Source organism: Enterobacter genomosp. S, assembly GCF_001631805.1.
Taxonomy (GTDB): domain Bacteria; phylum Pseudomonadota; class Gammaproteobacteria; order Enterobacterales; family Enterobacteriaceae; genus Enterobacter; species Enterobacter quasihormaechei.
This window is the reverse complement of sequence record NZ_LVVA01000002.1, coordinates 56,002-113,672: the sequence shown is the minus strand read 5'-3', so window position 1 is coordinate 113,672 and position 57,671 is coordinate 56,002. Positions and strand designations below refer to the sequence as shown.

Below are 57,671 nucleotides of genomic sequence, written 5' to 3'. Positions count from 1 at the left end.
ACCGGCAAGCTGTTCTCCATGGAAAACCACTGCGTGAAGCCGGACCTGATCACCATGGCGAAAAGCCTGGCGGGCGGGATGCCGCTCTCAGCGGTATCGGGCCGTGCCGAGGTGATGGATGCGCCTGCGCCTGGCGGATTGGGTGGTACCTACGCGGGTAACCCGCTGGCGATCGCCGCGGCCCATGCGGTGCTGGACGTGATTGACGAAGACAACCTCTGCACGCGCGCGTCTCATCTCGGCCATCATCTGGTCGAGGTGCTGAACAAAGCGAAGGATGGCTGTCCGTATATCGCCGATATCCGCGCGCAGGGCTCAATGGTGGCGGTAGAATTTACCGATCCGCAAACCGGGCAGCCGTCGCCGGAATTTACCCGCCAGGTTCAGGAGCGCGCGCTGAACGAAGGGCTGTTGCTCCTGAGCTGTGGCGTTTACGGCAACGTTATCCGTTTTCTCTATCCGCTCACCATCCCCGAAGCGCAGTTCCGTAAAGCGCTGGATACTATTTCCGCCTCGCTGACACGATAAAGCCAAACGCCCGGCTGAAATAACGGTCGGGCCTATCATATTTTCATTTCAAATTAGCTATTCCAAAATCATAAAAATGGGGTATGTTTTAGCAGAGTATGCTGAAAAAGCGCGAGCAGCAGGCCTATAAATGAAATAAAGCGCTACACAACAACATCACAACAATCGTTATAACCATAATAATGGGGAATCTCAGGATGAATATGAAGGGTAAAGCGTTACTGGCAGGATGTATCGCGTTGGCATTCAGCACCATGGCGCAGGCCGATATTAAAGTGGCCGTGGTGGGCGCGATGTCCGGTCCGGTAGCACAGTACGGCGACCAGGAATTTACGGGCGCAGAACAGGCGGTTGCAGACATTAATGCTAAGGGCGGTATCAAGGGCGAAAAGCTGCAAATCGTAAAATATGACGATGCCTGTGACCCGAAACAGGCGGTCGCGGTGGCGAACAAAGTGGTGAACGACGGGATCAAATACGTTATCGGTCACCTGTGCTCCTCCTCCACGCAGCCCGCGTCTGATATCTACGAAGACGAAGGCATTCTGATGATCACCCCGGCAGCGACGGCACCCGAGCTGACCGCGCGCGGCTATAAGTTGATCCTGCGCACCACCGGTCTGGACTCAGATCAGGGCCCAACCGCCGCGAAATACATCGTGGAGAAAGTGAAGCCGCAGCGCATCGCGATTGTTCATGATAAACAGCAGTACGGTGAAGGCCTGGCGCGCGCGGTGCAGGACAACCTGAAAAAAGCGAACGCCAACGTGGTGTTCTTTGACGGTATCACCGCCGGCGAGAAAGATTTCTCTACCCTGGTGGCGCGTCTGAAGAAAGAGAATATCGACTTCGTTTACTATGGCGGCTATCACCCGGAAATGGGGCAGATCCTGCGTCAGGCGCGTGCGGCGGGTCTGAAGACTCAGTTCATGGGGCCAGAAGGCGTGGCGAACGTTTCCCTGTCTAACATCGCGGGTGAATCTGCCGAAGGCCTGCTGGTGACCAAGCCGAAGAACTACGACCAGGTACCTGCGAACAAACCAGTGGTGGATGCCATCAAGGCGAAGAAACAGGATCCAAGCGGTGCGTTCGTGTGGACCACCTACGCAGCATTGCAGTCTCTGCAAGCGGGCCTGAACCAGTCAGCCGATCCGGCGGAGATTGCCACCTGGCTGAAAGCGAATTCGGTAGAAACCGTGATGGGGCCGCTCTCCTGGGATGAGAAGGGCGACCTGAAGGGCTTCGAGTTCGGCGTGTTTGACTGGCATGCTAACGGAACGGCAACTGACGCCAAATAATGCCTGGGAAAATGCGGTAGAAATTGTAGGCCGGGTAAGGCGCAGCCGCCGCCCGGCTTTCTTTTAGCGCTTCTCCCACCCGTTCGCCTGCGCCGTAAACCCTAACGCCTGCATAAACGCCGCCATCACGCCGCGATCCTCCACGCCCACGTCGGCCATCCACCAGGAAGTCACGCTCGGGTTTTCACGGATCACCTCTTCAATCAAATACTGCCCGACCCCACGGCGGCGGGTCACGTCTCGCACGCGAAGCGAGTCCAGCGCGCCTTCCGTGCCGCTCAGCGTTACGCGAACGGCGGCCAGCAGGCGCTCGTTAAAGCGCGCGGCATAAATGCGGTGGTTCTCATCGACGGCCAACGACGAAGGGGAATATTCCGGCCAGATCTTGCCCAGGTCGATATGATCCTGTTCGCTAAAGGTCACCAGACGAACGATAGTCAGTTTCATTAGCTGCTTGTCCAAATCAAAAAAAGTAGGGCCAGTGTACTCAATTTATTTGCTCAGGCGCGTTCTCTTTTTATTCCCGTTTGCCAGGTGATTCGTTTTTTAGCGGCGACATGGGCAGTTCGAAAACACATGGATTGAAAAATAAGCAGGATTTTAACCTGAAAGGCAGTGATTTATTCCGTGCATTGTGCCGTTATTTTATGCTGCAAAACGCGCTTTTATTTGTTTATCTCTGCCTGAATTCAGAATATTATCTTTCCTTAATCTCCTGAAAAATAGAGATATTAGTCTGGTTTTTGATAAAAAACCGCGCTAAACCCTTAAAGGCACTGGTAAAAATAGCGTTGTTCATTAAAAGTACAGAATGCTTTTTAACCATAATAAAACAAAATATAAACATCACTTCACGAATGGGGATTCTGAGATGAAAAGGAACGCGAAGACGTTAATCGCGGGGATGGTCGCACTGTCGATCTCGCATATCGCTATGGCGGAGGACATTAAAGTTGCGGTAGTGGGTGCGATGTCCGGTCCTGTTGCCCAGTGGGGTGACAGGGAGTTCAACGGTGCGCGCCAGGCCATAAAAGACATCAACGCTAAGGGCGGCATCAAGGGCGACAAGCTGGTGGGCGTGGAATATGACGACGCCTGCGATCCGAAACAGGCCGTCGCGGTCGCCAACAAAATCGTTAACGATGGCATCCAGTATGTCATTGGCCACCTCTGCTCGTCCTCCACGCAGCCCGCGTCCGACATCTACGAGGACGAAGGCATTCTGATGATCACCCCGGGCGCCACCAACCCGGAGCTGACCCAGCGCGGCTATCAGCACATCATGCGTACCGCCGGCCTGGACTCTTCTCAGGGACCGACCGCCGCCAAATATATCCTCGAGACCGTCAAGCCACAGCGTATCGCCATCATTCATGACAAGCAGCAGTACGGCGAAGGCCTGGCGCGCTCCGTGCAGGACGGCCTGAAAAAAGGCGGCGCGAACATCGTCTTCTTCGACGGCATTACCGCCGGTGAAAAAGACTTCTCCGCGCTGATCGCCCGCCTGCAAAAAGAGAATATCGACTTCGTCTACTACGGCGGCTACTACCCGGAAATGGGCCAGATGCTGCGCCAGGCGCGCGCCACCGGCCTGAAAACCCAGTTTATGGGGCCAGAGGGGGTGGGCAATGCCTCTCTGTCCAACATCGCGGGGGATTCTGCCGAAGGCATGCTGGTCACCATGCCAAAACGCTATGACCAGGATCCGGCCAACAAGGCTATCGTGGATGCGCTCAAGGCGCAGAAGAAAGATCCGAGCGGTCCGTACGTGTGGATCACCTACGCGGCCGTGCAGTCTCTGGCAACGGCAATGGACCGTACCGGCAGCAAAGAGCCGCTGGATCTGGTGAAAGATTTAAAAGCACACGGGGCGAACACCGTGATTGGGCCGCTGAACTGGGATGAGAAAGGCGATCTGAAGGGATTTGAATTTGGTGTCTTTAAGTGGCACGCCGACGGGTCTTCCTCGGTCGCCAAATAATTATCCCACCGCCCGGCTCTCCGGGCGGGTATAAAAAGGTTTGCATATGTCCGAGCAGTTTCTCTACTTTTTGCAGCAGATGTTTAACGGCGTCACGCTGGGAAGCACCTACGCGCTGATCGCCATCGGCTATACGATGGTTTACGGCATTATCGGCATGATCAACTTCGCCCACGGCGAGGTGTACATGATCGGTAGCTACGTCTCCTTTATGATCATCGCCGCGCTGATGATGATGGGCATCGACAGCAGCTGGCTGCTGGTGGCCGCCGGGTTTGTCGGCGCGATTGTGATCGCCAGCGCCTACGGCTGGAGCATCGAGCGCGTGGCCTACCGGCCGGTGCGCAGCTCCAAGCGTCTTATTGCGCTGATTTCCGCGATTGGTATGTCCATCTTCCTGCAAAACTACGTCAGCCTGACCGAAGGCTCGCGCGACGTGGCGCTGCCAAGCCTGTTTAACGGCCAGTGGATTGTGGGGGCCAGCGAAAACTTCTCTGCCTCTGTCACCACCATGCAGCTGGTCATCTGGGTTGTCACCTTCCTGGCGATGCTGGCCCTGACCGTTTTCATCCGCTACTCCCGCATGGGACGCGCCTGCCGCGCCTGTGCGGAAGATCTGAAGATGGCGAGTCTGCTCGGCATCAACACCGACCGCGTCATCGCTCTGACCTTCGTGATTGGCGCCGCAATGGCGGCGGTGGCGGGCGTTCTGCTCGGCCAGTTCTACGGCGTAATTAACCCGTACATCGGCTTTATGGCCGGGATGAAAGCCTTCACCGCGGCGGTACTGGGCGGTATCGGCAGCATTCCGGGCGCGATGATCGGTGGCCTGATCCTGGGCGTGGCGGAGGCGCTCTCCTCGGCGTACCTGAGCACCGAGTATAAAGACGTGGTGTCGTTTGCCCTGCTGATTCTGGTTCTGCTGGTGATGCCTACCGGTATTCTGGGCCGTCCGGAGGTAGAGAAAGTATGAAACCGATGCATTTTGCTATGGCGCTGCTCTCTGCCGCCATGTTCTTCGTACTGGCGGGCGTCTTTATGGGCGTCCAGTTAGGGCTGGACGGCACGAAGCTGGTGGTCGATACCGCCCCTGACATCCGCTGGCAGTGGGTATTTATCGGCACCGCCGTGGTGTTTCTGTTCCAGCTGCTGCGTCCGCTGTTCCAGAAGACACTGAAAAACGTCTCCGGGCCGAAGTTCGTTCTGCCGGCGATCGACGGTACAACGGTAAAGCAGAAGCTGTTCCTCGTGGCGCTGCTGGTGGCTGCCGTGGCGTGGCCGTTTATGGTGTCGCGCGGCACGGTGGACATCGCCACCCTGACCATGATTTACGTGATCCTCGGCCTCGGTCTGAACGTGGTGGTGGGGCTGTCCGGCCTGCTGGTGCTGGGCTACGGCGGTTTCTACGCTATCGGCGCGTACACCTTCGCGCTGCTGAACCACTATTACGGCCTCGGCTTCTGGACCTGCCTGCCGCTGGCGGGTCTGGTCTCTGCCGCCGCAGGCTTCCTGCTCGGCTTCCCGGTGCTGCGCCTGCGCGGTGACTACCTGGCGATTGTGACCTTAGGTTTCGGCGAAATCGTCCGTATCCTGCTGCTCAACAATACCGAAGTGACCGGCGGGCCGAACGGCATCAGCCAGATCCCGAAGCCGACCTTCTTCGGCCTGGAGTTCAGCCGTACCGCCCGCGAAGGCGGCTGGGATACCTTCAGCAACTTCTTCGGCATCAAATATGACCCTTCTGACCGCGTGATCTGGCTCTATCTGGTAGCGCTGCTGCTGGTGGTCATTACCCTGTTCGTGATCAACCGCCTGCTGCGCATGCCGTTGGGCCGGGCGTGGGAAGCGCTGCGCGAAGATGAGATCGCCTGCCGCTCTCTGGGCCTGAACCCGACCCGCATCAAGCTGACCGCGTTCACCATCAGCGCCGCGTTTGCCGGTTTCGCCGGCACGCTGTTCGCCGCGCGTCAGGGCTTCGTCAGCCCCGAGTCGTTCACCTTTGCCGAATCGGCCTTTGTGCTGGCGATTGTGGTACTCGGCGGGATGGGCTCGCAGTTCGCCGTGATCCTCGCGGCCATCCTGCTGGTGGTCTCCCGCGAGCTGATGCGCGACTTTAACGAATACAGCATGCTGATGCTGGGTGGTTTGATGGTGCTGATGATGATCTGGCGTCCGCAGGGTCTGCTGCCGATGACGCGTCCACAGCTGAAGCTTAAGAATGTGGAAGCGAAAGGAGAGCAGGCATGAGTCAGCCATTATTATCCGTAAACGGTCTGATGATGCGTTTTGGCGGCCTGCTGGCGGTCAACAACGTGAACCTGGACCTGCATAAAAAAGAGATCGTCTCCCTGATTGGCCCGAACGGCGCGGGGAAAACCACGGTCTTTAACTGTCTGACCGGCTTCTACAAGCCGACGGGCGGCACCATCATGCTGCGCGACCAGCACCTGGAAGGGCTGCCGGGCCAGCAGATTGCCCGCATGGGCGTGGTGCGTACTTTCCAGCACGTGCGGCTGTTCCGCGAGATGACGGTGATTGAGAACCTGCTGGTCGCGCAACATCAGCAGCTGAAAACCGGCCTGTTCTCCGGCCTGCTGAAAACCCCGGCCTTCCGCCGCACGCAGGAGGAGGCGCTCGATCGCGCCGCCACCTGGCTCGACCGTATCGGCCTGCTCCAGCACGCCAACCGGCAGGCGAGCAACCTGGCCTATGGCGACCAGCGTCGGCTGGAGATTGTGCGCTGCATGGTGACCCAGCCGGAGATCCTTATGCTCGACGAACCGGCGGCGGGCCTCAACCCGAAAGAGACCAAAGAGCTGGACGAGCTGATTGCCGAGCTGCGCGATAGTCACGACACCACCATCCTGCTGATTGAGCACGACATGAAGCTGGTGATGGGCATTTCGGACCGTATCTACGTGGTAAACCAGGGCACGCCGCTGGCAAACGGCACGCCGGAAGAGATCCGCAACAACCCGGACGTGATCCGCGCATACCTTGGTGAGGCATAAGATGGAAAAAGCGATGTTAACGTTCGACAAGGTCAACGCGCACTACGGCAAGATCCAGGCGCTGCACGACGTCAGCCTGCACATCAATCAGGGTGAAATCGTCACCCTGATCGGTGCCAACGGCGCGGGAAAAACCACGCTGCTCGGCACCCTGTGCGGCGACCCGCGCGCCACCAGCGGGCGGATTGTGTTTGATGGCAAAGATATTACCGACTGGCAGACCGCCAAAATTATGCGTGAAGCGGTGGCGATTGTCCCGGAAGGGCGCCGCGTCTTCTCACGTATGACGGTGGAAGAGAACCTGGCGATGGGCGGCTTTTTTGCTGACCGCGACCAGTATCACACCCGCATCAAATGGGTGTACGAACTCTTCCCGCGCCTGTGGGAACGCCGCATCCAGCGTGCGGGCACCATGTCCGGCGGTGAACAGCAGATGCTGGCGATTGGCCGCGCGCTAATGAGCCAGCCGCGCCTGCTGCTGCTGGACGAACCGTCGCTCGGTCTTGCGCCGATCATCATCCAGCAGATTTTCGACACCATTGAGCAACTGCGTAAAGAGGGGATGACCATCTTCCTCGTCGAGCAGAACGCCAACCAGGCGCTAAAGCTCGCCGATCGCGGCTACGTGCTGGAGAATGGTCGTGTGGTGCTCGAGGATACCGGCGACGCGCTGCTGGCGAACGAAGCGGTGCGGAGCGCGTATTTGGGCGGATAGGTAAAAGCAAAAAGGCAACGCAAGTTGCCTTTTTTAGTGTTTTCTCCCTCTCCCTGTGGGAGAGGGCCGGGGTGAGGGCACCAGACCGCACCCAATTATGCACCTAATTCCCTTCACACAACCATCATCCCCCTGACGCCTGGCCGTCACTTATCTGTAAACAAACAGTTATTTTTCTGTCATTCGAGCATGTCATGTTACCTCGCGAGCACAAAACGCGTGATATCGCGCATCCGGCATAATAAGAGAGATGACAATGACATCGTTACGACACACGGCTTTGGGTCTGGCAATCGGTCTGGCTTTTGCGACGAACGCAATGGCCGTGACCACCATTCCGTTCTGGCATTCCATGGAAGGGGAGTTGGGTAAAGAGGTTGACTCCCTGGCGCAGCGTTTCAACGACACCCACCCGGATTACAAAATTGTGCCGGTGTACAAAGGCAACTATGAGCAGAGCCTGAGCGCGGGCATCGCCGCCTTCCGTACCGGCAACGCGCCTGCGCTGTTGCAGGTGTATGAAGTCGGCACCGCGACCATGATGGCCTCGAAAGCCATCAAGCCGGTCTACGAAGTGTTCAAAGACGCGGGCATCAACTTTGACGAATCCCAGTTCGTGCCGACCGTCTCCGGTTACTACACCGATTCCAAAACCGGCCACCTGCTGTCCCAGCCGTTTAACAGCTCCACGCCGGTGCTGTACTACAACAAAGATGCCTTCAAAAAAGCGGGCCTGGATCCGGAGCAGCCGCCAAAAACCTGGCAGGATCTGGCCGAGTACACCGCGAAGCTGAAAGCGGCGGGCATGAAGTGCGGTTACGCCAGCGGCTGGCAGGGCTGGATCCAGATTGAAAACTTCAGCGCCTGGCACGGCCTGCCGGTTGCCACCAAAAACAACGGCTTCGATGGCACCGACGCGGTACTGGAGTTCAACAAGCCGGAGCAGGTGAAGCACATCGCGCTGCTGGCGGATCTGAACAAGAAGGGCGACTTCAGCTACTTCGGGCGTAAAGACGAATCCACCGAGAAGTTCTACAACGGCGACTGCGCCATTACCACCGCGTCTTCCGGCTCGCTGGCGGATATCCGTCACTACGCCAAATTCAACTACGGCGTGGGCATGATGCCGTACGACGCCGACGTAAAAGGCGCGCCGCAGAACGCCATCATCGGCGGGGCCAGCCTGTGGGTGATGCAAGGTAAAGACAGCGGCACCTATAAGGGCGTGGCCGAGTTCCTCGACTTCCTGGCGAAGCCGGAAAACGCGGCTGAATGGCACCAGAAGACCGGCTACCTGCCGATCACCAAAGCCGCGTACGATCTGACCCGCGAGCAGGGCTTCTACAGCAAAAACCCGGGCGCGGATATCGCGACGCGTCAGATGCTGAACAAGCCGCCGCTGCCGTTCACCAAAGGCCTGCGTCTGGGCAACATGCCGCAGATCCGCACCATCGTGGATGAAGAGCTGGAAAGCGTGTGGACCGGGAAGAAAACCCCACAGCAGGCGCTGGATTCCGCAGTAGAGCGCGGCAATCAGCTGCTGCGCCGCTTTGAGCAGTCGACGAAATCGTAATCGCTGAAACGCCCGGTGGCGCTTCGCTTACCGGGCCTACGATGTGCCCCATCCAGGCCGGGTAAGGCGCAGCCGCCACCCGGCATTGTTCAGGAATCAAATCTCAATGTCCTCATCCCGTCCGGTGTTCCGATCCCGCTGGCTGCCGTACCTGTTGGTCGCGCCTCAGCTGATCATCACCGTTATCTTCTTCATCTGGCCTGCGGGCGAAGCGCTGTGGTACTCGGTACAAAGCGTCGATCCGTTCGGGCTGTCCAGCCAGTTCGTTGGGCTGGACAACTTTACGGCGCTGTTCCACGACAGCTATTACCTGGACTCCTTCTGGACGACGATCAGGTTCAGCGCGCTGGTGACCGTGAGCGGCCTTGTCGCGTCGCTGTTTTTCGCCGCGCTGGTGGATTACGTGGTGCGCGGCAGCCGCCTGTATCAGATCCTGATGCTGCTGCCTTACGCCGTAGCCCCCGCCGTGGCTGCCGTGCTGTGGATCTTCCTGTTTAACCCCGGACGCGGGCTGATTACCCATTTTCTGGCGGAATTCGGCTATGACTGGAACCACGCCCAGAACAGCGGTCAGGCGATGTTCCTCGTGGTGTTCGCCTCGGTGTGGAAGCAGATCAGCTATAACTTCCTGTTCTTCTTCGCCGCGCTGCAATCCATTCCGCGTTCGCTGGTGGAGGCCGCCGCCATCGACGGCGCAGGGCCGGTGCGCCGCTTCTTCAGGCTGTCACTGCCGCTGATCGCCCCGGTCAGCTTCTTCCTGCTGGTGGTTAACCTGGTGTACGCCTTCTTCGATACCTTCCCGGTGATCGACGCCGCCACTGCGGGCGGCCCGGTGCAGGCGACCACCACGCTCATCTACAAGATCTACCGCGAAGGGTTTGCCGGACTCGATCTCTCGGCCTCTGCCGCGCAGTCCGTCGTGCTGATGTTCCTCGTCATCATCCTCACGGTGGTGCAGTTCCGCTATGTTGAAAGTAAGGTGCGCTACCAATGATTGAGAACCGTCGCGGGCTGACGATTTTCAGCCATACCCTGCTGATCCTGGGCATTCTCGTTATCCTGTTCCCGCTGTACGTGGCCTTTGTCGCCGCCACGCTGGACACCAAAGCGGTGTTCGACACGCCGATGACGCTGATCCCGGGCGGACACCTTTTCGAAAACATGAAGACCATCTGGACCCAGGGCGTGGGCACCAACAGCGCGCCGTTCTGGCTGATGATGCTCAACAGCTTCATTATGGCGTTCGGTATTACGGTGGGCAAAATCACGGTGTCGATGCTCTCGGCCTTCGCCATCGTCTGGTTTCGCTTTCCGCTGCGTAACCTGTTCTTCTGGATGATTTTCATCACCCTGATGCTGCCGGTGGAGGTGCGTATCTTCCCGACCGTGGAGGTGATCGCCAACCTGAAGATGCTGGACAGCTACGCGGGCTTAACCCTGCCGCTGATGGCCTCGGCGACCGCCACCTTCCTGTTCCGCCAGTTCTTTATGACCCTGCCGGACGAGCTGATTGAGGCCGCACGCATCGACGGTGCCTCCCCGATGCGCTTCTTCCGCGACATCGTGCTGCCGCTGTCGAAAACCAACCTCGCGGCGCTGTTTGTGATCACCTTTATCTACGGCTGGAATCAGTACCTGTGGCCGCTGCTGATCGTGCAGGACGTTAACCTCGGCACCGCCGTGGCGGGCATCAAAGGCATGATTGCCACCGGCGAAGGCACCACCCTCTGGAACCAGGTGATGGCGGCGATGCTGCTCACCCTAATCCCACCCGTAGTCATTGTTTTAGCCATGCAGCGCGCGTTTGTCCGCGGCCTGGTCGATAGCGAGAAATAAGATGGCAGGTTTAAAACTTCAGGCAGTTACCAAAAGCTGGGACGGTAAAACCCAGGTCATTCAGCCGCTGACGCTCGACGTGGCGGACGGTGAATTTATCGTGATGGTCGGCCCATCCGGCTGCGGGAAGTCCACGCTGCTGCGCATGGTGGCGGGGCTGGAGCGCGTCACATCCGGGGATATCTGGATTGACCGCCAGCGCGTCACCGAGATGGAGCCAAAAGATCGCGGCATCGCGATGGTGTTCCAGAACTATGCCCTCTATCCGCACATGAGCGTGGAAGAGAACATGGCCTGGGGGCTGAAAATTCGCGGGATGGGCAAAGGCCATATCGCCGAGCGCGTAAAAGAAGCCGCGCGCATTCTGGAACTTGACGGCCTGCTTAAGCGCCGCCCGCGCGAGCTCTCCGGCGGCCAGCGCCAGCGCGTGGCGATGGGGCGCGCCATCGTGCGCGATCCGGCGGTATTCCTGTTCGACGAACCGCTCTCGAACCTCGACGCCAAGCTGCGCGTGCAGATGCGCCTTGAGCTACAGCAGCTGCATCGCCGTCTGAAAACCACGTCCCTCTATGTCACCCACGATCAGGTCGAAGCCATGACCCTCGCCCAGCGCGTAATGGTGATGAACAAAGGCATTGCCGAGCAGATTGGCACGCCGGTGGAGGTCTACGAAAAACCGGCCAGCCGTTTTGTGGCGAGCTTTATCGGCAGCCCGGCAATGAACCTGCTGGACGGGCGGATCAATGCTGCGGGAACCCACTTTGAACTGGAAAGCGGGATGGCGTTACCGATCAACTGGTACTATCGTGGGTACGCCGGGCGTAAGATGACGCTCGGCATCCGCCCGGAGCATATTGGCTTAACGTCTCAGGCGGACGGCGGCGTGCCGCTGGTGATGGACACGCTGGAGATGCTGGGCGCCGATAACCTGGCGCACGGGCGCTGGGGCGAGCAAAAGCTGGTGGTGCGCCTGCCGCATCAGGAGCGCCCGAAGGCAGGCAGCACGCTGTGGCTGCATGTGCCGGAAAATCACCTGCACTTATTTGACGGTGAAACAGGACAACGAGTATGAGCAACTGGCCTTACCCCCACATCGTCGCCCACCGTGGCGGCGGTAAACTGGCGCCGGAGAACACCCTGGCGGCGATTGACGCTGGCGCACGCTACGGCCACACGATGATCGAGTTCGACGCCAAGCTGTCGAAGGACGGCGAAATTTTCCTGCTGCATGACGACAACCTCGAACGCACCAGCAACGGCTGGGGCGTGGCGGGCGAACTGCCGTGGCGCGATCTGCTGAAGGTGGACGCCGGAAGCTGGTTCAGCGGGGAGTTCAAAGGCGAACCGCTGCCGCTGCTGGCGGAGGTGGCAGACCGGTGTCGTCAACATGGCATGATGGCCAACATCGAAATCAAACCGACCACCGGCACCGGGCCGCTGACGGGCAAAGTGATTGCGCTGGCCGCACGTGAGCTGTGGGAAGGCATGACGGCGCCGCTACTCTCCTCATTTGACATCGACGCGCTGGAAGCCGCACAGACGGCCGTACCGGCGCTGCCGCGCGGACTCTTGCTGGACGAGTGGCGAGAAGACTGGCGCGAACTGACGGGCCGCTTAGGCTGCGTGTCGATCCACCTCAATCATAAGCTGCTGGATGAGGCGCGGGTGAAAATGCTAAAAGACGCAGGCCTGCATATCCTGGTCTACACCGTCAACAAACCCCAGCGTGCAGCCGAACTGCTGCGCTGGGGCGTAGACAGCATCTGTACCGATGCGATTGACCAGATCGGGCCAGACTTTATTTATTAAGCATACTGCCGTTCTGCTGGGTCGGCAGCATATGCTGCTGACCGCTGCTTTGCGACATCCCGCCCCCTAACATCCCGCCGTTTGGGTTTTGCAGCGGCTGCTCGCGCATCTGGCCCTGCTGCACGCGCTGGGTGTTAGCGTTCATCTGGTTTTGCAGGTGCTGCTGCTGCACCTGGGTCTGCGTCTTTAGCTGCTGATTAAGCATCCCTTTCTGCTGTTGTTGCTGGCTCATCATCTCCGTCTGCATACGCTGCTGACTCGGAATGACGTAGCCCGGCTGGTTCGGATTGTTCAGGGTGTTAATAGGCTGTGCCAGCGCGGCGAACGGGAGCAGCGCGGTCAGGATCAGGAATCGTTTCATGGTTATCTCCTCCTTTGAGGCTTCTCTTAAGTTTACCTCTAAACCAGCATAACGATGATTTTTTAAGAGTTGTGAACCAGGCTTAAGCGGGGAATATGGACCCCTTCACCTGGAGAACAATAATGATGAAACCAACCTTTTTGCGCTGGGTCGTCCTCGCTGCGCTGATGGCAGGCGGCACATTTACCGTGGCGGCCAACCCGCCCGCCGCTCCTCCGGTCTCTTACGGCGTGGAGGAGGATGTTTTTCACCCCGTGCGGGCCACCCACGGCATGGTAGCCTCGGTTGACGCGCTGGCGACCCAGGTGGGCGTCGATATTCTTAAGCAGGGCGGTAACGCTGTGGACGCGGCGGTCGCGGTCGGGTACGCGCTGGCGGTAACGCACCCGCAGGCGGGGAACCTGGGCGGCGGCGGTTTTATGATGCTGCGTACCAAGGACGGCAAAACCACGGCCATCGACTTCCGTGAGATGGCGCCGAATCAGGCCTCCCGCGATATGTTCCTCGACGATCAGGGCAACCCGGACAGCAAAAAATCCCTGACCTCGCACCTTGCGTCCGGCACGCCTGGCACCGTTGCGGGCTTCTCGCTGGCGCTGGAAAAATACGGCACGCTGCCGCTGAACAAGGTGGTGCAGCCTGCCATCAGGCTGGCGCGTGACGGCTTTGTGGTGAACGACGCGCTGGCGGACGACCTCAAAACCTACGGCAGTGAAGTGATTCCGAATCACGAAAACAGCAAGGCGATCTTCTGGAAGGACGGTGAGCCGCTGAAGAAGGGCGATAAGCTGGTGCAGAAAAACCTCGCCAGAAGCCTGGAGCTGATTGCAGAAAACGGTCCTGACGCATTCTATAAAGGGGCGATTGCCGATCAGATTGCCGACGAGATGCAGAAGAACGGCGGGCTCATCACCAAAGCGGACCTGGCCGAATACAAGGCGGTGGAGCGCGAGCCGATTAGCGGAACCTATCGCGGGTACGAAGTCTTCTCCATGCCGCCGCCGTCCTCCGGGGGCATTCACATCGTGCAGATCCTCAACATTCTTGAAAACTTTGATATGCACAAGTTCGGCTTTGGTAGCGCGGACGCCATGCAGGTGATGGCGGAGGCGGAAAAACGCGCCTACGCCGACCGCTCGGAATACCTTGGCGATCCGGATTTCGTGAAGGTGCCGTGGCAGGCGCTGACCAACAAAGCCTATGCCAAATCAATTGCCGATGAGATCGACATCAACAAGGCGAAGCCGTCGAGCGAGATCCGCCCCGGCAAGCTGGCACCGTATGAAAGTAACCAGACCACGCATTTCTCGGTGGTGGATAAAGACGGTAACGCGGTGGCGGTGACCTATACGCTGAACACCACTTTCGGCACCGGGATCGTAGCGGGCAACAGCGGCATTTTGTTGAATAACGAGATGGATGATTTCTCGGCCAAGCCGGGCGTGCCGAACGTGTACGGGCTGGTCGGCGGGGATGCAAACGCCGTGGGGCCGAAGAAGCGTCCGCTGTCGTCCATGTCGCCAACCATCGTGGTGAAGGACGGTAAAACCTGGCTGGTGACCGGCAGCCCTGGCGGGAGCCGCATCATTACCACCGTGCTGCAAATGGTGGTGAACAGCATCGATTTTGGGATGAACGTCGCCGAGGCGACCAATGCGCCGCGTTTCCATCATCAGTGGCTGCCGGATGAACTACGCGTGGAGAAGGGCTTTAGCCCGGACACGATAAAACTGCTTGAGCAGCGCGGACAAAAGGTGGCAGTGAAAGAGGCGATGGGCAGCACCCAGAGCATTATGGTGGGGCCGGACGGGGCGCTGTTTGGCGCATCGGACCCGCGTTCGGTAGATGATTTAACGGCGGGGTATTGATTATTCCCCTCACTCTGACCCTCTCCCCAAAGGGGAGAGGGGAGTGTGTCACTTCATTCTCGCCATGAAGTACGCGTCCACATATTCGCCGTTGCGCAGGGCGTAGCGCTTGCCGGTGCCTTCAATTTCGAACCCGTGCTTTTTGTACACCGCGATGGCCGGTTCGTTATCCACAAACACCGTTAACTCGATACGGTCGACGCGCAGCCAGTTGTCGCACATATCGATCATGGTGCGAATCAGCGCGCTGGCCACGCCGCGGTTATGCCACTCTGCGCCAACGCATATACCGAAATCGGCAACGTGGCTGCGGCGTGGTCGCTGGGCGACATCAATGGTGAGGTGGCCGACCACGATATCATCAATGCAGGCAACCAGCTGTTTAATGCCCGGCTGTTCGCCTAGCCGCATTTGCCACATTTCCATTGAAGGATGAGGAACCTGTAGCGTGTTGTGGTACACCTCCGGCTGGGCGTGGATCTGACGAATGGCGTCGTAATCTTTCGGTTCCGCGTGGCGTATCACTATCTCACTCATTCCTTGTTCCTCAGTCGTTTAAAAGTCCCTTTCAACATCATTGACTTTAAAATCTGAGTCAATCGCTATTTTTTGCAAAAAGTGTTGGACAAGTGCGAATGAGAATGATTATTATTGCTCTGCATTCAGGAAGACCTCCTACGGGAACCTGAAAGCACGACATTGCTCACATTGCTTCCAGTATTACTTTAGCCAGCTTTTAGCTGGCTTTTTTTTTGTTATGGTTAGACTCAGCAACCTTCGAAAAAGGACTGAGCCATGACACTACATTGCGCATTCATTGGATTTGGCAAAAGCACCACGCGTTACCACCTTCCGTATGTTCTCAACCGTAAAGAGACCTGGCACGTCGCTCATATCTACCGCCGCAGCGCGAAGCCGGAAGAGCAGTCTCCGCAGTATTCCCATATTCATTTCACCAGCGATCTTGATGAAGTGTTAAATGATCCGCAGGTGAAGCTGGTGGTTGTCTGCACTCACGCCGACAGCCACTTTGACTACGCGAAACGCGCGCTCGAAGCGGGCAAGAACGTGCTGGTGGAAAAACCGTTCACCCCGACGCTTGCCGAAGCCAAGGCGCTGTTCGCGCTGGCGAAAAGCAAAGGGCTGACCGTCACCCCGTACCAGAACCGTCGCTTTGACAGCTGTTTCCTGACGGCGAAAAAGGCGATTGAGAGCGGCAAGCTTGGCGATATTGTGGAGATCGAAAGCCACTTCGATTACTACCGTCCGGTGGCAGAAACCAAACCCGGCCTGCCGCAGGACGGCTCGTTCTACGGTCTGGGCGTACACACCATGGACCAGATCATCTCCCTGTTTGGCCGCCCGGACCACGTGGCGTACGACATCCGCAGCCTGCGCAACAAAGCCAACCCGGACGATACCTTCGAGGCGCAGCTGTTTTACGGCGACCTTAAGGCTATCGTTAAAACCAGTCATCTGGTGAAAATCGACTACCCGAAATTTATCGTTCACGGCACCAAAGGCTCGTTCATTAAGTACGGTATTGACCAGCAGGAGACCAGCCTGAAGGCCAACATCATGCCGGGCGAACCGGGCTTTGCGGCGAACGATGCCGTGGGCGTGCTGGAGTACGTGAACGACGAGGGCGTGACGGTCAGAGAAGAGCTGAAACCGGAAACCGGCGACTATGGCCGCGTCTATGATGCGCTGTATGAAACCCTCACCAACGGCACGCCGAATTACGTCAAGGAATCTGACGTTCTCACCAATCTGGAAATCCTTGAACGGGCCTTCGAACAGGCTTCTCCTGCCACGATAACCCTCGCCAGATAAGCAAAAACGGCTCCTCTGGGCTTGTTCATAATTTTTGAACAGAGGAGTCAATTTTCACCCTCTATGATCCCCGACCGTTTGAGTCCACACTTACTCCATCGAAACGAACTGAGGGTGAAAACAATGATCTACTTACGCAAAGCAAACGAACGCGGTCACGCAAATCATGGCTGGCTGGACTCATGGCATTCATTCTCGTTTGCCGACTACTACGACCCGAACTTCATGGGCTTCTCCGCGCTGCGCGTGATTAACGACGACGTGATTGATGCAGGCCAGGGCTTCGGTACCCACCCGCACAAAGACATGGAGATCCTGACCTATGTGCTGGAAGGGGCGGTTGAGCACCAGGACAGCATGGGCAACAAAGAGCAGGTGCCGGCGGGCGAGTTCCAGATTATGAGCGCAGGTACCGGGGTGCGTCACTCTGAGTACAACCCGAGCAAAACGGAAAAACTGCACCTGTATCAAATCTGGATCATTCCAGAAGAGACCGGCATCACGCCACGCTACGAGCAGCGCCGCTTCGACGCGAAACAGGGCAAACAGCTGGTGCTGTCCCCGGACGCGCGTGAAGGTTCCCTGAAAGTGCATCAGGATATGGAGCTGTACCGCTGGGCGCTGGCGAAAGACGAACAGTCCGTGCACCAGATTGCCGCCAACCGCCGCGTCTGGATCCAGGTGGTGAAAGGGGAAGTGTCTATCAACGGCACCAAAGCCACCACCGCCGATGGTCTGGCCGTCTGGGATGAGCAGGCGCTCTCCGTGCACGCCGACAGCGAAAGCGAAATCCTGCTGTTTGACCTGCCTCCGGTCTAAATAATTTCTCAACCTTCCCTTTAAACGGGGAAGGTTGAGCTTTGTCCGTGATAAACTGAGCAAATCTCTCACTTCAAGATTTCTCAGGACGATGAAAAAGAAACGCCCCGTACTTCAGGATGTCGCCGATCGCGTCGGTGTGACCAAAATGACGGTCAGCCGTTTTTTACGTAACCCGGAACAGGTTTCCGTGGCGTTGCGTGGCAAGATTGCCGCCGCCCTTGATGAACTGGGTTATATTCCCAACCGCGCACCCGATATTCTCTCCAATGCGACCAGCCGTGCGGTGGGCGTCCTGCTTCCTTCCTTAACCAACCAGGTCTTCGCCGAAGTGCTGCGCGGCATTGAAAGCGTCACCGATGCGTTTGGCTATCAGACCATGCTCGCCCACTACGGGTACAAGCCAGAACTGGAAGAGGAACGTCTTGAATCAATGCTTTCCTGGAACATTGACGGTCTGATTTTAACCGAACGCACCCACACGCCGCGCACGCTCAAAATGATTGAAGTCGCCGGTATTCCGGTGGTGGAGCTCATGGACAGCCAGTCGCCATGCCTCGACATCGCCGTTGGGTTCGATAACTTTGAAGCGGCTCGTCAGATGACAGCGGCGATCATCGCCCGCGGTCATCGTCATATTGCCTACTTGGGTGCGCGTCTTGATGAACGTACTATCATCAAACAGAAGGGATACGAGCAGGCGATGCTCGACGCAAATTTAACCCCGTACAGCGTGATGGTGGAGCAGTCCTCATCTTACACCTCGGGTATTGAGCTGATGCGTCAGGCACGACGCGAGTATCCGCAACTGGACGGTATTTTCTGTACCAACGATGATCTTGCGGTCGGTGCAGCGTTTGAATGCCAGCGTCTGGGGCTGAAGATCCCTGATGACATGGCGATTGCCGGCTTCCACGGTCACGACATCGGTCAGGTGATGGAGCCGCGGCTGGCAAGCGTCCTGACCCCGCGCGAACGTATGGGGCGCATTGGTGCAGAACGCCTGCTGGCGCGCATTCGTGGTGAGGCAGTTACCCCTAAAATGTTAGATTTAGGTTTCACCTTGTCACCGGGTGGATCTATTTAATCCGACAAATTTGAAGTAGCTCACACTTATTCACATCGCGCACGTTTGGATATTGCTTCTCTTTTGCCCCGGCAGGACAATGTTACCGATAACTGTTACCCGTAACAATTGACTGAGGGACACCCTTTGAGCACGACTAATCACGATCACCACGTTTACGTCCTGATGGGCGTGTCCGGTAGCGGTAAATCTGCCGTGGCGAGCGAAGTGGCGCATCAACTCCAGGCTGCGTTTCTTGATGGTGACTTCCTCCATCCGCGCAGCAACATCATGAAAATGGCTTCCGGCGAACCGCTGAACGATGACGACCGCAAACCGTGGTTGCAGGCGCTGAATGACGCCGCGTTCGCGATGCAGCGCACCAACAAAGTTTCCCTGATCGTCTGCTCCGCGCTGAAAAAAACCTACCGCGACCTGCTGCGCGACGGCAATCCGAACCTCTCGTTCATCTATCTGAAAGGCGATTTCGGGGTGATTGAAAGCCGTCTTAAAGCGCGTAAAGGCCACTTCTTTAAAACCCAGATGCTGGTGACGCAGTTCGAAGCGCTTCAGGAGCCGGGTGAAGATGAAAAAGACGTCTTAGTGGTTGATATCGATCAGCCGCTGGAAGGTGTTGTAGCCAGCACCATCGAGGTCATTAACAAAAGGCAGTAAGTTTTGAGTACATTAACGCTAGTTTTGACAGCAGTGGGTTCGGTATTGCTGCTGCTGTTTTTAGTGATGAAGGCGCGTATGCATGCCTTCGTTGCTTTGATGGTGGTTTCTATTGGTGCAGGTCTCTTTTCCGGTATGCCGCTCGACAAAATTGCGGCGACGATGGAAAAAGGGATGGGCGGCACGCTGGGCTTCCTGGCCATTGTGGTGGCGCTGGGCGCGATGTTTGGCAAGATCCTGCACGAGACGGGCGCGGTCGACCAGATTGCCGTCAAAATGCTCAAATCCTTCGGGCACAGCCGCGCGCACTACGCGATTGGTCTGGCCGGTCTGATTTGCGCGCTGCCGCTGTTCTTTGAAGTGGCGGTTGTGCTGCTGATTAGCGTGGCGTTTTCAATGGCGCGCCATACCGGTACGAACCTCGTGAAGCTGGTCATTCCGCTGTTTGCGGGCGTGGCGGCGGCGGCGGCGTTTCTGCTGCCAGGGCCAGCGCCGATGCTGCTGGCCTCCCAGATGCACGCCGATTTTGGCTGGATGATCCTGATTGGCCTGTGCGCTGCGATCCCGGGGATGATTATCGCCGGTCCGCTGTGGGGCAACTTCATCAGCCGCTACGTTGAGCTGCATATCCCGGACGACATCTCCGAGCCACACCTGGGCGAAGGCAAAATGCCGTCCTTCGGCTTTAGTCTGTCTTTGATCCTGCTCCCGCTGGTGCTGGTGGGTCTGAAAACCATTGCGGCGCGCTTTGTGCCGGTGGGTTCAACCGCGTACGAATGGTTCGAGTTTATTGGTCACCCGTTCACGGCGATCCTGGTGGCGTGTCTGGTGGCGATTTACGGCCTGGCGATGCGTCAGGGCATGCCGAAAGACCGCGTGATGGAGATTTGCGGCGCTGCGCTGCAACCGGCGGGTATTATTCTGCTGGTGATCGGCGCCGGTGGCGTGTTCAAACAGGTGCTGGTGGATTCCGGTGTGGGTCCGGCACTGGGCGAAGCGCTGACCGGAATGGGCCTGCCGATTGCGGTCACCTGCTTCGTGCTGGCCGCAGCGGTGCGTATCATTCAGGGCTCCGCGACCGTGGCATGCTTAACCGCCGTGGGCCTGGTGATGCCGGTGATTGAACAGCTGAACTACTCCGGCGCGCAGATGGCGGCGCTCTCTATCTGTATCGCGGGCGGCTCGATTGTGGTTTCACACGTAAACGACGCCGGCTTCTGGCTGTTCGGTAAATTTACCGGCGCCACCGAAGCGCAAACCCTGAAAACCTGGACGCTGATGGAAACCATCCTCGGCACCACGGGTGCGATTGTCGGGATGATTGCGTTTACGCTCCTGAGCTAACGAGGCTGTATGTGTGTCGGGTGGCGGCTTCGCCTTACCCGACCTACAAAAACCTCAGGTTCCGTAGGCCGGGTAAGCGTGAGCGCCACCCGGCTTTTTTACATCCTCATCCTTTCATCCACGCCCGGATCCCGTCCAGGAACATCTGCGTCGCCATCATCACCAGAATCAGCCCCATCAGACGCTCCAGCGCGTTCACCCCTTTCTCACCCAGCAGGCGCAGGAACAGCGACGACTGCAACAGGATAATAAACGTCCCGCCCCAGGCGATCAGCAGGGCAATGACCAGATGGCTCATCTGATTCGGATACTGATGCGACAGCAGCATCAGCGTTGCCAGAATCGTTGGTCCCGCGACCAGCGGGATCGCCAGCGGCACGATAAACGGCTCTTCGCCCGCGGGCAGGCCGCTGCTGCTGCCTTCCGCGCTCGGGAATATCATCTTAATGGCGATCAGGAACAAAATTATCCCGCCGGAAATGGAGACCGTTTCGGCGCGTAAGTTCAGGAAAGCGAGAATTTTTTCCCCGGCGAACAGGAAGATAAACATCACCAGCAGGGCGATGAGCAGCTCGCGGATCATGATCGCCCGGCGGCGCTTCGGCTCGGTGTGCTTCAGCACCGACATGAAGATCGGCAGATTACCGAGCGGATCCATAATAAGGATCAATAAAACCGCTGCGGAAATGATTTCACTCATCTTAAATTATCCCTGATACTTATTGTGGTTATTGCGATGATTAGCACTTTTTCTGATTGCCGGGCAATCATCGATTAATTTCGCTTGCGACTTTGGCAGCATTTTGTAATGTGAAGCATATCCCAGTTCAATACTGGCTTGCACAATCAGCACACACCCCTTGCAGGAAAAAAATGCTATGAAAAACGTTGGTTTTATCGGCTGGCGCGGTATGGTCGGCTCTGTACTCATGCAACGCATGGTTGAAGAGCGCGATTTCGACGCCATCCGCCCGGTCTTCTTCTCCACTTCCCAGCTCGGCCAGGCTGCTCCGTCCTTTGGGGGTACCACAGGCACGTTGCAGGACGCTTACGATCTGGAAGCGCTGAAGGCACTCGACATTATTGTGACCTGCCAGGGCGGCGATTATACCAACGAAATCTATCCAAAGCTGCGTGAAAGCGGCTGGCAGGGCTACTGGATTGACGCGGCCTCTTCACTGCGCATGAAAGACGATGCCATCATTATTCTCGACCCGGTTAACCAGGACGTCATCACCGACGGCCTGAACAACGGCGTGAAAACCTTTGTTGGCGGCAACTGCACCGTCAGCCTGATGCTGATGTCCCTCGGCGGCCTGTTCGCGCAGGACCTGGTGGAGTGGGTCTCTGTGGCAACGTACCAGGCCGCGTCCGGCGGCGGCGCACGCCACATGCGCGAGCTGCTGACCCAGATGGGCCAGCTGCACCACAGCGTCGCGACCGAGCTGGCAAACCCGGCATCCGCCATCCTCGACATCGAGCGCAAAGTCACTCAACTGACCCGCAGCGGCGAGCTGCCGGTGGATAACTTTGGCGTACCGCTGGCCGGCGGCCTGATCCCGTGGATCGACAAACAGCTGGATAACGGCCAGACCCGCGAAGAGTGGAAGGGCCAGGCGGAGACCAACAAAATCCTCGCCACCGCGAATACCATTCCGGTTGACGGTCTGTGCGTGCGTATCGGCGCGCTGCGCTGCCACAGCCAGGCCTTCACCATTAAACTGAAAAAAGATGTGTCTATTCCGACCGTGGAAGAGCTGCTGGCCGCGCACAACCCGTGGGCAAAAGTGGTGCCAAACGATCGCGATATCACCATGCGTGAACTGACCCCGGCTGCCGTTACCGGCACGCTGACCACGCCGGTTGGCCGCCTGCGCAAGCTGAACATGGGGCCGGAGTATCTCTCCGCGTTCACCGTCGGCGACCAGCTCCTGTGGGGTGCCGCCGAGCCGCTGCGCCGCATGCTGCGCCAGCTGGCGTAATAATTTGTTAAACACGGGGGGTGATTGTCACCCCCTTTTTTTGCGTACTACATGGAGTAAAGCGCAGATGTCTTATTTTTTATCAGGAGGAACCACGACGTTGGCTATGCTTTAAGGAAGATTTATTTCTCACCTGAGGGTAGGGCGGAGCAGAGAGGATTAACTGCACCGTTTAGGTCACATTAAAAGTCGTTCCGGAGCGCGTAAAAAGGGCGACATAAAAAAACAGGATGAATACCATGTCCGATCGTATTTCGAGAGACGTGATTAATGCGCTTATTGCGGGTCATTTTGCCGACCCCTTTTCTGTGCTAGGGATGCATCGTACAGAGGCCGGACTGGAAGTTCGGGCGCTGTTACCGGATGCGACAGAAGTGTGGGTTATCGAACCCAAAACCGGCCGCAAGGTGGGTAATCTGGAATGCCTCGACTCGCGTGGCTTCTTCTCGGGCGTCATGCCCCGCCGTAAAAACCCCTTTCGCTATCAGCTTGCCGTTATCTGGCACGGTCAGCAAAACCTGATTGACGATCCCTACAGCTTTGGGCCGCTCTTAAAAGAGATGGATGCCTGGCTGCTGTCCGAAGGAACCCATTTACGCCCCTACGAAACGCTGGGTGCCCACGCGGATACCATGGACGGTATCACCGGCACGCGCTTTGCCGTATGGGCGCCAAACGCCCAGCGCGTCTCCGTCGTTGGGCAGTTCAACTACTGGGACGGTCGTCGTCACCCCATGCGTCTGCGCCGGGAAACCGGTATCTGGGAGCTGTTTATCCCCGGGGCGCATAACGGCCAGCTCTACAAATTCGAGATGATCGATGCCAGCGGCAAGCTGCGCATTAAATCTGACCCGTACGCCTTTGAGGCTGAACTGCGCCCGAATACCGCCTCGCTGATTTGCGGCCTGCCGGAAAAGGTCGTCCAGAGCGAGGAACGCAAGCAGGCCAACCGCTTTGATGCGCCGATCTCCGTCTATGAGGTGCATCTCGGCTCCTGGCGTCGCCACACGGACAACAACTTCTGGCTGAGCTACCGCGAGCTGGCGGACCAGCTTGTGCCGTACGCCAAATGGATGGGCTTTACCCATCTGGAGCTGCTGCCGATCAACGAACACCCGTTCGACGGCAGCTGGGGCTACCAGCCAACCGGGCTGTATGCGCCTACGCGCCGCTTCGGCACCCGCGATGACTTCCGCTATTTCATTGATGCCGCGCACGCCGCCGGGCTGAACGTCATCCTCGACTGGGTACCGGGCCACTTCCCGTCGGACGATTTTGCGCTGGCAGAGTTCGACGGCACGAAGCTGTACGAGCACAGCGATCCGCGCGAAGGCTATCACCAGGACTGGAACACGCTGATCTACAACTACGGTCGCCGTGAAGTGTCGAATTACCTGGTGGGGAATGCGCTGTACTGGATCGAACGCTTCGGCATTGATGCCCTGCGCGTCGATGCGGTGGCGTCGATGATCTACCGCGACTACAGCCGCAAAGAGGGCGAGTGGATCCCGAACGAGTTTGGCGGGCGTGAAAACCTCGAAGCGATTGAGTTTCTGCGCAACACGAACCGCATCATCGGCGAGCAGGTGGAAGGCGCCGTGACCATGGCGGAAGAGTCCACGGACTTTCCGGGCGTTTCCCGTCCACCGTCAATGGGTGGCCTGGGCTTCTGGTACAAGTGGAACCTCGGCTGGATGCACGACACGCTCGACTACATGAAGCTCGACCCGGTTTATCGTCAGTATCACCACGATAAACTCACCTTTGGGCTGCTCTACAACTACACCGAAAACTTCATGCTGCCGCTGTCGCACGATGAAGTGGTGCACGGCAAGAAATCTATTCTCGACCGCATGCCGGGGGACCCGTGGCAGAAGTTTGCCAACCTGCGCGCCTATTACGGCTGGATGTTTGCCTTCCCCGGCAAAAAGCTGCTGTTTATGGGCAACGAATTTGCGCAGGGGCGCGAATGGAACCACGACACCAGCCTTGACTGGCACCTGCTGGAAGGCGCGGACAACTGGCACCACGGCGTACAGCGTCTGGTGCGCGACCTGAACCTGACCTACCGCCACCACAAAGCGCTGCACGAGCTGGACTTCGATCCGTACGGCTTTGAGTGGCTGGTGGTGGACGACCACGCGCGCTCGGTGTTTGTCTTTGTCCGTCGTGACAAAGCGGGTAACGAGATCATCGTTGCCAGCAACTTCACGCCAGTGCCGCGCGAACACTACCGCTTCGGCATTAACCAGCCGGGTAAATGGCGCGAAATTCTGAACACCGACTCCATGCATTACCACGGCAGTAACGCCGGTAACGGCGGGCTGGTGCAGAGCGATGCGATTGAAAGCCACGGTCGTCCGAACTCCCTGAGCCTGACGCTGCCGCCGCTGAGCACCATCTGGCTGGTGCGGGAGGGCGAATGACGCAGCTCTCGGCAGGTAAACCCGAACCGCTCGGGGCGAGTTTTGACGGAAAGGGGGTGAACTTCACGCTCTTTTCTGCCCATGCGGAGCGGGTGGAACTCTGTGTGTTTGACGGGGAAGGTAACGAGCACCGTTACGATTTACCGTCCCGCACGGGAGACATCTGGCACGGTTACCTGTCCGGCGGGCGTCCGGGAATGCACTACGGTTTTCGCGTACACGGCCCGTGGGAGCCATCTCAGGGGCACTGGTTTAACCCGGCGAAGCTGCTGATTGACCCGTGCGCGCACCGCGTGGACGGCGAGTTTAAAGACGACCCGCTGTTCCACGTCGGCTACGGCGAACCTGATCACCGCGACAGCGCGCCCGTCGCGCCCAAAAGCGTGGTGGTGCACGATCTCTACGACTGGGAAGATGATGCCCCGCCGCGCACGCCGTGGGGTAATACCGTCATCTATGAAGCCCACGTCAAAGGGCTGACGTATCTGCACCCGTCGATCCCCAAAGAGATGCGCGGCACCTACAAAGCGCTGGGGCATCCGGCGATGGTCGCTTACCTGAAACAGTTAGGGATCACCGCGCTGGAGCTACTGCCGGTGGCGCATTTTGCCAGCGAGCCGCGTCTTCAGCGTCTTGGGTTAAGCAACTACTGGGGCTACAACCCGCTGGCGATGTTCGCGCTCGACCCGCGCTACGCGGTGCATCCGGAGAAAGCGCGGGACGAGTTTCGTGATGCGGTGAAGGCGCTTCACGCGGCGGGCATTGAGGTCATTCTGGACGTGGTGCTGAACCACAGTGCGGAAAGCGATCTTGACGGTCCAACGCTCTCACAGCGCGGAATCGATAACCGTAGCTATTATTGGATCAGGGACGACGGGGATTATGAAAACTGGACCGGGTGCGGTAACACCCTCAACCTCAGCCATCCGGCCGTTACGCATTACGCGTACGAATGCCTGAAATACTGGGTTGAGACGTTCCACGTGGACGGTTTTCGTTTCGATCTGGCGCCGGTGATGGGGCGCACTCCGGCATTTAGCCAGCAGGCGCCGCTGTTTGAGGCGATAAAAAACTGCCCGGTGCTCTCAACGGTGAAGCTGATTGCGGAACCCTGGGACATTGGTGAAGGCGGTTATCAGGTGGGGAACTTCCCGCCGCTGTTTGCCGAGTGGAACGATCACTTCCGCGACGCCGTCCGTCGCTTCTGGCTGGCGCGCGATCTGTCGCTCGGAGAGTTCGCCGGACGCTTTGCCGGCTCGAGCGATCTCTTTAAGCGCGACGGAAAACGTCCGTCGGCCACCATTAACCTGGTGACGGCACACGACGGTTTCACGCTGCGCGACTGCGTTTGTTTCAATCAGAAACACAATGAGGCAAACGGCGAGGAGAATCGCGATGGGACTAACAATAACCATAGCTTTAACCATGGTATAGAAGGGTTAGGCGGAAGTCTGGACGTGATCGAGCGGCGACGCGCCAGCGTTCATGCGCTGCTGACGACGCTTTTGTTATCGCAGGGCACGCCAATGTTGCTGGCAGGCGATGAGCACGGTCACAGCCAGCACGGCAACAACAACGCCTATTGCCAGGACAACACCCTGACCTGGCTCGACTGGGGAGAAGCGAACAGCGGGTTGACCCATTTCACCGCGGCGCTGATCCATCTTCGCCAGCGCATCCCCGCGCTCACCGCCGACAGCTGGTGGGAAGAGGGCGACGGCAACGTTCGCTGGCTGAATAAAGACGCGCAACCGTTAAGCGCGCAAGAGTGGCAACACGGCATACCCTGTCTGCAAATCCTGCTTTCGGATGCGTGGCTGGTGACGCTGAACGCGACGGATGACGTCGCAGAGATTGTTTTACCTGACGGGGAATGGCGAGCCATTCCTCCCTTTGCCGGAGCGGATAATCCGGTTGTTATGGCTGTCTGGCACGGGCCTGCGCACGGAGTGTGCGTATTCCAAAGATGATAAAAAAGGAGTTAGTCATGGTTAGATTAGAGAAGAACGATCCGTTAATGTTGGCGCGCCAGCTACCATTAAAAACAGTTGCCCTGATACTTGCGGGCGGGCGTGGTACCCGTCTGAAAGATTTGACCATCAAGCGCGCCAAGCCGGCGGTTCACTTTGGTGGTAAGTTCCGTATTATCGATTTTGCACTTTCCAACTGCCTGAACTCAGGCATTCGCCGCATTGGCGTCATTACGCAGTATCAGTCGCACACGCTGGTGCAGCACATTCAGCGCGGCTGGTCATTCTTCAGCGAAGAGATGAACGAGTTTGTCGATCTGCTTCCCGCGCAGCAGCGCGTACACGGGGAAAACTGGTACCGCGGCACGGCGGATGCGGTGACCCAAAACCTCGACATCATTCGCCGCTACAACGCTGAATATGTTGTGATCCTCGCGGGGGACCACATCTACAAGCAAGATTACTCCCACATGCTGATCGACCATGTCGAAAAAGGGGCGCGCTGCACCGTGGCGTGTCTGCCGGTGCCCGTTGCGGAAGCAACCGCGTTCGGCGTGATGCACGTGGATGCGGACGACAAGATTATCGATTTTGTTGAAAAGCCGGCGAACCCGCCAACCATGCCGGGGGATGACACCAAATCGCTCGCCAGCATGGGGATCTATGTCTTTGATGCTGACTATCTTTATGAGCTGCTGGAAGAAGACGATACAGACGAAAACTCCAGCCACGACTTCGGCAAAGACATTATCCCGAAAATTACCAAAGCTGGCATGGCGTATGCACATCCGTTCCCGCTGTCCTGCGTGCAGTCCGATCCGAATGCGGAACCTTACTGGCGCGATGTGGGAACCCTGGAAGCGTACTGGAAAGCCAACCTCGATCTGGCGTCCGTCACGCCTGAGCTGGATATGTACGACCAGAACTGGCCAATACGCACCCATATGGAATCGCTGCCGCCGGCGAAGTTCGTGCAGGACCGCTCCGGCAGCCACGGTATGACGCTGAACTCGCTGGTCTCTGGCGGGTGCATTATCTCCGGTTCGGTGGTGGTGCAGTCCGTACTGTTCCCGCGCGTGCGTATAAACTCATTCTGTAATATCGATTCGGCAGTCCTGCTGCCGGACGTCTGGGTAGGACGCTCATGTCGTCTGCGTCGCTGCGTCATTGACCGCGCCTGCGTCATTCCCGAAGGGATGGTGATTGGGGAAAACGCGGAAGAAGATGCGCGTCGTTTCTACCGTTCGGAAGAGGGGATCGTGTTAGTAACACGGGAAATGTTGCGGAAGCTGCAAATCAAACAGGAGCGATGATGCAGGTTTTACACGTATGTTCTGAGATGTTCCCGTTGTTAAAAACGGGCGGACTGGCGGATGTTCTTGGTGCACTACCGGCGGCACAAATCGCCGGAGGGGTAGATACCCGCGTGTTGTTGCCCGCTTTTCCGGATATCCGGCGCGGTATTCCTGATGCAAAGGTTGTTTCCCGTCGCGAGACCTTCGCGGGACGTATCACCCTGCTGTTTGGACATTACAATGGGGTAGGCATTTATCTGATTGATGCGCCGCATTTATACGACCGTCCCGGCAGCCCGTATCACGATACCAACCTGTACGCCTATACCGATAACGTGCTGCGCTTTGCCCTGCTCGGCTGGGTGGGGGCGGAGATGGCCGTCGGGCTGGATCCGTTCTGGCGTCCGAACGTTGTGCACGCGCACGACTGGCATGCGGGGCTGGCTCCCGCGTATCTGGCGGCGAAGGGGCATCCGGCCAAATCGGTGTTTACGGTGCACAACCTGGCGTATCAGGGCATGTATTATGCCCATCACATGAATGACATCGATCTGCCATGGTCGTTCTTTAACATGCACGGGCTGGAGTTTAACGGACAGATTTCGTTCCTGAAGGCGGGGCTTTACTACGCTGACCACATCACGGCGGTCAGCCCAACCTACGCGCGTGAAATTACCCAACCGGAGTTCGGTTACGGTATGGAAGGGCTGCTGCAACAGCGTCACCGTGAAGGCCGCCTGTCGGGCATTCTGAACGGCGTGGATGAACAGATCTGGAATCCGGAAACGGACCTCCTGCTGGCGGCGCGCTATGGTCGCGACTCGGTAGAAGACAAAGCGGAAAACAAGCGCCAGCTACAGATTGCGATGGGGCTGAAGGTCAACGACAAGGTGCCGCTGTTTGCGGTGGTCAGCCGCCTGACCAGCCAGAAAGGGCTGGATCTGGTGCTGGAGGCGCTGCCGGGATTACTGGAGCAGGGCGGTCAGCTGGCGCTGCTCGGCGCGGGCGACCCGGTCTTACAGGAAGGTTTCCTGGCGGCCGCGGCGGAACATCCGGGGCAGGTGGGCGTGCAGATCGGTTATCACGAAGCGTTTTCGCACCGCATCATGGGCGGCGCGGACGTGATTCTGGTGCCGAGCCGTTTCGAGCCCTGCGGCCTGACGCAGCTCTATGGCCTGAAATACGGCACGTTGCCGCTGGTGCGGCGCACGGGCGGGCTGGCGGATACGGTGTCTGACAGCTCTCTGGAAAACCTGGCGGACGGTATCGCCAGCGGGTTTGCTTTTGAGGACAGTAATGCCTGGTCGCTGCTTCGGGCGATCCGGCGTGCGTTCGTCTTGTGGTCCCGTCCATCCCTGTGGCGTTACGTCCAACGTCAGGCGATGTCCATGGACTTTGGCTGGCACGTTGCGGCGCAGTCCTACCGCGACCTTTATCAACGCTTGATGTAACGAGGCGAAGTGACAGATATGAATGCTCCATTTAGCTACTCTTCCCCCACGCTCAGCGTTGAGGCGTTGAAGCACTCCATCGCCTATAAGCTGATGTTTACCATTGGGAAAGACCCCGTTATAGCCAACAAGCACGAATGGCTGAACGCCACGCTGTTTGCGGTGCGTGACCGTATGGTCGAACGCTGGCTGCGCTCTAACCGCGCCCAGCTTTCGCAGGAGACGCGACAGGTGTATTACCTGTCGATGGAGTTTTTGATAGGTCGCACCCTCTCCAACGCGTTGCTGTCGCTCGGGATTTATGACGACGTCAAAAACGCGCTGGAAGAGATGGGGCTGGATTTAGAAGAGCTGATTGACGAAGAGAACGACCCGGGGCTGGGTAACGGTGGTCTGGGGCGTCTTGCCGCGTGCTTCCTTGACTCGCTGGCAACGCTGGCGCTGCCGGGGCGCGGCTACGGTATTCGCTACGATTATGGCATGTTCAAGCAGAACATCGTCGATGGCCGTCAGAAAGAGTCCCCGGACTACTGGCTGGAATACGGTAACCCGTGGGAGTTCAAGCGCCACAACACACGCTACAAGGTGCGTTTTGGCGGGCGTATTCAGCAGGAAGGGAAAAAATCCCGTTGGGTGGAAACCGAGGAGATCCTCGCCGTGGCGTATGACCAGATCATCCCCGGCTACGACACCGATGCGACCAACACGCTGCGCCTGTGGAACGCGCAGGCCAGCAGCGAGATCAACCTGGGTAAATTCAACCAGGGCGACTACTTCGCGGCGGTGGAAGATAAAAACCACTCCGAGAACGTCTCCCGCGTGCTTTACCCGGATGACTCCACCTATTCGGGCCGCGAGCTGCGCCTGCGTCAGGAGTATTTCCTCGTCTCGGCAACGATTCAGGATATTCTCAGCCGTCACTATCAGCTGCACAAAACCTACGCCAACCTGGCGGAGAAAACCGCGATTCACCTCAACGACACCCATCCGGTGCTGTCGATCCCCGAGCTGATGCGCCTGCTGATTGACGAGCATAAGTTCAGCTGGGACGACGCGTTCGAGGTGACCTGTCAGGTGTTCTCGTACACCAACCATACGCTGATGAGCGAAGCGCTGGAGACGTGGCCGGTGGACATGCTCGGCAAAATTCTGCCGCGCCATCTGCAAATCATCTTCGAGATCAACGACTACTTCCTCAAGACCTTGCAGGAGCAGTACCCGAACGATACCGGCCTGCTGAGCCGTGCGTCGATCATTGATGAATCCAACGGTCGCCGCGTACGCATGGCCTGGCTGGCGGTGGTGATCAGCCATAAGGTGAACGGCGTGTCAGAGCTGCACTCGAACCTGATGGTGCAGTCGCTGTTTGCGGACTTCGCGAAGATCTTCCCGACGCGTTTCTGCAACGTGACCAACGGCGTCACGCCGCGCCGCTGGCTGGCGCTGGCGAACCAGCCGCTCTCCGACGTGCTGGATGAGAACATTGGTCGCACCTGGCGCACCGATTTGAGCCAGCTGAGCGAGCTTGAGCAACACATTGATTTCCCGACGGTTAACAAAGCCGTGCGGGAAGCCAAGCTGCTGAACAAAAAACGTCTGGCGGTGTGGCTGGCGATGCACCTCAACGTGGTGGCGAACCCTAAAGCACTGTTCGATGTGCAGATCAAGCGTATCCACGAGTACAAGCGTCAGCTGATGAACGTGCTGCACGTGATCACCCACTACAACCGCATTAAGGCTGACCCGACGGCGGAATGGGTGCCGCGCGTGAAGATCTTCGCCGGTAAGGCGGCGTCCGCGTACTACATGGCGAAGCACATTATTCACCTCATCAACGACGTGGCGAAGGTGGTGAACCAGGATCCGGAGATTGGCGACAAGCTGAAGGTAGTCTTCATCCCGAACTACAGCGTCAGCCTGGCGCAGCTGATCATTCCGGCGGCGGATCTCTCTGAGCAGATTTCCACGGCGGGGACGGAAGCGTCCGGCACCAGCAACATGAAGTTTGCCCTTAACGGCGCGCTGACCATCGGCACGCTGGACGGCGCAAACGTCGAGATGCTTGAGCATGTAGGGGAGGAGAACATCTTTATCTTCGGCAATACGGCGGAAGAAGTGGAGGCGCTTCGCAAGCAGGGCTACTCGCCGCGCGAATATTACGAAGAGGATGAAGAGCTACGCCAGGTGCTGACGCAAATTGCCACCGGGGTGTTTAATCCTGAGGAGCCTGGGCGCTATCGTGACCTGGTGGACTCGCTGATTAACTTCGGCGATCACTATCAGGTGCTGGCGGATTACCGCAGCTACGTGGACTGTCAGGACAGGGTAGACGAGCTGTACCGTCAGCAGGAGAAGTGGACCAGCGCCGCGATGCATAACATCGCCAACATGGGGTACTTCTCGTCAGACAGAACCATCAAGGAGTATGCCGAGACTATCTGGCATATTGATCCGGTGCGGTTGTAAAGACAAAGCCCGGTGGCGCTGCGCTTACCGGGCCTACAGGAGCGAGTAGGCCGGGTAAGGCGGAGCCGCCACCCGGCTTTTTTCATTTACGACGCCAGCGACAGTTCACGCTTTCCCGCATGTTGCGCCAGCCACTGCGCGACGCGAGACTGCTGCTCGGCATTCAGCCACATCCCTTCTTTAGTACGACGCCAGATGGCATCGTCCAGGCGGCGCACCCACTCGTGTTCAACCAGGTAGCGCAGCTCCGCTTCATACAGCTCATGGCCGAAATGTTCGCCCAGGTCGCCAATCTCTTTCGCGTTGCCGAGGAACAGCTCGGTATTGCTGCCGTAGGTGCGGGCATAGTGGCGCGCCATCCCTTCGGTGATGAACGGGAAGCGGCGACGCAGCTTCGCGGCGTAATCGTCGCGGTTATCGCCGATATCCCCGCCCGGCAGTACCGCCTCTTTGGTCCACGCGGGGCCGATGCCTTTATAGTACGGTGCCAGTTTTTCCAGCGCGTGCTCGGCCAGCTTGCGGTAGGTGGTGAGCTTGCCGCCAAACACCGACAGCAGCGGCGCCTGACCGTCTACGTCGTGAATATCGAGCGTATAGTCGCGAGTGATGGCCTGCGGTGAGTCAGATTCGTCATCGCACAGCGGACGCACGCCGGAGTAGGTCCAGACCACGTCATCGCGCGCCAGCTGTTTCTTAAAGTGCGCGTTGTACACCTTCAGCAGGTAGTTGACTTCACTCTCGTCGATCTCAACGTTTTTCGGATCGCCTTTGTACTCCACGTCGGTGGTGCCGATGATGGAGAATTCGTCCATCCACGGGATCACAAACACGATGCGCTTGTCTTCGTTTTGTAGGATATAGGCCTGCTTCTGAGTATGTACGCGCGGCACCACAATGTGGCTGCCCTTGATCAGGCGAATGCCGTACGGTGAAGGCAGGTGCATTCCATCGTCGAAGAACTGCTTCACCCACGGGCCGGTGGCGTTCACCAGGCCGCGTGCTTTCCAGCTGAACTTCTCGCCGGTATCCACGTCTTCTGCTTCCACAATCCACAGGCCGTTTTCGCGGCGGGCGGCGGTCGCGCGGGTGCGGGTTTTCACCTCGCCGCCTTTCTTCTCGACCATCTGGGCGTTAGCCAGCACCAGACGCGCATCGTCCACCCAGCAGTCGGAATATTCGAAACCGCGCACAATTTCAGGTTTAAGGACCGATTCTGAGCCAAAACGCAAACCGTTCGAACCCGGCAGGCTGGTGCGTTTGCCGAGATGATCGTACATAAACAGGCCGATGCGGATCATCCACGCCGGGCGCAGGTGCGGGCGGTGAGGCAGGCGGAAGCGCATCGGGATCGCCAGATGCGGGGCCATTTTCAGCAGCACTTCGCGTTCGGCCAGCGCTTCGCTGACCAGGCGGAATTCGTAGTGTTCCAGGTAGCGCAGGCCACCGTGGATCAGCTTGGAGCTGGCGGACGACGTCGCGCAGGCGAGATCGTTAGCTTCCAGCATCAGCACGGATAAACCGCGTCCTGCGGCATCAACCGCAATACCGGCACCGTTGATGCCACCGCCTATCACAATCAGATCTTTGGTTTCCATAACACCCTCATGCACTTTCGTTAAAGCTCAGAAATGTTCGATATCGCTCATAATAGCAAAGGAACGCGCTTTTGGTAACATCAAAAAAACAATTTAGAGTGATATGGATAACATAATGGCGTTTACCCGCCGCCAGGACGTACACTACGGGGTAAAATCGCATTCTCCCTCTCCCGTGGGAGAGGGCCGGGGTGAGGGCACCAGACCGCACCTAATCTGAACACTGTAAAGAGAACACCATGGATCAGTTTGAATGTATTAACGTAGAAGAAGCCCACCAGAAGATGCACCAGGGAAAAGCGGTGCTGGTGGACATCCGCGATCCGCAGAGCTTTGCCATGGGCCACACGCCGGGCGCGTTTCATCTGACCAACGACACCCTGGGCGCGTTTATGCGCGATAACGACTTCGAAACGCCCGTTATGGTCATGTGCTACCACGGCAACAGCAGCAAAGGCGCGGCGCAGTATCTGATTCAGCAAGGCTATGACGCGGTATACAGCGTCGACGGCGGCTTTGATGCCTGGCACCGTCATTTCCCGGCAGAAGTAGAATACGCGTTTGAGCGCTGATCCCGCTATACTGTCCCCTTTTGTGTGGAAATAAGCGACCGTTGCCCATGTTGATGATCACCTCTTTTAGCAACCCACGCGTCGCCCAGGCGTTTGTCGACTATATGGCGACGCAGGGCATAATCCTGACTATTCAGCAGCATACGCAGACGGACGTCTGGCTGGCGGACGAAAGCCAGGCCGAGCGCGTGAACGCCGAGCTGGCGCGTTTTCTGGAAAACCCGGGCGACCCGCGCTATCTGGCGGCAAGCTGGCAGTCCGGCCAGACGGGCAGTGGCCTGCACTATCAACGTTTTCCTTTTCTCGCCACCCTCCGCGAGCGCGCAGGGCCGTTTACCCTGCTGCTGATGGCGGCCTGCATCATCGTCTTTATCATTATGAACGTGGTGGGCGACCAGAGCGTGATGATTGCCCTCGCATGGCCGTACGATCCCTCCCTGCAATTTGACGTCTGGCGCTACTTCACGCATGCGCTGATGCACTTCTCGGTGATGCATATTCTCTTTAACCTGCTGTGGTGGTGGTATCTCGGCGGGGCGGTGGAGAAGCGGCTCGGCAGCGGCAAGCTGATTGTCATCACCGTAATCAGCGCCCTGCTGAGCGGCTATGTGCAGCATAAATTCAGCGGCCCGTGGTTTGGCGGGTTATCCGGCGTGGTTTACGCCCTGATGGGCTACGCCTGGCTCAGAGGCGAGCGCGACCCGGAAAGCGGCATCTATTTACAACGTGGATTAATAACCTTTGCGTTAATATGGCTTATTGCCGGATGGTTTGATCTGTTTGGTATGTCTATCGCCAATGGTGCGCACGTTACCGGCCTGGCGGTCGGGCTGGCGATGGCGCTTGCCGATACGCTCCATGCGCGAAAACGAACATAATTCTCAGGGATAATTGATGAAACAAACACAACGTCATGACGCCATTATCGAACTGGTCAAAAAACAGGGATACGTCAGTACGGAAGAGCTGGTGGAGCAGTTTGCCGTCAGCCCGCAAACCATCCGCCGTGACCTGAATGACCTTGCCGATCAGAACCGTATTCTGCGGCATCACGGCGGCGCCGCGCTGCCGTCCAGCTCGGTGAACACCTCGTGGCATGACCGTAAGGCGACGCAAACGGCAGAGAAAGAGCGTATCGCCCGTAAGGTAGCGAGCCAGATCCCGAACGGCGCGACGCTGTTTATTGATATCGGCACCACGCCGGAAGCGGTCGCCCACGCGCTGCTGGATCACGAGAACCTGCGCGTGGTCACTAACAACCTGAACGTGGCCAACACCCTGATGCAGAAAGATGATTTCCGCATCATCCTCGCGGGCGGCGAGCTACGCAGCCGCGACGGGGGCATCATCGGTGAAGCGACGCTCGATTTTATCTCCCAGTTCCGCCTCGATTTCGGCATTCTGGGGATCAGCGGCATCGACACCGACGGCTCGCTGCTGGAGTTTGATTATCATGAGGTACGCACCAAGCGCGCGATTATTGAGAACTCGCGCCACGTGATGCTGGTGGTGGACCACTCGAAGTTTGGCCGTAACGCGATGGTGAACATGGGCAGCATTAGCCTGGTGAATGCGGTCTATACCGACGTAATGCCGCCGGCGGGGGTGATGCAGGTGATTAAGGATAATAATGTGCAGCTAGAACTGTGCTAACCGTTTTGTCGGGTGGCGCTGCGCTTACCCGACCTACAAAACCCGTAGGCCCGTGCAAGCGTAGCGCCGCCGGGCAATAAATTACACACCGTACCCCATCATCTTCAACAGCTGCTGCGCATGCTGCACCGCGTCCTGACGGTGCGCCACGCCCAGCTTCTGATACAAATTACGAATGTGCGTTTTGATGGTGGTCGCCGCGACGGCCAGCTCACCGGCTATCTGGTCATTGCTGTAACCGGAGTAGATCAGCCCCAGGACCTGCCATTCACGCTGGGTAAGCGGGCTGGTGCGGATAAGTTCCGGCACTTCCGGATGGTTCAGCAGACGCTCCACGAAGTTCTCATCGAAGTGCGCAAACTTGTGGCGGTGATGCTGGTTGATCTCGCGCAGAATGCGCTGGGCGCGATGCTGGTCGAGTTCCGGCAGCGTGTTGAGCTGAATCAGCTGGCGCAACTGCTGGGCCATCACTTCACCTTCAATCACAAAGTGGCTGATAAACCCGGTGCGGTTCGCCAGCTGCAACGCTTCCAGCAGCACGCGCTGGGCATCGTTTTTACGTCCCGCCTGCCAGTAAAGCTGGTTTAACAGCAGCAGGTTGCGGTTCAAATCGCTCATCAGACGCAGGCTGCGGGCGTTTTCATTTAACTCTTCCAGCACGATCTCGGCAGGCTCGAAGTCACCCAGCAGGATCTGCACGCGGGCAATATTGCGCCACTGGCTTTGCAGGAAGTGGTTATTGGCAAATTCTGGCTTAGGCGTCTGACGCAGCCAGTGGGCAGCGGACTTTTTATCGCCGGTCATCTGCCAGTAAATTACCCGAACCTTATCGGCGTTGGACACCCAGTCGCTATGGTACTGCCCGTTGCCGAGCAGGTTTTCCAGGCGATTAAGGTGGTTGCGGGCATTATCCAGGTCACCGCGCGCCAGCGAGCACTGTACCAGCAGGGCCAGACACTGGAGTTGCTGTTGAGGCTGGAAGCTCGAAAGCACGTTCAGCCCCTGGCGGGCGCAGCTTTCTGCTTCATCCAGACGCGACCATGCCCACAGCAGCTGAGCGCGAATACGCAACAGGAACTCGTGCATCGGCAGCTGTTCCAGATGCTGTTCACGGATAAGCTGGAACGCTTTTTCCTGATTTTCCCAGGCGGCTTGCAGGAACCCCTGAGCAAATAAAATCTCGCTTTGCTGGATCAGGCTCCACAGGGCGTAATGCCAGACATCGTGGCGGCGCGCCATCTGTTCGGTTTGCTGCATGAGCGAAAGCGAACGCGTGAGGTCTCCCTTGCAGTGCAGCACTTCGCCGTGCACCGAAGTGGCCACAATGCGGCTGTAAAAATTCGCCAGCGGCAGCTCATCCAGCGCGACCATCGCCAGCCGTTCGGCCTCATCCGGGTCGCCGTCGTTAATCGCCACCTGCGCGCGCAGGGCATTAAATTCGCCGTGCAGGATGGTATCCATTTCGCTTTCCATCTCCTGCTCGGCGCGCGCCAGCAGGGTGTTCACTTCGCTGTAGCGATGCTGGCTCTGCATCAGCCAGGCCTGGAGCAGCACCAGACGCGGATTCTCCAGCAGGCTCTCCCACGGCAGCGCTTTTAACGACTCTTCCAGCAGCGACAGTTCGCTGTGGTTGAACAGTCCCCACGCGTGGTTGAGCAGAATATCGCGCAGCATACCGGCATCCCCGGCGGCCAGCGCGTGGTGGATAGCCTCGCTCGGGAAACCTTGCGCCATCCAGCTTTCGGCGGCGGCGCGGTGAATGTCAGGCAACTCAGCGGCCAGCTCCCACTGACAGCGCTGGCGCAGGAAGCTGCCAAACAGCGGATGGTAGCTAAACCATTCGCCGGGATCGTCCATGCGCGTCAGGAACAGACCCTGACGTTCAATCTCTTCGAGCTGAAGCTGCCCGTTTTCGATGCCGGTGACGCGCACGATCAGCGCATCGTTCATCGAACGCAGCAGGGAGCTTTTCAGCAGGAAATGGCGGGTGGAGAGGTCAACGCTGTCGAGTACCTCATCCACCAGATAATCCGACAGGTGGCTGGCGTTGATACCCGCCAGGCGGCGTGCCGACTGGTGCGTCGGGCTGTTGTTTTGCCGCGCGGAGAGGGCAATCAGCTGAAGCGCCGTGGCCCAGCCTGCAACATCATCACACAGGCGGCTGCTTTCAGACGCCTCGATCGGAGACGTCAGACGGCAGTCAAAGAACAGTTTCGCTTCCTGATGGGTAAAGGCCAGCTGCTGGCTGCCAATTTCCAGCAGCTGATCGCGCACGCGCAGGTTGGCAATGCCCAGTTGCGGAAGGTTGCGCGACAGGACCACCAGCGTCAGGTTTTCCGGCTGATGGCGCAGGAAGAAACGCATCGACTCGTGAATGACCGGGTTCGTGATCAGATGATAATCATCAATCACCACGTACAGCGGGCGATGCCATTCGGCCAGCTCGATAAACAGCTGTGAGAAAAGAGAGGACAGGCTGGCGTACTGGCGCTTCTGCACCATCACCTCGCTGGTGACGCAGTGCCCGTTGGTTGCCTGCTGAATAGCGGCAATTAAGTAGCTGGCAAAACGCTCCTGCTGGTTATCCCCTTCATCCAGGGAGTACCAACCAAGATCGCTTTTGCCTGCCGCCCACTGTGAAATGAGCGTTGTTTTTCCATAACCCGCAGGACTCGTAACCAGCGCCAGTCGGAAATTATGCGCACCGGAAAGTTTAGCCAGCAGGCGCTCGCGGACCACAGTATGGTCAAGACGAACCGGGCGACTTAATTTGGACGGAATCAACATAGTTTTCACTTCACTGTGGGGAACGAGAAAATTTATTTTTTTTGCGCTTCGTAATTAATACCTATACGTTCGGCCAATACAGGAACTATTGCAAGTTATGTCTGGGTTTGGAGGCTCTGAATTTGCACTCTGTCACAAAACATTCTTATCAATGTTGGAACTTTTCATAAATGGCTGGATGCCGCGCTGCTACTGGCTTGTCTGCATGGCGTTGGGTTGCGCTGAAACTGGTTTCAGGAAGAGATAATGACGCTGAAGCTAATAAACTCTGGCAAACGTTGCGTGGGCTTAATAGTGATGCTGAATAATCCGTACAGCCGGAAATCATATTCTTCGTAAGTAATCATTTCAGCGATGATTAATTTCCTCCGAAACGGTATTTCATTTCTTTGACACGCTTCCGGTATATCTTTTTTTTGCGAAGCGCACACTCACACAGTGGCCTCGATCACACTTTTATGCTCATCCCCGCTACTCCTCCCTGCCTAATCCCCGTCAGGAGGAGGAAGAGGCGCAGTGAGCCAGGCACACTAGCGCCAAATGTGTTTTCTCTCTACAGGATGCCGATTCCCTATGTCACAGCCTACTTTCAACAAAGCTCAATTTCAGGCTGCCCTGACGCGTCAGTGGCAGCGTTTTGGCCTTCATGCTGCAAACGAGATGACGCCTCACCAGTGGTGGCAGGCGGTGAGCGGGGCGCTCGCGGAGCAGCTGGACGCTCAGCCCGTGACGAAGCCTGTTAAGGGCCAGCGTCACGTCAACTACATTTCGATGGAGTTCCTGATTGGCCGTCTGACAGGCAACAATCTGCTGAACCTTGGCTGGTATCAGGAAGTGGGTGACGTGCTGAAAGAACACGACATCAACCTGACCGATTTGCTGGAAGAAGAGACGGACCCGGCGCTGGGTAACGGCGGACTGGGACGCCTGGCAGCCTGCTTCCTCGATTCCATGGCAACGGTTGGCCAGTCGGCGATTGGCTATGGTCTGAACTACCAGTACGGCCTGTTCCGCCAGTCGTTTGCCGACGGCCACCAGATGGAAGCGCCGGACGACTGGCACCGTAATACCTATCCGTGGTTTCGCCACAACGCGCAGCTGGACGTGCAGGTCGGGATTGGCGGGAAAGTGACGAAGCAGGGCCTCTGGGAGCCGGCGTTCACTATTACCGGCGAAGCCTGGGACCTGCCGGTGCTCGGCTACCGTAACGGCGTGGCGCAGCCGCTGCGCCTGTGGCAGGCGAAGCACGCGCATCCGTTCAACCTGACCAAATTCAACGACGGTGATTTCCTGCGCGCCGAGCAGCAGGGTATCGACGCCGAGAAGCTGACGAAAGTGCTCTACCCGAACGACAATCATCTGGCGGGTAAAAAGCTGCGCCTGATGCAGCAGTACTTCCAGTGCGCCTGCTCCGTGGCGGACATTCTGCGTCGCCATCACCTGGCGGGCCGCAAGCTGGCGCAGCTGCCGGACTTCGAAGTCATTCAGCTTAACGACACGCACCCGACCATTGCCATCCCGGAATTGCTGCGCGTGCTGATTGACGAGCATCAGCTGAGCTGGGACGACGCCTGGGCCATCACCAGCCGCACCTTCGCCTACACCAACCACACCCTGATGCCGGAAGCGCTGGAGTGCTGGGATGAGAAGCTGGTGAAAACGCTGCTGCCGCGCCATATGCAGATCATCAATAAGATTAACGACCAGTTCAAAACGCTGGTGGAGAAAACCTGGCCGGGCGATAAGGCCGTCTGGGCGAAGCTGGCCGTGGTGCACGACAAGCAGGTGCGCATGGCGAACATGTGCGTAGTCAGCGGTTTTGCGGTCAACGGCGTGGCGGCGCTGCACTCTGACCTGGTGGTGAAAGACCTGTTCCCGGAATACCACCAGCTGTGGCCGACCAAATTCCACAACGTGACCAACGGCATCACGCCGCGCCGCTGGATCAAGCAGTGCAACCCGCTGCTGGCCGGCCTGCTGGACAAGACCCTGAAGAAAGAGTGGGCCAACGACCTGGACCAGCTCATCAACCTGGAAAAATATGCCGACGACGCGAAGTTCCGCGAGCAGTACCGCGCGATCAAGCTGGAGAACAAAGTTCGCCTGGCGGCGTTCGTGAAAATGCGCACCGGGATTGAAATCAACCCGAACGCGATTTTCGATATTCAGATCAAACGTCTGCACGAGTACAAGCGTCAGCACCTGAACCTGCTGCACATTCTGGCGCTGTACAAAGAGATCCGCGAGAACCCGCAAGCCGACCGCGTGCCGCGCGTGTTCCTGTTCGGTGCGAAGGCGGCGCCGGGCTACTACCTGGCGAAAAACATTATCCTCGCCATTAATAAAGTAGCGGCGGCGATCAACAGCGATCCGAAAGTGGGCGACAAGCTGAAGGTGGTGTTCCTGCCGGACTACTGCGTCTCTGCGGCTGAAATGCTTATCCCGGCGGCGGATATCTCCGAGCAGATCTCGACCGCCGGTAAAGAGGCGTCCGGTACCGGCAACATGAAGCTGGCCCTGAACGGCGCGCTGACCGTCGGCACGCTGGACGGCGCGAACGTCGAAATTGCGGAGAAGGTCGGTGAAGAGAACATCTTTATCTTCGGCCATACTGTTGAAGAAGTGAAAGCCATCAAAGCCAAAGGGTACGACCCGGTGAAATGGCGTAAAAAAGACAAAGTGCTGGATGCGGTGCTGAAAGAGCTGGAAAGCGGTAAGTACAGCGACGGCGACAAGCACGCGTTTGACCAGATGCTGCACAGCATGGACAAACAGGGCGGCGATCCGTATCTGGTGATGGCTGACTTCACGGCTTATGTTGAAGCGCAGAAGCAGGTCGACGTGCTGTACCGCGACCAGGACGCCTGGACCCGCGCGTGTATCCTGAACACCGCGCGCTGCGGCATGTTCAGCTCTGACCGCTCAATCCGTGATTATCAGGCCCGTATCTGGCAGGCAAAACGCTAAGGAAGCGCGATGGAGAGTAAACGTCTGGACAGTGCCGCGCAGGCGGCGGGAATTAGCCTCAGTTACATCAATGCGCACGGCAAACCGCAGTCTATTGGTGCGGACACCAAAAGACGTTTGCTGGATGCCATGCATAAAACCGACGCGAAAGCGTCGGGTATGCCAGTGCCGAACGTGAAGGTCTTTACCGCAGGCAAAAAGATGCCGCTGATGGTGGAAGGGCGCGGCGAATTCAGCTGGCTGCTCACTACCGAAGAGGGGCACCAGCACAAAGGCCACGCCACCGGCGGCAAAACGTTCAACCTTCCTGCGAAGCTGCCGGAGGGCTACCACAGCCTGACGCTCACCCAGAATGACAGCCGCTTTCACTGTCGGGTGATCGTCGCGCCGAAGCGCTGCTATGAGCCGCAGGCGCTGCTCGAAGGCAAAAAGCTGTGGGGTGCCTGCGTGCAGCTCTATACGCTGCGTTCCGACAGCAACTGGGGCATCGGCGATTTTGGTGACCTGAAGAATATGCTGGTATCTGTGGGGGAGCGCGGCGGGGCGTTTATCGGCCTCAACCCGATCCACGCCCTTTATCCGGCTAACCCGGAAAGCGCGAGCCCGTACAGCCCGTCTTCCCGCCGCTGGCTGAACGTGATTTACATCGACGTTAACGCGTTAGACGATTTCAAAAACAGCAAAGAGGCGCAGGCCTGGTGGAAGCTGGACACCACGCAGCAGATGCTGAAACAGGCTCGCGATGCGGAGTGGGTGGACTATGCCACCGTCACCGCGCTGAAAATCGCGGCGCTGCGTCTGGCATGGAAGGGCTTTGCGAAGCGTGACGACGCGCAGATGGCAGCCTTCCGCCAGTTCGTGATGCAGGAAGGTGAAAGCCTGTACTGGCAGGCGGCGTTTGATGCGCTGCACGCGTATCAGGTGCAAGAGGACGAGATGCGCTGGGGCTGGCCGGTGTGGCCGGAAGCGTATCAGTCCGTGGATACCCCGGAAGTAAAAGCGTTCTGTAAGACGCATGCCGACGAGGTGGATTTCTATCTCTGGTTGCAGTGGCTGGCGTACAGCCAGTTTGCCGCCTGCTGGCAGGTGAGCCAGGGCTATAACATGCCGATCGGGCTGTATCGCGATCTGGCCGTCGGCGTGGCGGAAGGCGGCGCGGAAACCTGGTGTGACCGTGAACTTTACTGCCTGAAGGCTTCCGTGGGTGCGCCGCCGGATATCCTGGGCCCGCTCGGCCAGAACTGGGGTCTGCCGCCGATGGATCCGCACGTGATGGCGGCGCGTGCCTACGAGCCGTTTATCGACCTGCTGCGCGCGAACATGCAGAACTGCGGGGCGCTGCGTATCGATCACGTGATGTCCGTGCTGCGTCTGTGGTGGATCCCGTACGGTGAAACGGCCGATCACGGGGCGTACGTGCAGTACCCGGTCGACGATCTGCTGTCGATCCTCGCGCTGGAGAGTCAACGTCATCAGTGCATGGTGATTGGTGAAGATCTCGGTACGGTGCCGGTTGAGATTGTCAGCAAGCTCCGCGACAGCGGGGTTTACTCCTACAAAGTGCTCTATTTTGAAAACGACCATGAGAAAACCTTCCGCGCGCCGAAAGCGTACCCAGAACAGTCAATGGCAGTCGCGACGACGCACGATCTTCCTACGCTCAGAGGCTACTGGGAAAGCGGTGACCTGACGCTCGGCAAAACGCTGGGGCTCTATCCTGATGAAGAGGTTTTGCGCGGGCTGTATCAGGATCGCGAGCTGGCGAAGCAGGGGCTGCTGGACGCGCTGCATAAGCATGGCTGTCTGCCGAAGCGCGCCGGGCATAAGGCGTCGCTGATGTCGATGACGCCAACGCTTAACCGTGGCTTACAGCGCTATATTGCCGACAGCAACAGCGCGTTGCTCGGCCTGCAACCCGAAGACTGGATTGATATGGCGGAGCCAGTGAACGTTCCCGGCACCAGCTATCAGTACAAAAACTGGCGTCGCAAGCTCTCCACTACGCTTGAGAAGATGTTTGCAGATGACGGCGTGAACAGGCTCATTAAGGATTTGGATAAGCGGCGAAAAGCAGCCGGTAAGAAGTAATAAAAAACCCGCCAGTGGCGGGTTTTTTATTAGCAGGTCGTGCTCATGTAGGTCGGGTAAGGCGTCGCCGCCACCCGACTTATGGCATTAAACCACCATATTCAACAGCAGCACCCCGACCAGGCCACACACCGAAATAATCGTCTCCAGCGCGGACCAGGATTTGATGGTTTCACCGATGGTCAGGTTGAAGTACTCCTTGAACAGCCAGAAGCCGGGATCGTTCACGTGGGAGAAAATCACGCTACCAGAACCGACCGCGATAACCATCAGCTCAGGGCTGACGCCCGTCGTGGCAATCAGCGGTGCAACGATGCCGCCTGCGGTGATCGCCGCAACGGTCGCAGAACCCAGCGCAATACGCAGAACGGCGGCGATAGACCACGCCATCAGCAGCGGGGAGACGTTAGTTTCGTGCATCATGGCAGCGATGTATTTATCCACGCCGCTGTCGACCAGCACCTGCTTGAACGCGCCGCCGCCGCCGATGATCAGCAGCATCATGGCGATGATTTTGATGGAAGAGGTCAGCGTGTCGTTGATCTGATCCATGGAGCGACCGCGGTTAAGACCGAAGGTGAACATCGCAATCAATACCGCAATCAGCGTTGCCATTACCGGGTCGCCCAGGAACTCTGCAACGGACAGGAACGCGTGACCTTTCGGCAGAACCATCTCCGCTACGGCACGCATCGCCATCAGGATCACCGGCACCAGTGAGGTCCAGACGCTGACGCCAAAGCCCGGCATCTCTTCTTCTGAGAAGGTTTTGGCGCTGTACAGCCCTTCCGGGATGGGCTTATCAATGCCTTTCAGGAAGCGCGCATAAACAGGGCCCGCCAGGATAACCGTTGGGATCGCCAGAATCGTACCGAACAGCAGGGTTTTACCCATATCGGCGTGGAAAATGGTGGCGATAGCGGTTGGGCCCGGGTGCGGCGGCAGGAAGCCGTGGGTGACGGACAGCGCCGCAGCCATCGGCACGCCCACGAACAGCAGCGGGATATTGGCGGCAGCGGCGATGGTAAACACCAGCGGCAGCATCAGCACGAAGCCCACTTCATAGAACAGCGCGAAACCGACGGTAAAACCGGTTAAGACCACCGCCCACTGGATGTGCTGCTTGCCAAATTTATCGATAAGCGTGGTGGCAATACGCTGCGCGCCCCCGCAGTCCGCGAGCATTTTACCGAGCATGGCGCCGAAGCCCATGATCAGCGCCAGGCTGCCGAGCGTACCGCCGACACCGGCTTTGATAGAGCTGATAACTTTAACCAGCGGCATTCCCTGCATCAGACCGACTGCAAGTGCCACCAGAACCAGAGCGATAAATCCGTTCATTTTGAAGCGGATCATCAAGAGCAGTAATAACACAACACCGATAGCGACGATGACTAATGGCATGATTGACCTGGCCTTTGAATTGTTATGGGTAACGTCATTGTTTCAACGACAAATTCCGGTTGTCCCAACTGGGAACAGAGCGTTAACGGCACTCATACTGATGCCTGCGAAAACGTTAAGTTTAGTCGGCTGTTATAGGGGTGTTGAGTGCCCATGGGAATGATACGGGTAACATGTCGTGATTGAGAATCACCCAGGGAGGCAAAATGTGAATTATGAGACGCAGGTCAACATATGGAGTGAGATCGGCGGGAAAACAAAAGCCGGGTGGCGGCTTCGCCTACCCGGCTTACGATTCTTGCAGACTGTATTTGTAGGCCCGGTAAGCGCAGCGTCACCGGGCAACACAGACGGATACTGAATTAGTAGTAAGAGTGCTCGCCGCGCTGGTGCTCGGTCAGATCGCGCACGCCTTTCAGTTCAGGGAATTCGTTCAGCAGCTGTTTCTCGATCCCTTCTTTCAGGGTTACATCGACCATGGAGCAGCCGTTACAGCCGCCGCCAAATTGCAGGATCGCCAGACCCTCTTCGGTGATTTCCATCAGGGAAACACGTCCACCGTGGCCGGCCAGCTGTGGGTTGATCTGCGATTGCAGCAGATATTCCACACGCTCCATCAGCGGAGCATCGTCAGAGACTTTACGCATCTTCGCATTTGGCGCTTTCAGCGTCAGCTGAGAGCCCAGCTGGTCGGTAACGAAATCAATCTCCGCATCTTCAAGATACGGCGCGCTCAGCTCATCAACGTACGCGGTGAGCTGTTCAAATTTAAGGGCAGTGTCAGTTGCTTCCACGGCATCCGGAGGACAATAAGAGACACCACATTCTGCATTCGGAGTGCCTGGATTGATCACAAACACGCGGATCTGCGTCCCTTCTTCCTGATTTGCCAGCAGTTTGGCAAAGTGCGCTTGTGCAGAATCGGAAATACGGATCATAGCTTTGGCCTAATAGTTGACTAAATTACCTGGGTATAATCATACGCCCATTGGAGAAGGGCTACAAGGTACGGCACAGACACCATACCTGAACTGACGCGGCGCCGCTTTGCAAAAGCAGTCGGGAAAGTTCAGCGACGGTACTGCCCGTGGTGACGACATCATCCACAATCGCGATATGGAGACCGTTGACCGGCAATTCAAGGCGAAAGGCGTTTTTCAGGTTCCTTTTGCGCAGCCGGGCATTGAGGCGGTGCTGAACCGCAGTGGCATGTACGCGCTTCAGCGCGCAGGCAGCGTACCGACAGCCCAGCCAGCGGGCGAGCGGACGGCACAGCAGGTCGCTCTGATTATAGCCCCGCCGCCAGTGGCGACGCCGGAAGAGGGGTACGTTCATAATCAGGTCGATCTTCGGCAGCCCCCGTGTTCGCCGCGCCTGTAAGACCGCCAGTAATAGCAGGCGCGCCAGCGGCTTCGCCAGGCGGGTCTGGCTGGAAAACTTAAAATGATGAACCAGACGGCTCAGCGGCAAAACGTAATCATCCACCGCCACCAGCGCGTGCCACGGCGGCGCTTTTTTCAGGCATCGCCCGCAGGGGAGCGTCTGGCTGACGGCAGGCAAGCCGCATTGCGGGCAGCCCTTCAGCCAGCCCAGCGCTCGCGTACAAACGGAACAGACGCCCCACTTACTCAGCGCAAGCGGCATTCGGCATAGCCAGCACAAGCCGGGCACTGTTAGCATACGTAACCTCCATGTAAAAAAAGAGAACGATAGCTGATGAAGACGCTGTGGTGGCAGACCGTTGGAACGGGAAATTGTCATCTTGTGCTGCTGCACGGATGGGGACTGAACGCCGAAGTGTGGCGTTGCATAAGTGAGGAACTGGCCTCGCAATTTACGGTGCACCTGGTCGATCTGCCGGGGTATGGGCGCAGCTGCGGCTTTGGGGCGATGACGCTCGACGACATGGCGAAGCAGGTTCTGAATGCCGCGCCGCAAAAAGCCGTCTGGCTCGGCTGGAGCCTGGGCGGGCTGGTGGCAAGCCAGATTGCGCTGAGCCATCCTGAGCGGGTGCAGGCGCTGGTGACCGTGGCCTCATCGCCCTGCTTCAGCGCCCGCGAGGCGTGGCCGGGCATTAAACCGGAGGTGCTCGCCGGTTTCCAGCACCAGCTGAGCGAAGACTTCCAGCGGACGGTGGAGCGTTTTCTGGCGCTACAAACCATGGGGACAGAAACCGCCCGTCAGGACGCACGGACGCTGAAGCAGACGGTGCTTTCTCTGCCGATGCCGGACGTTGAGGTACTGAACGGTGGGCTGGAAATCCTGAAAACGGTCGATCTGCGTGAGCCGCTGGCGTCGCTGACGGTGCCGCATCTGCGTATTTATGGCTACCTGGATGGGCTGGTCCCGCGCAAGGTGGTTACGCTGCTGGATGTGCTGTGGCCGGAGAGTCAGTCGCTGGTGGTTGCCAAAGCGGCACATGCGCCTTTCATCTCTCATCCTGCTGAGTTTTGTTCGGCGCTGTCCGGCTTTATTAGCGAAGCGTCCACCACTCCCTGAGGCAGGCTTTACCTTCCGGGCAATGTTTACAGCTGCCGGACAGACAACCGTCCGGCTCTTCCTGAATGCGCACGGCTTTTCCCATGGCCTCCAGCCTTTCCAGCATGGCATCGATCATCGGCTGCGGCGTATGCAGGCTGAGGCTGAGCTGCTTCGCCTCCATTCGCCCCTGCAACGCCAGTAAGTCCCGGACCTGAATCAACGATGCCATCGCTTCTCTCCTCAGTGACAGTCGCCCGCAGGGCTGCTACAGCAGGTGGTTGGGGTTTTGCGCGTCGCCAGCAGATTAATGTCAACGCGGCTACGCGCCCGGCGCAGCAGGCCAATCACCAGCACGTTGAACAGGATCACCGCCAGGATACAGACCAGACTGTAGCGCGGATGCTGACTGTAATTGACGGTCTGATAAAACACGGTCGCCAGCGAGTAGGCAATGTTCAGCCCCCAGAGGATGGAGAAGCCCATCCAGCCGCGGCTGGACTCGCGGGCAATGGCGCCCATCACCGAGATGCACGGGATATAGAGCAGGACGAAGATCAGGTAGCTATAGGCCGCTGACGCGCTGCCAAATTTCTGGCCCATCACGCCCATTGCTCCGGTCGCCATTTCGCCGTCGCCTTTGCTGGCTTCAATCGGGTTCGCCAGCACGCTCAGGCTGAAGGTATCTTTCAGACTCTGCCAGGTCTCTTCCACCGCGCCGAGCAGTTCATCGCCGAGGTGGAACGCCGCCGGATTAAACTCCTCTTCCTGAATATTCTCAGCGGTGTAGAGCGTGTTCAGGGTGCCGACCACCACCTCTTTCGCCATCGCGCCGGTGAACAGGCCCACGGTTGCCTGCCAGTTGTCTTCCTGAATGCCAATCGGTTTGAAGACCGGCGTAATGATCCGGCTGACGGAGGCGAGGGCGGAATCGTTAATGTTGTCCGCCGCCTGGCCGCTCAGGGTGAAGCTGTTCAGGGCGCTCAGGAAAATGCTGACGATAACAATCACCTTACCGGCGCGCAGAACGAAGCCTTTCAGGCGTTGCCACGTCTGAATGATCAGACTTTTCAGGTGCGGAACGTGATACACCGGCAGCTCCATCACGAACGGCGACGCTTCGCCGCGCATGATGGTGTGCTTCAGCATCAGGCCGGTGAGGATCGCCATCACAATACCCAGCACATACAGGGAGAAGACGGCCAGCGCCCCTTCCTGACCAAAGAACGCCGCGGCAAAGACCGCGAAGATCGCCAGTCGCGCGCCGCAGGACATAAACGGCGCCATCATGATGGTCATCAGGCGTTCGCGCGGTGCATCCAGCGTACGCGCGCCCATCACGGACGGCACGTTACAGCCGAAGCCGACAATCAGCGGCACGAACGATTTGCCCGGCAGCCCCAGCGCCTGCATCAGGCGATCCATCACAAAGGCCGCGCGCGCCATGTAGCCGGAATCCTCAAGGAACGAGAGGAACAGGTACATCATGCCGATTTGCGGCACCAGCGGGAGGACGGTGTTGATCCCGCCGCCAATCCCCTGCGCAAGGAAGATAGTCAGCCATTCCGGGAAGTGGAGGGTATAGCCCAGCCACTGAATACCGTGCACGAAGATAGCAACAGAGCCGCCATCAAAGATAGGTTGTAATGCGCCGCCGATGTTAATGGCGAGCAGGAACATCACGTACATCACCAGTAAAAAGATCGGCAAACCGAGGAAGCGGTTGAGCACAATCTTATCCACGGCGGCGGTGAAGCGGCTCGGTTCAGCGGTTAAGGCATTACTGACCACGTCACAGATCGCGGCGATGGCCTGATAGCGCGCATCGGCAATGTGCAGGGCCGGATCATCCAGCTCGTCGCTCAGGCGAGCCAGCGCAATGTCCAGCTTATCCGCTGCATCGCCTGCGTAGGCGCGGCTGTAGATATCGCCTTCCAGCATTTGCAGGCCAAGCCACAGGCGCTGTCTGGCGGGCATGGTGTTGTCCATCTCCTGCGCCAGCTGTCTGGCTTCGCGCAGCAGCGGCTGGGCGTAGTGCACCAGCTCGACGTCGGCATTGCCCGCGTGGCGGTCAATCGCCAGCTTCAGGGCGTCAATGCCGCGCGCGCGGGTAGAAACCAGCGGAACCACCGGGCAGCCCAGACGGGCGGAAAGGGCATCTACGTCGATGCGCAGCTTTTGCTTTTCCGCGATGTCGAGCATGTTGAGCGCCACGATGCAGGGAATACCCAGCTCCAGCAGCTGTAACGTGAGATACAGATTGCGTTCGAGGTTGGAAGCATCCACCACGTTGATGAGCAGATCCGCGTCGCCGCTCAGAATATAGTGGCAGGCAATTTGTTCATCGAGAGAGGTCTGGGAAGAAATCGTAGTGAGAGAATAGGTTCCCGGTAAATCAACCAGCGTGACCTGGTTATCCGTCGTGGTGAACTGGCCTTCTTTGCGTTCAACCGTTACGCCTGCCCAATTTCCCACGCGCTGGCGCGCGCCGGTTAGCTGATTAAATAAGGTTGTCTTGCCGGAATTAGGATTGCCAATTAAGCCAATAGTTAATTTTTTCATTGTAGTAGACTCACTGAAACCGCTGGCTTGTTAACGGGATAAAGATTCAACTTCAATTAATGCGAGATCTTTTTTTCGCAGAACCAGATTAACGCGTCGGGTTTCGATATGAATGGGGTCGCCCAACGGCGCGACGCGCACCACCTGGAATGATGAGCCGGGTAGCATACCCAGTGACAGCAGCTTCTGCCGATAGGCCGGGCTTATCTCACGGGTAAAACCGATAATTTTCCACGCACTGTCTGGAGTGAATTGCATAGCGCCTGATTCCACGAGAGGTTAAATAATCTACACTGCGATGATAATGAGAATAGTTTTTATCAGCAATAATAAAAATGTGACGGGATGTTGTTAAGCGTATTATTTTGCGGTCGGATTGACCTTGCTCAATATTTGCGGAAGTACCGAAAGGGAAAAATAAATATATTTTGTTAACGGAGTGATAAATAGTGGTTTAAATATGGATACACCATATTTATTTTAATTTCCTGCGGTCTGCTTGCCGGGCGGCACTGCGTTTGCCCGGCCTACAAAATCGTAGGCCCGGTAAGCGTAGCGCCACCGGGCATTTACAGATTTAGCGTTTCTTACCCATTGCCGCTGCCAGCGCATCCATCATCGCGCTGTTGCCCGCCGGCTGTGCGTCGCGTCCGCGTGGCTTGGCGGCTTTCGCTGTCGGGCGCTGCTGTTCACGGCCACCGCCATTACCGCCACGGCGCGCGCTGGTGTCGCCCGGCTGCTCGTCCAGACGCATGGTCAGGGCGATACGCTTGCGCTGGAGATCCACTTCCAGCACTTTCACCTTCACGATGTCGCCCGCTTTGACCACGGTGTGCGGATCTTCAACGAACTTGTCGGCGAGGGAAGAGATATGCACCAGACCATCCTGATGCACGCCGATATCCACAAACGCGCCGAAGTTGGTCACGTTGGTCACCGCACCTTCCAGCACCATGCCCGGGAGCAGGTCATTCATGGTTTCCACGCCGTCAGCAAATGTCGCGGTTTTGAACTCAGGACGCGGATCGCGCCCCGGTTTTTCCAGCTCTTTGATGATGTCGGTCACCGTCGGCACGCCGAACTGTTCGTCGGTGAAATCCACCGCTTTCAGGTTACGCAGCGCGCTGCTGTCGCCCATCAGGTCTTTCAGCGCCTGCTGGGTGGCGGCCAGAATACGCTCAACGACCGGGTACGCTTCCGGGTGAACGGTGGAGGCATCCAGCGGGTTATCGCCGTGGTTGATGCGCAGGAAGCCCGCGCACTGCTCAAACGCTTTCGGCCCGAGGCGGCTCACCTTCAGCAGCTGCTGGCGGTTCTGGAACTGACCGTTCTCATCGCGCCAGGCGACGATATTCTGCGCCATCATGCGGGTCAGGCCCGCGACGCGGGTCAGCAGGGGAACGGAAGCGGTGTTCAGGTCCACGCCGACGGCGTTTACGCAGTCTTCCACCACCGCATCCAGCTTGCGCGCCAGCTGCGTCTGGCTCACGTCGTGCTGATACTGGCCCACACCGATGGATTTCGGGTCGATCTTCACCAGCTCCGCCAGCGGATCCTGCAAACGACGGGCAATAGAGACCGCGCCGCGCAGGGAAACGTCCAGGTCCGGGAACTCCTGCGCCGCCAGCTCTGAGGCGGAATAGACCGATGCCCCCGCCTCGCTGACGATCACCTTCTGCGCCGTCACTTTCGGGAACTGCTTCTGCACGTCAAGGTAGAAACGCTCGGTTTCGCGGGACGCCGTACCGTTACCGATGGCGACCAGCTCGACATTATATTTTTCACACAGCGCGGCCACGACCGTCGCCGCCTTAGCCGCCTGGCCGGTGTGCGGGTAAATGGTGTCGGTGGCGACCAGCTTGCCGGTGCCGTCAACGACCGCCACCTTCACGCCGGTACGCAGGCCCGGATCGAGCCCCATGGTGGCGCGCAGGCCAGCGGGGGCGGCCATCAGCAGGTCATGCAGGTTACGGGCGAAGACGTTGATCGCTTCGTCTTCGGCGCGTTCGCGCACGGTGCCCATCAGCTCGGTTTCGAGGTGCATCAGCACCTTAATGCGCCAGGTCCAGCTCACCACGCCTTTGCGCCAGCTGTCCGCCGGGGCGTTGTTCAGGCGCAGGCCGAGATGATCGATAATGATCTGCTCGCAGTGGCTCTCTTTTGGCGGCTCGTCAAACTGCGGATCGGCATTCAGGGAGAGTTGCAGCACGCCTTCGTTACGGCCGCGGAACATCGCCAGCGCGCGGTGGGACGGCGCGGTAGAAATCGGTTCGTGGTGATCGAAATAGTCGCGGAATTTCGCGCCTTCTTCCTCTTTGCCGGTCACCACGGTGGAGACGATATGCGCATTCTTCCACAGGTAATCACGCACTTTGGCCAGCAGCGCCGCGTCTTCGGCAAAACGCTCCATCAGAATGTAGCGAGCGCCGTCCAGTGCGGCTTTGGTGTCCGCTACGCCTTTGTCGACGTCGATAAATTTGGCGGCTTCGGTTTCCGGGTCGTGAGACGGCTCGTTCCACAGCAGGTCGGCCAGCGGCTCAAGGCCGGCTTCGATCGCGATCTGTCCGCGTGTGCGGCGCTTCGGTTTGTAAGGCAGATAGAGATCTTCAAGTTCGGTTTTGCTCAGGGTGCCGTTAATGGCTTTTTCCAGGTCACTGGTCAGCTTGCCCTGCTCGCCGATAGATTTGAGGATCGCCTGACGTCGGTCTTCCAGTTCGCGCAGATAGCCCAGACGCGTCTCCAGGTTACGCAGCTGCGTGTCATCCAGACCGCCGGTGACTTCCTTACGATAACGTGCAATAAACGGCACGGTGTTCCCTTCATCAAGCAGGCGAACGGCAGCTTCTACCTGTTCGGCTCTGGCCTGAATATCACCCGCAATAATGCGGCAGAGCGACTCTTTCATCATGGTCAGTTCATCTTGTGGATCGAAAATCAGGGGGATAGTTATACGGGCTGACACCAAAAAATGCCAGCCGGGGAGGGCGCTCTCGGACTATTTAACATACTCGATTTCGTTGACGTACCAGCTTGCTTCACCGGCGGGCGTCTGGACAACGGCTAAATCGCCCACCTCTTTTTTCAGCAGGGCGCGGGCCATCGGTGAGTCGATAGAGATGTAATCCTTACGACCGAAAATTTCATCGTAACCGACGATGCGAAAACGCAGGGTGTTGCCGTCGTCGTTTTCGATTTCCACCCAGGCGCCGAAGAAGACTTTACCTTCCTGCTGCGGGGAGTAATCGACGATTTTGAGATTCTCGAGGCACTTCGTCAGGTAGCGTACCCGGCGATCGATTTCCCGCAGCCGCTTTTTATTGTACTGGTAGTCCGCATTCTCGCTGCGATCGCCCAGGCTTGCCGCCCAGGTGACTTTTTTGGTCACTTCCGGACGCTCTTCGCGCCACAGGTAATCCATCTCTTTTTTGAGTTTTTCGTACCCTTCACGGGTGATCAGAGGCGTTTTCATGGTGCAGCCTTTAATGCCGGTTAACTGTCTTTGCGCACAATACGTAGCGCACAGTGTAACAGACAAGATAAATAATGATTTATGTGATGAAATGAACAGATAAGCTGCTGTTAAATATGCTTTGTAACAATTTCGTCTAGAATTTATACCAGAATTTGCTGGTCGAACACGTGCACTTTTTTAGAATACGCTGTTCCAGGCCTATCCGAACCTTTGGGAGTACACACAATGCAAGAGAACTACAAAATTCTGGTCGTGGATGACGACATGCGCCTGCGTGCGCTGCTGGAACGTTATCTGACAGAGCAGGGCTTCCAGGTTCGTAGCGTCGCGAACGCGGAACAGATGGATCGTCTGCTGACGCGTGAATCCTTCCACCTGATGGTGTTGGACCTGATGCTGCCTGGCGAAGACGGGCTCTCTATCTGCCGCCGCCTGCGCAGCCAGAGCAACCCGATGCCGATCATCATGGTGACGGCGAAGGGTGAAGAAGTTGACCGTATCGTCGGCCTTGAGATTGGCGCTGATGACTACATTCCTAAGCCGTTCAACCCGCGTGAACTGCTGGCGCGTATTCGCGCCGTGCTGCGTCGTCAGGCGAACGAGCTGCCGGGCGCGCCGTCTCAGGAAGAGGCAGTCATTGCATTCGGTAAGTTCAAGCTGAACCTCGGCACCCGTGAGATGTTCCGTGAAGATGAGCCAATGCCGCTCACCAGCGGCGAGTTCGCGGTGCTGAAAGCGCTGGTCAGCCACCCGCGTGAGCCGCTCTCCCGTGACAAGCTGATGAATCTGGCGCGTGGTCGTGAATACTCGGCGATGGAGCGTTCCATCGACGTGCAGATCTCTCGTCTGCGCCGCATGGTGGAAGAAGATCCGGCGCATCCTCGTTACATTCAGACCGTGTGGGGTCTGGGCTACGTGTTTGTTCCGGACGGCTCTAAAGCATGAGGCGAATGCGCTTCTCGCCGCGAAGTTCGTTTGCCCGCACGCTGTTATTGATCGTCACCCTGCTGTTCGTCAGCCTGGTGACGACCTACCTGGTGGTGCTGAACTTTGCGATCCTGCCGAGCCTTCAGCAGTTTAATAAGGTGCTGGCATACGAAGTGCGTATGCTGATGACCGACAAACTGCAACTGGAGGACGGCACGCAGTTGGTTGTTCCCCCGGCGTTCCGTCGGGAAATCTACCGTGAACTGGGGATTTCGCTCTACTCCAACGAAGCGGCGGAAGATGCTGGCCTGCGCTGGGCGCAGCATTATGAATTCCTCAGCCAGCAAATGGCGCAGCAGCTTGGCGGCCCGACGGAAGTGCGCGTTGAGGTCAATAAAAGCTCGCCGGTTGTCTGGCTGAAAACCTGGCTGTCACCCAACATCTGGGTGCGTGTTCCGCTCACCGAAATCCATCAGGGCGACTTCTCGCCGCTGTTCCGTTACACCCTGGCGATCATGCTGCTGGCCATCGGCGGCGCGTGGCTGTTTATTCGTATCCAGAACCGACCGCTGGTCGACCTGGAGCATGCGGCATTGCAGGTCGGTAAAGGGATTATCCCACCGCCGCTGCGCGAGTATGGCGCGTCGGAAGTGCGCTCGGTGACGCGTGCGTTTAACCACATGGCGGCAGGCGTTAAACAGCTGGCGGACGACCGTACGCTGCTGATGGCCGGGGTCAGCCATGACCTTCGCACCCCGCTGACGCGCATCCGGCTGGCGACAGAGATGATGGGCGAGCAGGACGGTTATCTCGCTGAATCTATTAATAAAGATATAGAAGAGTGTAACGCCATCATCGAGCAGTTTATCGATTATCTGCGCACCGGGCAGGAGATGCCGATGGAGATGGCGGATCTGAACGCGGTGCTGGGAGAAGTGGTCGCCGCTGAAAGCGGCTATGAACGTGAAATTGCGACCGACCTCCAGGCGGGTGAGATTCAGGTACGTATGCACCCGCTCTCCATCAAACGCGCGGTGGCGAATATGGTGGTCAACGCGGCGCGCTACGGCAACGGCTGGATCAAAGTCAGCAGCGGTACGGAACTCAACCGCGCCTGGTTCCAGGTGGAAGACGATGGTCCGGGCATCAAGCCTGAGCAGCGTAAGCACCTGTTCCAGCCGTTCGTGCGCGGCGACAGCGCGCGCAGCACCAGCGGCACCGGCTTGGGCCTGGCGATTGTGCAGCGTATTGTAGATAACCATAACGGACTGCTGGAAATTGGCACCAGCGAGCGGGGGGGATTGAGTATTCGCGCATGGTTACCGGTGCCGGTTTTACGGGGGCAGGTAAAAGAGAGTTAAAAAAGGGTGGCTTTAGCCACCCTTTTCGTAGGTCGGGTAAGGCGAAGCCGCCACCCGACAAGGTTCAGTCTCTGCGGCCTGATGCCCTCACCCCGACCCTCTCCTACAGGGAGAGGGAGAAGGGCTACAGCTTCGGACCCGCACTCACCAGCGCAGCACCCGCCGGGGTATCGGTGTACTTCTCGAAGTTCTCGATAAACAGCTTCGCCAGCGCTTCCGCCTTCTCGCGCCACTGTTCCGGCGATCCGTAGGTATTGCGCGGGTCGAGGATACGCGTGTCCACACCCGGCAGTTCCGTCGGAATGGCCAGATCGAACATCGGCAGCGTGAAGGTTTCGGCGTTATCCAGAGAACCATCCAGAATGGCGTCGATGATGGCGCGGGTATCTTTGATGGAGATACGCTTGCCGGTACCGTTCCAGCCGGTGTTCACCAGATAGGCCTGCGCGCCGGACGCCTGCATGCGTTTCACCAGCACTTCCGCGTACTGCGTCGGGTGCAGCGACAGGAACGCCGCGCCGAAGCAGGCGGAGAAGGTTGGAGTTGGCTCGGTCACGCCGCGCTCGGTACCCGCCAGCTTAGCGGTAAAGCCAGAGAGGAAGTGGTACTGCGTCTGGCTGGCGGTCAGGCGGGAAACGGGCGGCAGCACGCCGAACGCGTCCGCGGTCAGGAAAATCACCTTCGTGGCGTGGCCCGCCTTCGAAACCGGCTTCACGATGTTGTCGATGTGGTAAATCGGATAAGACACGCGGGTGTTTTCGGTTTTGGACGCATCGTCGAAGTCGACAGAGCCATCGGCACGCACGGTGACGTTTTCCAGCAGCGCATCGCGACGAATCGCGTGGTAGATATCCGGCTCTGCCTCTTCAGACAGGCGAATGGTCTTCGCGTAGCAGCCGCCTTCAAAGTTAAACACGCCGTCGTCGTCCCAGCCGTGCTCGTCGTCGCCAATCAGACGACGTTTTGGATCGGTGGACAGCGTCGTTTTACCGGTGCCGGAAAGGCCGAAGAACACCGCCACGTCACCTTTTTCACCGACGTTCGCCGAGCAGTGCATGGAGGCGATACCGCGCAGCGGCAGCAGGTAGTTCATAACCGAGAACATCCCTTTCTTCATTTCGCCGCCGTACCAGGTACCGCCGATCAGCTGGATACGCTCGGTCAGGTTGAAGGCGATGAAGTTTTCGGAGTTCAGACCCTGCTCTTTCCACTGCGGGTTGGTGCATTTCGCGCCGTTCATCACGATAAAGTCAGGGGTGAAGTTTTGCAGTTCTTCATCGGTCGGACGAATGAACATGTTCTTCACGAAATGCGCCTGCCAGGCCACTTCAGTGATAAACCGAACGGAGAGACGGGTGTCGGCGTTAGCGCCGCAGAAAGCATCGACGATGAACAGACGCTTGCCGGAAAGCTGATGAGTGACGAGCCCTTTCAGATGCTGCCAGGTTTCAGGAGAGAGCGGTTTGTTATCGTTCTTCCCTTTGCCTTTATCGGCCCA

The 57,671-nt window shown here is 58.0% G+C and carries 47 protein-coding genes (2 of these 47 only partly in view); 32 read left to right on the top strand and 15 right to left on the bottom strand.

Annotated elements, in window-relative coordinates; genetic code table 11:
- Positions 1–528 carry the end of a 4-aminobutyrate--2-oxoglutarate transaminase gene (locus A3466_RS04300; RefSeq protein WP_063449548.1) on the top strand. Its footprint begins 738 nt before the window's first position, so only the last 528 of its 1,266 coding nucleotides appear in the window; its start codon lies off the left edge, out of view; it ends in the stop codon at positions 526–528.
- 197 nt (positions 529–725) lie between these two features.
- Complete coding sequence (gene livJ / locus A3466_RS04295; protein WP_015571474.1) at positions 726–1,826, top strand: branched chain amino acid ABC transporter substrate-binding protein LivJ; 1,101 nt, start codon at positions 726–728, stop codon at positions 1,824–1,826.
- A gap of 63 nt (positions 1,827–1,889) precedes the next feature.
- Here the strand turns inward: livJ and panM are convergent, their stop codons facing one another.
- Positions 1,890–2,273 carry an aspartate 1-decarboxylase autocleavage activator PanM gene (gene panM / locus A3466_RS04290; RefSeq protein ID WP_063449547.1) on the bottom strand — a complete coding sequence of 128 codons (384 nt, stop codon included), beginning with the start codon at positions 2,271–2,273 and terminating at the stop codon, positions 1,890–1,892.
- Between the two features lie 424 nt (positions 2,274–2,697).
- Between panM and livK the strand changes: the two genes are divergently transcribed.
- The 10 genes from livK (at position 2,698) to ugpQ (ending at position 12,751) form a co-directional block, all read left to right on the top strand.
- On the top strand, positions 2,698–3,807 hold the full coding sequence (livK, locus tag A3466_RS04275) for a high-affinity branched-chain amino acid ABC transporter substrate-binding protein LivK (RefSeq protein ID WP_063449545.1): 1,110 nt from the start codon (positions 2,698–2,700) through the stop codon (positions 3,805–3,807).
- A gap of 46 nt (positions 3,808–3,853) precedes the next feature.
- The gene (gene livH / locus A3466_RS04270) at positions 3,854–4,780 is read left to right on the top strand and encodes a high-affinity branched-chain amino acid ABC transporter permease LivH (RefSeq protein ID WP_063449544.1); all 927 of its coding nucleotides are present in this window, start codon (positions 3,854–3,856) and stop codon (positions 4,778–4,780) included.
- Positions 4,777–6,054: a branched chain amino acid ABC transporter permease LivM gene (gene livM / locus A3466_RS04265; RefSeq protein ID WP_063449543.1), complete on the top strand. Its 1,278-nt coding sequence runs from the start codon at positions 4,777–4,779 to the stop codon at positions 6,052–6,054. The genes livH and livM overlap by 4 nt, the downstream gene beginning before the upstream one ends.
- Positions 6,051–6,818: a high-affinity branched-chain amino acid ABC transporter ATP-binding protein LivG gene (gene livG, locus A3466_RS04260; RefSeq protein ID WP_061099568.1), complete on the top strand. Its 768-nt coding sequence runs from the start codon at positions 6,051–6,053 to the stop codon at positions 6,816–6,818. The genes livM and livG overlap by 4 nt, the downstream gene beginning before the upstream one ends.
- 1 nt (position 6,819) lies before the next feature.
- Entirely contained in the window at positions 6,820–7,533 is a 714-nt protein-coding gene (gene livF, locus A3466_RS04255; protein WP_074160928.1) for a high-affinity branched-chain amino acid ABC transporter ATP-binding protein LivF, read from the top strand.
- Between the two features lie 256 nt (positions 7,534–7,789).
- Positions 7,790–9,106, top strand: coding sequence for a sn-glycerol-3-phosphate ABC transporter substrate-binding protein UgpB (gene ugpB, locus A3466_RS04250; protein ID WP_063449542.1), 1,317 nt, complete (start codon positions 7,790–7,792; stop codon positions 9,104–9,106).
- 106 nt (positions 9,107–9,212) lie between these two features.
- The gene (gene ugpA, locus A3466_RS04245; RefSeq protein WP_063449541.1) at positions 9,213–10,100 is read left to right on the top strand and encodes a sn-glycerol-3-phosphate ABC transporter permease UgpA; all 888 of its coding nucleotides are present in this window, start codon (positions 9,213–9,215) and stop codon (positions 10,098–10,100) included.
- Entirely contained in the window at positions 10,097–10,942 is an 846-nt protein-coding gene (gene ugpE / locus A3466_RS04240) for a sn-glycerol-3-phosphate ABC transporter permease UgpE (protein ID WP_063449540.1), read from the top strand. Before ugpA ends, ugpE begins: the two co-directional genes overlap by 4 nt.
- 1 nt (position 10,943) lies before the next feature.
- Positions 10,944–12,014, top strand: a complete 1,071-nt coding sequence (locus A3466_RS04235) for a sn-glycerol-3-phosphate import ATP-binding protein UgpC (RefSeq protein ID WP_063449539.1) — start codon at positions 10,944–10,946, stop codon at positions 12,012–12,014.
- Entirely contained in the window at positions 12,011–12,751 is a 741-nt protein-coding gene (ugpQ, locus tag A3466_RS04230) for a glycerophosphodiester phosphodiesterase (protein ID WP_063449538.1), read from the top strand. Before A3466_RS04235 ends, ugpQ begins: the two co-directional genes overlap by 4 nt.
- Here ugpQ and A3466_RS04225 read toward each other — a convergent pair.
- Positions 12,741–13,112, bottom strand: a complete 372-nt coding sequence (locus A3466_RS04225) for a DUF2756 family protein (protein WP_063449537.1) — start codon at positions 13,110–13,112, stop codon at positions 12,741–12,743. The genes ugpQ and A3466_RS04225 overlap by 11 nt on opposite strands.
- 122 nt (positions 13,113–13,234) lie before the next feature.
- Here A3466_RS04225 and ggt point away from each other — a divergent pair, with 122 nt between their 5' ends.
- On the top strand, positions 13,235–14,980 hold the full coding sequence (gene ggt, locus A3466_RS04220) for a gamma-glutamyltransferase (protein ID WP_074160926.1): 1,746 nt from the start codon (positions 13,235–13,237) through the stop codon (positions 14,978–14,980).
- A 48-nt stretch (positions 14,981–15,028) separates the two neighbouring features.
- Here ggt and yhhY read toward each other — a convergent pair whose 3' ends face one another.
- Complete coding sequence (gene yhhY / locus A3466_RS04215) at positions 15,029–15,517, bottom strand: N-acetyltransferase (protein ID WP_063449536.1); 489 nt, start codon at positions 15,515–15,517, stop codon at positions 15,029–15,031.
- A 258-nt stretch (positions 15,518–15,775) separates the two neighbouring features.
- On the opposite strand from yhhY, the gene A3466_RS04210 reads away from it, so the two are divergent.
- The 5 genes from A3466_RS04210 (at position 15,776) to gntU (ending at position 20,717) form a co-directional block, all read left to right on the top strand.
- The gene (locus A3466_RS04210; protein WP_063449535.1) at positions 15,776–16,813 is read left to right on the top strand and encodes an oxidoreductase; all 1,038 of its coding nucleotides are present in this window, start codon (positions 15,776–15,778) and stop codon (positions 16,811–16,813) included.
- Positions 16,814–16,936: 123 nt separating this feature from the next.
- Complete coding sequence (locus A3466_RS04205; protein ID WP_003861565.1) at positions 16,937–17,632, top strand: pirin family protein; 696 nt, start codon at positions 16,937–16,939, stop codon at positions 17,630–17,632.
- A gap of 91 nt (positions 17,633–17,723) precedes the next feature.
- On the top strand, positions 17,724–18,719 hold the full coding sequence (gntR, locus tag A3466_RS04200; protein WP_014833579.1) for a gluconate operon transcriptional repressor GntR: 996 nt from the start codon (positions 17,724–17,726) through the stop codon (positions 18,717–18,719).
- A 126-nt stretch (positions 18,720–18,845) separates the two neighbouring features.
- Positions 18,846–19,373 (top strand): gluconokinase, encoded by a 528-nt coding sequence (gene gntK / locus A3466_RS04195; RefSeq protein ID WP_045260947.1) that lies wholly within the window; start codon positions 18,846–18,848, stop codon positions 19,371–19,373.
- A gap of 3 nt (positions 19,374–19,376) precedes the next feature.
- Positions 19,377–20,717: a gluconate transporter gene (gene gntU / locus A3466_RS04190; protein WP_023295539.1), complete on the top strand. Its 1,341-nt coding sequence runs from the start codon at positions 19,377–19,379 to the stop codon at positions 20,715–20,717.
- Positions 20,718–20,823: 106 nt separating this feature from the next.
- Here gntU and yhgN read toward each other — a convergent pair whose 3' ends face one another.
- Complete coding sequence (gene yhgN, locus A3466_RS04185; protein ID WP_003861574.1) at positions 20,824–21,417, bottom strand: NAAT family transporter YhgN; 594 nt, start codon at positions 21,415–21,417, stop codon at positions 20,824–20,826.
- 178 nt (positions 21,418–21,595) lie between these two features.
- Between yhgN and asd the strand changes: the two genes are divergently transcribed.
- The 6 genes from asd (at position 21,596) to glgP (ending at position 32,307) form a co-directional block, all read left to right on the top strand.
- Positions 21,596–22,699: an aspartate-semialdehyde dehydrogenase gene (gene asd / locus A3466_RS04175; RefSeq protein WP_045622178.1), complete on the top strand. Its 1,104-nt coding sequence runs from the start codon at positions 21,596–21,598 to the stop codon at positions 22,697–22,699.
- A gap of 239 nt (positions 22,700–22,938) precedes the next feature.
- Positions 22,939–25,125 (top strand): 1,4-alpha-glucan branching enzyme, encoded by a 2,187-nt coding sequence (glgB, locus tag A3466_RS04170; protein ID WP_063449534.1) that lies wholly within the window; start codon positions 22,939–22,941, stop codon positions 25,123–25,125.
- Positions 25,122–27,095 (top strand): glycogen debranching protein GlgX, encoded by a 1,974-nt coding sequence (gene glgX, locus A3466_RS04165; RefSeq protein ID WP_063449533.1) that lies wholly within the window; start codon positions 25,122–25,124, stop codon positions 27,093–27,095. The genes glgB and glgX overlap by 4 nt, the downstream gene beginning before the upstream one ends.
- A gap of 17 nt (positions 27,096–27,112) precedes the next feature.
- Positions 27,113–28,408, top strand: a complete 1,296-nt coding sequence (gene glgC / locus A3466_RS04160) for a glucose-1-phosphate adenylyltransferase (RefSeq protein WP_063449532.1) — start codon at positions 27,113–27,115, stop codon at positions 28,406–28,408.
- Positions 28,408–29,841: a glycogen synthase GlgA gene (gene glgA, locus A3466_RS04155; protein WP_063449531.1), complete on the top strand. Its 1,434-nt coding sequence runs from the start codon at positions 28,408–28,410 to the stop codon at positions 29,839–29,841. Before glgC ends, glgA begins: the two co-directional genes overlap by 1 nt.
- An 18-nt stretch (positions 29,842–29,859) precedes the next feature.
- On the top strand, positions 29,860–32,307 hold the full coding sequence (gene glgP / locus A3466_RS04150) for a glycogen phosphorylase (RefSeq protein ID WP_063449530.1): 2,448 nt from the start codon (positions 29,860–29,862) through the stop codon (positions 32,305–32,307).
- Positions 32,308–32,393: 86 nt separating this feature from the next.
- Here the strand turns inward: glgP and glpD are convergent, their stop codons facing one another.
- Positions 32,394–33,902 (bottom strand): glycerol-3-phosphate dehydrogenase, encoded by a 1,509-nt coding sequence (gene glpD / locus A3466_RS04145; protein ID WP_063449529.1) that lies wholly within the window; start codon positions 33,900–33,902, stop codon positions 32,394–32,396.
- Positions 33,903–34,141: 239 nt separating this feature from the next.
- On the opposite strand from glpD, the gene glpE reads away from it, so the two are divergent.
- The 3 genes from glpE to A3466_RS04125 are packed head-to-tail and all read left to right on the top strand — an operon-like array spanning position 34,142 to position 36,127.
- Positions 34,142–34,474 carry a thiosulfate sulfurtransferase GlpE gene (glpE, locus tag A3466_RS04135; protein ID WP_028014686.1) on the top strand — a complete coding sequence of 111 codons (333 nt, stop codon included), beginning with the start codon at positions 34,142–34,144 and terminating at the stop codon, positions 34,472–34,474.
- A gap of 47 nt (positions 34,475–34,521) precedes the next feature.
- Positions 34,522–35,352: a rhomboid family intramembrane serine protease GlpG gene (gene glpG, locus A3466_RS04130; protein ID WP_063449528.1), complete on the top strand. Its 831-nt coding sequence runs from the start codon at positions 34,522–34,524 to the stop codon at positions 35,350–35,352.
- A 16-nt stretch (positions 35,353–35,368) separates the two neighbouring features.
- Positions 35,369–36,127, top strand: a complete 759-nt coding sequence (locus A3466_RS04125; RefSeq protein WP_063449527.1) for a DeoR/GlpR family transcriptional regulator — start codon at positions 35,369–35,371, stop codon at positions 36,125–36,127.
- Between the two features lie 81 nt (positions 36,128–36,208).
- On the opposite strand, the gene malT is transcribed toward A3466_RS04125, so the two are convergent.
- A complete protein-coding gene (gene malT, locus A3466_RS04120) occupies positions 36,209–38,914 on the bottom strand; it encodes an HTH-type transcriptional regulator MalT (RefSeq protein ID WP_063449526.1) in 2,706 nt (901 codons plus the stop codon).
- 573 nt (positions 38,915–39,487) lie between these two features.
- Here malT and malP point away from each other — a divergent pair.
- Together malP and malQ are read left to right on the top strand one after the other, a co-directional pair.
- Positions 39,488–41,881, top strand: coding sequence for a maltodextrin phosphorylase (gene malP, locus A3466_RS04115; RefSeq protein WP_063449525.1), 2,394 nt, complete (start codon positions 39,488–39,490; stop codon positions 41,879–41,881).
- Between the two features lie 9 nt (positions 41,882–41,890).
- A complete protein-coding gene (gene malQ / locus A3466_RS04110) occupies positions 41,891–43,969 on the top strand; it encodes a 4-alpha-glucanotransferase (RefSeq protein WP_063449524.1) in 2,079 nt (692 codons plus the stop codon).
- Positions 43,970–44,056: 87 nt separating this feature from the next.
- On the opposite strand, the gene gntT is transcribed toward malQ, so the two are convergent.
- The 3 genes from gntT to gntX all read right to left on the bottom strand — a co-directional run bounded on the left by gntT (position 44,057) and on the right by gntX (position 47,053).
- On the bottom strand, positions 44,057–45,373 hold the full coding sequence (gene gntT, locus A3466_RS04105) for a gluconate transporter (RefSeq protein ID WP_063449523.1): 1,317 nt from the start codon (positions 45,371–45,373) through the stop codon (positions 44,057–44,059).
- A gap of 362 nt (positions 45,374–45,735) precedes the next feature.
- Complete coding sequence (gene nfuA, locus A3466_RS04100) at positions 45,736–46,311, bottom strand: Fe-S biogenesis protein NfuA (protein ID WP_063449522.1); 576 nt, start codon at positions 46,309–46,311, stop codon at positions 45,736–45,738.
- Between the two features lie 61 nt (positions 46,312–46,372).
- A complete protein-coding gene (gntX, locus tag A3466_RS04095; RefSeq protein ID WP_063449521.1) occupies positions 46,373–47,053 on the bottom strand; it encodes a DNA utilization protein GntX in 681 nt (226 codons plus the stop codon).
- Positions 47,054–47,089: 36 nt separating this feature from the next.
- Here gntX and bioH point away from each other — a divergent pair, with 36 nt between their 5' ends.
- The gene (gene bioH, locus A3466_RS04090) at positions 47,090–47,872 is read left to right on the top strand and encodes a pimeloyl-ACP methyl ester esterase BioH (RefSeq protein ID WP_063449520.1); all 783 of its coding nucleotides are present in this window, start codon (positions 47,090–47,092) and stop codon (positions 47,870–47,872) included.
- Here the strand turns inward: bioH and feoC are convergent.
- The 5 genes from feoC to greB form a co-directional block, all read right to left on the bottom strand.
- The gene (gene feoC / locus A3466_RS04085; RefSeq protein WP_063449519.1) at positions 47,847–48,083 is read right to left on the bottom strand and encodes a [Fe-S]-dependent transcriptional repressor FeoC; all 237 of its coding nucleotides are present in this window, start codon (positions 48,081–48,083) and stop codon (positions 47,847–47,849) included. The genes bioH and feoC overlap by 26 nt on opposite strands.
- Before the next feature lie 11 nt (positions 48,084–48,094).
- The gene (gene feoB, locus A3466_RS04080) at positions 48,095–50,413 is read right to left on the bottom strand and encodes a Fe(2+) transporter permease subunit FeoB (RefSeq protein WP_063449518.1); all 2,319 of its coding nucleotides are present in this window, start codon (positions 50,411–50,413) and stop codon (positions 48,095–48,097) included.
- Positions 50,414–50,443: 30 nt separating this feature from the next.
- On the bottom strand, positions 50,444–50,671 hold the full coding sequence (gene feoA, locus A3466_RS04075; RefSeq protein WP_006812243.1) for a ferrous iron transporter A: 228 nt from the start codon (positions 50,669–50,671) through the stop codon (positions 50,444–50,446).
- A 319-nt stretch (positions 50,672–50,990) separates the two neighbouring features.
- A complete protein-coding gene (locus A3466_RS04070) occupies positions 50,991–53,321 on the bottom strand; it encodes a Tex family protein (RefSeq protein WP_063449517.1) in 2,331 nt (776 codons plus the stop codon).
- Positions 53,322–53,408: 87 nt separating this feature from the next.
- Complete coding sequence (greB, locus tag A3466_RS04065) at positions 53,409–53,882, bottom strand: transcription elongation factor GreB (protein WP_014072116.1); 474 nt, start codon at positions 53,880–53,882, stop codon at positions 53,409–53,411.
- Between the two features lie 228 nt (positions 53,883–54,110).
- On the opposite strand from greB, the gene ompR reads away from it, so the two are divergent.
- Together ompR and envZ are read left to right on the top strand one after the other, a co-directional pair.
- Positions 54,111–54,830: an osmolarity response regulator transcription factor OmpR gene (ompR, locus tag A3466_RS04060; RefSeq protein WP_001157751.1), complete on the top strand. Its 720-nt coding sequence runs from the start codon at positions 54,111–54,113 to the stop codon at positions 54,828–54,830.
- Positions 54,827–56,173 carry a two-component system sensor histidine kinase EnvZ gene (gene envZ / locus A3466_RS04055; protein WP_003861615.1) on the top strand — a complete coding sequence of 449 codons (1,347 nt, stop codon included), beginning with the start codon at positions 54,827–54,829 and terminating at the stop codon, positions 56,171–56,173. Before ompR ends, envZ begins: the two co-directional genes overlap by 4 nt.
- A 124-nt stretch (positions 56,174–56,297) precedes the next feature.
- On the opposite strand, the gene pckA is transcribed toward envZ, so the two are convergent.
- On the bottom strand, positions 56,298–57,671 hold the 3' portion of the coding sequence (gene pckA / locus A3466_RS04050) for a phosphoenolpyruvate carboxykinase (ATP) (RefSeq protein ID WP_063449516.1). It continues 246 nt past the right edge of the window; the window shows 1,374 of its 1,620 coding nt (coding positions 247–1,620); its start codon lies beyond the right edge, outside the window; it ends in the stop codon at positions 56,298–56,300.

Bases quoted from the DNA above. Each gene is read 5' to 3' on its own strand.
- nfuA (WP_063449522.1), bottom strand. From the start codon at position 46,311: ATGATCCGTATTTCCGATTCTGCACAAGCGCACTTTGCCAAACTGCTG.
- ompR (WP_001157751.1), top strand. From the start codon at position 54,111: ATGCAAGAGAACTACAAAATTCTGGTCGTGGATGACGACATGCGCCTG.
- feoB (WP_063449518.1), bottom strand. From the start codon at position 50,413: ATGAAAAAATTAACTATTGGCTTAATTGGCAATCCTAATTCCGGCAAG.
- yhhY (WP_063449536.1), bottom strand. From the start codon at position 15,517: ATGAGTGAGATAGTGATACGCCACGCGGAACCGAAAGATTACGACGCC.
- feoC (WP_063449519.1), bottom strand. From the start codon at position 48,083: ATGGCATCGTTGATTCAGGTCCGGGACTTACTGGCGTTGCAGGGGCGA.
- feoA (WP_006812243.1), bottom strand. From the start codon at position 50,671: ATGCAATTCACTCCAGACAGTGCGTGGAAAATTATCGGTTTTACCCGT.
- malQ (WP_063449524.1), top strand. From the start codon at position 41,891: ATGGAGAGTAAACGTCTGGACAGTGCCGCGCAGGCGGCGGGAATTAGC.
- livF (WP_074160928.1), top strand. From the start codon at position 6,820: ATGGAAAAAGCGATGTTAACGTTCGACAAGGTCAACGCGCACTACGGC.
- bioH (WP_063449520.1), top strand. From the start codon at position 47,090: ATGAAGACGCTGTGGTGGCAGACCGTTGGAACGGGAAATTGTCATCTT.
- A3466_RS04225 (WP_063449537.1), bottom strand. From the start codon at position 13,112: ATGAAACGATTCCTGATCCTGACCGCGCTGCTCCCGTTCGCCGCGCTG.
- greB (WP_014072116.1), bottom strand. From the start codon at position 53,882: ATGAAAACGCCTCTGATCACCCGTGAAGGGTACGAAAAACTCAAAAAA.
- livG (WP_061099568.1), top strand. From the start codon at position 6,051: ATGAGTCAGCCATTATTATCCGTAAACGGTCTGATGATGCGTTTTGGC.
- livH (WP_063449544.1), top strand. From the start codon at position 3,854: ATGTCCGAGCAGTTTCTCTACTTTTTGCAGCAGATGTTTAACGGCGTC.
- ggt (WP_074160926.1), top strand. From the start codon at position 13,235: ATGATGAAACCAACCTTTTTGCGCTGGGTCGTCCTCGCTGCGCTGATG.
- gntX (WP_063449521.1), bottom strand. From the start codon at position 47,053: ATGCTAACAGTGCCCGGCTTGTGCTGGCTATGCCGAATGCCGCTTGCG.
- glgC (WP_063449532.1), top strand. From the start codon at position 27,113: ATGGTTAGATTAGAGAAGAACGATCCGTTAATGTTGGCGCGCCAGCTA.
- A3466_RS04125 (WP_063449527.1), top strand. From the start codon at position 35,369: ATGAAACAAACACAACGTCATGACGCCATTATCGAACTGGTCAAAAAA.
- glgB (WP_063449534.1), top strand. From the start codon at position 22,939: ATGTCCGATCGTATTTCGAGAGACGTGATTAATGCGCTTATTGCGGGT.
- glgA (WP_063449531.1), top strand. From the start codon at position 28,408: ATGCAGGTTTTACACGTATGTTCTGAGATGTTCCCGTTGTTAAAAACG.
- A3466_RS04210 (WP_063449535.1), top strand. From the start codon at position 15,776: ATGACACTACATTGCGCATTCATTGGATTTGGCAAAAGCACCACGCGT.
- ugpB (WP_063449542.1), top strand. From the start codon at position 7,790: ATGACATCGTTACGACACACGGCTTTGGGTCTGGCAATCGGTCTGGCT.
- livM (WP_063449543.1), top strand. From the start codon at position 4,777: ATGAAACCGATGCATTTTGCTATGGCGCTGCTCTCTGCCGCCATGTTC.
- malT (WP_063449526.1), bottom strand. From the start codon at position 38,914: ATGTTGATTCCGTCCAAATTAAGTCGCCCGGTTCGTCTTGACCATACT.
- malP (WP_063449525.1), top strand. From the start codon at position 39,488: ATGTCACAGCCTACTTTCAACAAAGCTCAATTTCAGGCTGCCCTGACG.
- A3466_RS04235 (WP_063449539.1), top strand. From the start codon at position 10,944: ATGGCAGGTTTAAAACTTCAGGCAGTTACCAAAAGCTGGGACGGTAAA.
- panM (WP_063449547.1), bottom strand. From the start codon at position 2,273: ATGAAACTGACTATCGTTCGTCTGGTGACCTTTAGCGAACAGGATCAT.
- envZ (WP_003861615.1), top strand. From the start codon at position 54,827: ATGAGGCGAATGCGCTTCTCGCCGCGAAGTTCGTTTGCCCGCACGCTG.
- A3466_RS04070 (WP_063449517.1), bottom strand. From the start codon at position 53,321: ATGATGAAAGAGTCGCTCTGCCGCATTATTGCGGGTGATATTCAGGCC.
- glpD (WP_063449529.1), bottom strand. From the start codon at position 33,902: ATGGAAACCAAAGATCTGATTGTGATAGGCGGTGGCATCAACGGTGCC.
- livK (WP_063449545.1), top strand. From the start codon at position 2,698: ATGAAAAGGAACGCGAAGACGTTAATCGCGGGGATGGTCGCACTGTCG.
- A3466_RS04205 (WP_003861565.1), top strand. From the start codon at position 16,937: ATGATCTACTTACGCAAAGCAAACGAACGCGGTCACGCAAATCATGGC.
- glgX (WP_063449533.1), top strand. From the start codon at position 25,122: ATGACGCAGCTCTCGGCAGGTAAACCCGAACCGCTCGGGGCGAGTTTT.
- asd (WP_045622178.1), top strand. From the start codon at position 21,596: ATGAAAAACGTTGGTTTTATCGGCTGGCGCGGTATGGTCGGCTCTGTA.
- glpE (WP_028014686.1), top strand. From the start codon at position 34,142: ATGGATCAGTTTGAATGTATTAACGTAGAAGAAGCCCACCAGAAGATG.
- ugpA (WP_063449541.1), top strand. From the start codon at position 9,213: ATGTCCTCATCCCGTCCGGTGTTCCGATCCCGCTGGCTGCCGTACCTG.
- gntR (WP_014833579.1), top strand. From the start codon at position 17,724: ATGAAAAAGAAACGCCCCGTACTTCAGGATGTCGCCGATCGCGTCGGT.
- ugpE (WP_063449540.1), top strand. From the start codon at position 10,097: ATGATTGAGAACCGTCGCGGGCTGACGATTTTCAGCCATACCCTGCTG.
- glgP (WP_063449530.1), top strand. From the start codon at position 29,860: ATGAATGCTCCATTTAGCTACTCTTCCCCCACGCTCAGCGTTGAGGCG.
- gntT (WP_063449523.1), bottom strand. From the start codon at position 45,373: ATGCCATTAGTCATCGTCGCTATCGGTGTTGTGTTATTACTGCTCTTG.
- yhgN (WP_003861574.1), bottom strand. From the start codon at position 21,417: ATGAGTGAAATCATTTCCGCAGCGGTTTTATTGATCCTTATTATGGAT.
- ugpQ (WP_063449538.1), top strand. From the start codon at position 12,011: ATGAGCAACTGGCCTTACCCCCACATCGTCGCCCACCGTGGCGGCGGT.
- glpG (WP_063449528.1), top strand. From the start codon at position 34,522: ATGTTGATGATCACCTCTTTTAGCAACCCACGCGTCGCCCAGGCGTTT.
- livJ (WP_015571474.1), top strand. From the start codon at position 726: ATGAATATGAAGGGTAAAGCGTTACTGGCAGGATGTATCGCGTTGGCA.